51 protein-coding genes, 2 tRNA genes and 2 pseudogenes (2 of these 55 running past the window's edge) are annotated in these 55,746 nt (G+C 70.4%); 25 read left to right on the top strand and 30 right to left on the bottom strand.

What is annotated here, in order from left to right; genetic code table 11:
- Nucleotides 1-30, bottom strand: partial view of a hypothetical protein gene (locus Q0599_RS22710; protein WP_298834775.1) — the start only. Its footprint begins 429 nt before the window's first position; 30 of the gene's 459 nt are visible here — the first part of the coding sequence; it begins with the start codon at nt 28-30; the stop codon falls past the left edge of the window.
- A gap of 1,501 nt (nt 31-1,531) precedes the next feature.
- Nucleotides 1,532-2,437 (bottom strand): YafY family protein, encoded by a 906-nt coding sequence (locus Q0599_RS22705; RefSeq protein ID WP_298834774.1) that lies wholly within the window; start codon nt 2,435-2,437, stop codon nt 1,532-1,534.
- 401 nt (nt 2,438-2,838) lie between these two features.
- Here Q0599_RS22705 and Q0599_RS22700 point away from each other — a divergent pair, with 401 nt between their 5' ends.
- Nucleotides 2,839-3,660: a VWA domain-containing protein gene (locus Q0599_RS22700; RefSeq protein WP_298834772.1), complete on the top strand. Its 822-nt coding sequence runs from the start codon at nt 2,839-2,841 to the stop codon at nt 3,658-3,660.
- Complete coding sequence (locus Q0599_RS22695) at nt 3,642-4,166, top strand: hypothetical protein (RefSeq protein ID WP_298834770.1); 525 nt, start codon at nt 3,642-3,644, stop codon at nt 4,164-4,166. The genes Q0599_RS22700 and Q0599_RS22695 overlap by 19 nt, the downstream gene beginning before the upstream one ends.
- 154 nt (nt 4,167-4,320) lie before the next feature.
- On the opposite strand, the gene Q0599_RS22690 is transcribed toward Q0599_RS22695, so the two are convergent.
- The 5 genes from Q0599_RS22690 to hemC form a co-directional block, all read right to left on the bottom strand.
- Nucleotides 4,321-4,397 (bottom strand) — tRNA-Arg (locus tag Q0599_RS22690).
- 40 nt (nt 4,398-4,437) lie between these two features.
- Nucleotides 4,438-5,685, bottom strand: coding sequence for a heme biosynthesis HemY N-terminal domain-containing protein (locus Q0599_RS22685; protein WP_298834768.1), 1,248 nt, complete (start codon nt 5,683-5,685; stop codon nt 4,438-4,440).
- Between the two features lie 18 nt (nt 5,686-5,703).
- The gene (locus Q0599_RS22680) at nt 5,704-6,828 is read right to left on the bottom strand and encodes a uroporphyrinogen-III C-methyltransferase (RefSeq protein ID WP_298834766.1); all 1,125 of its coding nucleotides are present in this window, start codon (nt 6,826-6,828) and stop codon (nt 5,704-5,706) included.
- Entirely contained in the window at nt 6,825-7,601 is a 777-nt protein-coding gene (locus Q0599_RS22675) for a uroporphyrinogen-III synthase (protein WP_298834764.1), read from the bottom strand. The genes Q0599_RS22680 and Q0599_RS22675 overlap by 4 nt, the downstream gene beginning before the upstream one ends.
- Before the next feature lie 10 nt (nt 7,602-7,611).
- Nucleotides 7,612-8,541, bottom strand: a complete 930-nt coding sequence (gene hemC / locus Q0599_RS22670; protein ID WP_298834762.1) for a hydroxymethylbilane synthase — start codon at nt 8,539-8,541, stop codon at nt 7,612-7,614.
- A gap of 103 nt (nt 8,542-8,644) precedes the next feature.
- On the opposite strand from hemC, the gene ppc reads away from it, so the two are divergent.
- A complete protein-coding gene (gene ppc / locus Q0599_RS22665) occupies nt 8,645-11,434 on the top strand; it encodes a phosphoenolpyruvate carboxylase (protein ID WP_298834760.1) in 2,790 nt (929 codons plus the stop codon).
- Nucleotides 11,435-11,440: 6 nt separating this feature from the next.
- Here ppc and Q0599_RS22660 read toward each other — a convergent pair whose 3' ends face one another.
- The 3 genes from Q0599_RS22660 to Q0599_RS22650 form a co-directional block, all read right to left on the bottom strand.
- Nucleotides 11,441-12,706 carry a hypothetical protein gene (locus Q0599_RS22660; RefSeq protein ID WP_298834758.1) on the bottom strand — a complete coding sequence of 422 codons (1,266 nt, stop codon included), beginning with the start codon at nt 12,704-12,706 and terminating at the stop codon, nt 11,441-11,443.
- Between the two features lie 18 nt (nt 12,707-12,724).
- The gene (locus Q0599_RS22655; RefSeq protein WP_298834756.1) at nt 12,725-13,501 is read right to left on the bottom strand and encodes a LytTR family DNA-binding domain-containing protein; all 777 of its coding nucleotides are present in this window, start codon (nt 13,499-13,501) and stop codon (nt 12,725-12,727) included.
- Between the two features lie 145 nt (nt 13,502-13,646).
- On the bottom strand, nt 13,647-14,738 hold the full coding sequence (locus tag Q0599_RS22650; protein ID WP_298834754.1) for a sensor histidine kinase: 1,092 nt from the start codon (nt 14,736-14,738) through the stop codon (nt 13,647-13,649).
- Between the two features lie 119 nt (nt 14,739-14,857).
- Here Q0599_RS22650 and argH point away from each other — a divergent pair, with 119 nt between their 5' ends.
- A complete protein-coding gene (argH, locus tag Q0599_RS22645) occupies nt 14,858-16,258 on the top strand; it encodes an argininosuccinate lyase (RefSeq protein ID WP_298834752.1) in 1,401 nt (466 codons plus the stop codon).
- On the opposite strand, the gene Q0599_RS22640 is transcribed toward argH, so the two are convergent.
- The 10 genes and pseudogenes from Q0599_RS22640 to Q0599_RS22595 all read right to left on the bottom strand — a co-directional run bounded on the left by Q0599_RS22640 (nt 16,259) and on the right by Q0599_RS22595 (nt 24,758).
- Nucleotides 16,259-17,440: a DUF5666 domain-containing protein gene (locus Q0599_RS22640; RefSeq protein ID WP_298834750.1), complete on the bottom strand. Its 1,182-nt coding sequence runs from the start codon at nt 17,438-17,440 to the stop codon at nt 16,259-16,261.
- Nucleotides 17,437-18,366: a DUF6502 family protein gene (locus tag Q0599_RS22635; protein ID WP_298834748.1), complete on the bottom strand. Its 930-nt coding sequence runs from the start codon at nt 18,364-18,366 to the stop codon at nt 17,437-17,439. The genes Q0599_RS22640 and Q0599_RS22635 overlap by 4 nt, the downstream gene beginning before the upstream one ends.
- 109 nt (nt 18,367-18,475) lie before the next feature.
- Nucleotides 18,476-19,142, bottom strand: a pseudogene (locus tag Q0599_RS22630) (trans-aconitate 2-methyltransferase).
- Nucleotides 19,143-19,174: 32 nt separating this feature from the next.
- On the bottom strand, nt 19,175-20,617 hold the full coding sequence (locus Q0599_RS22625) for a protein phosphatase CheZ (RefSeq protein ID WP_298834779.1): 1,443 nt from the start codon (nt 20,615-20,617) through the stop codon (nt 19,175-19,177).
- Between the two features lie 32 nt (nt 20,618-20,649).
- The gene (cheY, locus tag Q0599_RS22620) at nt 20,650-21,048 is read right to left on the bottom strand and encodes a chemotaxis response regulator CheY (protein ID WP_298834746.1); all 399 of its coding nucleotides are present in this window, start codon (nt 21,046-21,048) and stop codon (nt 20,650-20,652) included.
- Nucleotides 21,049-21,079: 31 nt separating this feature from the next.
- Nucleotides 21,080-22,042: a flagellar motor protein MotB gene (gene motB, locus Q0599_RS22615; protein ID WP_298834743.1), complete on the bottom strand. Its 963-nt coding sequence runs from the start codon at nt 22,040-22,042 to the stop codon at nt 21,080-21,082.
- Nucleotides 22,043-22,903, bottom strand: coding sequence for a flagellar motor stator protein MotA (motA, locus tag Q0599_RS22610; RefSeq protein ID WP_298834741.1), 861 nt, complete (start codon nt 22,901-22,903; stop codon nt 22,043-22,045).
- Between the two features lie 233 nt (nt 22,904-23,136).
- A complete protein-coding gene (gene flhC, locus Q0599_RS22605; RefSeq protein WP_298834739.1) occupies nt 23,137-23,706 on the bottom strand; it encodes a flagellar transcriptional regulator FlhC in 570 nt (189 codons plus the stop codon).
- A gap of 2 nt (nt 23,707-23,708) precedes the next feature.
- Entirely contained in the window at nt 23,709-23,978 is a 270-nt protein-coding gene (flhD, locus tag Q0599_RS22600; protein ID WP_298834737.1) for a flagellar transcriptional regulator FlhD, read from the bottom strand.
- Nucleotides 23,979-24,317: 339 nt separating this feature from the next.
- Entirely contained in the window at nt 24,318-24,758 is a 441-nt protein-coding gene (locus Q0599_RS22595; RefSeq protein WP_298834736.1) for an META domain-containing protein, read from the bottom strand.
- On the opposite strand from Q0599_RS22595, the gene Q0599_RS22590 reads away from it, so the two are divergent.
- Nucleotides 24,744-24,944: a hypothetical protein gene (locus tag Q0599_RS22590; protein ID WP_298834734.1), complete on the top strand. Its 201-nt coding sequence runs from the start codon at nt 24,744-24,746 to the stop codon at nt 24,942-24,944. The two genes, Q0599_RS22595 and Q0599_RS22590, sit on opposite strands and share 15 nt — an antisense overlap.
- A gap of 49 nt (nt 24,945-24,993) precedes the next feature.
- Here the strand turns inward: Q0599_RS22590 and Q0599_RS22585 are convergent, their stop codons facing one another.
- Nucleotides 24,994-25,665, bottom strand: coding sequence for a TetR/AcrR family transcriptional regulator (locus Q0599_RS22585; RefSeq protein ID WP_298834732.1), 672 nt, complete (start codon nt 25,663-25,665; stop codon nt 24,994-24,996).
- A 108-nt stretch (nt 25,666-25,773) separates the two neighbouring features.
- Here Q0599_RS22585 and Q0599_RS22580 point away from each other — a divergent pair, with 108 nt between their 5' ends.
- From Q0599_RS22580 to Q0599_RS22570, 3 genes are all read left to right on the top strand, one after another.
- Complete coding sequence (locus Q0599_RS22580; protein WP_298834730.1) at nt 25,774-26,199, top strand: nuclear transport factor 2 family protein; 426 nt, start codon at nt 25,774-25,776, stop codon at nt 26,197-26,199.
- Nucleotides 26,200-26,203: 4 nt separating this feature from the next.
- Nucleotides 26,204-27,040, top strand: coding sequence for a hypothetical protein (locus Q0599_RS22575; protein ID WP_298834728.1), 837 nt, complete (start codon nt 26,204-26,206; stop codon nt 27,038-27,040).
- A gap of 212 nt (nt 27,041-27,252) precedes the next feature.
- Nucleotides 27,253-29,661: a hypothetical protein gene (locus tag Q0599_RS22570; protein ID WP_298834726.1), complete on the top strand. Its 2,409-nt coding sequence runs from the start codon at nt 27,253-27,255 to the stop codon at nt 29,659-29,661.
- 109 nt (nt 29,662-29,770) lie between these two features.
- Here the strand turns inward: Q0599_RS22570 and Q0599_RS22565 are convergent, their stop codons facing one another.
- Nucleotides 29,771-29,941, bottom strand: a complete 171-nt coding sequence (locus Q0599_RS22565) for a hypothetical protein (RefSeq protein WP_298834724.1) — start codon at nt 29,939-29,941, stop codon at nt 29,771-29,773.
- Between the two features lie 49 nt (nt 29,942-29,990).
- Between Q0599_RS22565 and fliP the strand changes: the two are divergent.
- The 3 genes and pseudogenes from fliP to fliR form a co-directional block, all read left to right on the top strand.
- Nucleotides 29,991-30,086, top strand: a pseudogene (gene fliP, locus Q0599_RS22560) (flagellar biosynthetic protein FliP); the annotation flags it as partial.
- A 17-nt stretch (nt 30,087-30,103) separates the two neighbouring features.
- Nucleotides 30,104-30,373, top strand: coding sequence for a flagellar biosynthesis protein FliQ (fliQ, locus tag Q0599_RS22555; protein WP_298834722.1), 270 nt, complete (start codon nt 30,104-30,106; stop codon nt 30,371-30,373).
- Between the two features lie 15 nt (nt 30,374-30,388).
- Nucleotides 30,389-31,150: a flagellar biosynthetic protein FliR gene (gene fliR, locus Q0599_RS22550; protein WP_298834720.1), complete on the top strand. Its 762-nt coding sequence runs from the start codon at nt 30,389-30,391 to the stop codon at nt 31,148-31,150.
- A 15-nt stretch (nt 31,151-31,165) separates the two neighbouring features.
- Here fliR and Q0599_RS22545 read toward each other — a convergent pair whose 3' ends face one another.
- Entirely contained in the window at nt 31,166-31,366 is a 201-nt protein-coding gene (locus Q0599_RS22545) for a hypothetical protein (protein WP_298834718.1), read from the bottom strand.
- Between the two features lie 78 nt (nt 31,367-31,444).
- On the bottom strand, nt 31,445-32,395 hold the full coding sequence (locus tag Q0599_RS22540; RefSeq protein WP_298834716.1) for a LysR family transcriptional regulator ArgP: 951 nt from the start codon (nt 32,393-32,395) through the stop codon (nt 31,445-31,447).
- A gap of 69 nt (nt 32,396-32,464) precedes the next feature.
- Here Q0599_RS22540 and Q0599_RS22535 point away from each other — a divergent pair, with 69 nt between their 5' ends.
- Nucleotides 32,465-33,070: a LysE/ArgO family amino acid transporter gene (locus Q0599_RS22535; protein WP_298834714.1), complete on the top strand. Its 606-nt coding sequence runs from the start codon at nt 32,465-32,467 to the stop codon at nt 33,068-33,070.
- On the opposite strand, the gene Q0599_RS22530 is transcribed toward Q0599_RS22535, so the two are convergent.
- A complete protein-coding gene (locus Q0599_RS22530) occupies nt 33,054-34,646 on the bottom strand; it encodes an ABC transporter substrate-binding protein (RefSeq protein ID WP_298834712.1) in 1,593 nt (530 codons plus the stop codon). The genes Q0599_RS22535 and Q0599_RS22530 overlap by 17 nt on opposite strands.
- 76 nt (nt 34,647-34,722) lie before the next feature.
- Nucleotides 34,723-34,914, bottom strand: a complete 192-nt coding sequence (locus Q0599_RS22525) for a heavy-metal-associated domain-containing protein (protein ID WP_298834710.1) — start codon at nt 34,912-34,914, stop codon at nt 34,723-34,725.
- Between the two features lie 125 nt (nt 34,915-35,039).
- Between Q0599_RS22525 and Q0599_RS22520 the strand changes: the two genes are divergently transcribed.
- Together Q0599_RS22520 and cueR are read left to right on the top strand one after the other, a co-directional pair.
- A complete protein-coding gene (locus Q0599_RS22520) occupies nt 35,040-37,442 on the top strand; it encodes a heavy metal translocating P-type ATPase (RefSeq protein WP_298834709.1) in 2,403 nt (800 codons plus the stop codon).
- Complete coding sequence (gene cueR / locus Q0599_RS22515; protein WP_298834707.1) at nt 37,424-37,837, top strand: Cu(I)-responsive transcriptional regulator; 414 nt, start codon at nt 37,424-37,426, stop codon at nt 37,835-37,837. The genes Q0599_RS22520 and cueR overlap by 19 nt, the downstream gene beginning before the upstream one ends.
- Here cueR and Q0599_RS22510 read toward each other — a convergent pair whose 3' ends face one another.
- Together Q0599_RS22510 and Q0599_RS22505 are read right to left on the bottom strand one after the other, a co-directional pair.
- Nucleotides 37,838-39,103, bottom strand: a complete 1,266-nt coding sequence (locus Q0599_RS22510; RefSeq protein ID WP_298834705.1) for an HD-GYP domain-containing protein — start codon at nt 39,101-39,103, stop codon at nt 37,838-37,840.
- 124 nt (nt 39,104-39,227) lie between these two features.
- Nucleotides 39,228-39,875, bottom strand: coding sequence for a c-type cytochrome (locus Q0599_RS22505; protein ID WP_298834703.1), 648 nt, complete (start codon nt 39,873-39,875; stop codon nt 39,228-39,230).
- An 85-nt stretch (nt 39,876-39,960) separates the two neighbouring features.
- On the opposite strand from Q0599_RS22505, the gene Q0599_RS22500 reads away from it, so the two are divergent.
- The 8 genes from Q0599_RS22500 (at nt 39,961) to Q0599_RS22465 (ending at nt 51,240) form a co-directional block, all read left to right on the top strand.
- Nucleotides 39,961-40,803, top strand: a complete 843-nt coding sequence (locus Q0599_RS22500; protein WP_298834701.1) for a MoxR family ATPase — start codon at nt 39,961-39,963, stop codon at nt 40,801-40,803.
- Between the two features lie 85 nt (nt 40,804-40,888).
- Nucleotides 40,889-41,482 (top strand): GNAT family protein, encoded by a 594-nt coding sequence (locus Q0599_RS22495; RefSeq protein WP_298834699.1) that lies wholly within the window; start codon nt 40,889-40,891, stop codon nt 41,480-41,482.
- 26 nt (nt 41,483-41,508) lie between these two features.
- Nucleotides 41,509-43,515, top strand: coding sequence for a S9 family peptidase (locus Q0599_RS22490; protein ID WP_298834698.1), 2,007 nt, complete (start codon nt 41,509-41,511; stop codon nt 43,513-43,515).
- Nucleotides 43,516-43,611: 96 nt separating this feature from the next.
- Nucleotides 43,612-44,784 carry a VWA domain-containing protein gene (locus Q0599_RS22485; protein WP_298834696.1) on the top strand — a complete coding sequence of 391 codons (1,173 nt, stop codon included), beginning with the start codon at nt 43,612-43,614 and terminating at the stop codon, nt 44,782-44,784.
- On the top strand, nt 44,781-46,625 hold the full coding sequence (locus tag Q0599_RS22480) for an autotransporter assembly complex family protein (protein ID WP_298834694.1): 1,845 nt from the start codon (nt 44,781-44,783) through the stop codon (nt 46,623-46,625). The genes Q0599_RS22485 and Q0599_RS22480 overlap by 4 nt, the downstream gene beginning before the upstream one ends.
- A 4-nt stretch (nt 46,626-46,629) precedes the next feature.
- On the top strand, nt 46,630-50,760 hold the full coding sequence (locus tag Q0599_RS22475; RefSeq protein WP_298834692.1) for a translocation/assembly module TamB domain-containing protein: 4,131 nt from the start codon (nt 46,630-46,632) through the stop codon (nt 50,758-50,760).
- 36 nt (nt 50,761-50,796) lie between these two features.
- Nucleotides 50,797-50,871 (top strand) — tRNA-Arg (locus tag Q0599_RS22470).
- Nucleotides 50,872-50,985: 114 nt separating this feature from the next.
- Nucleotides 50,986-51,240, top strand: a complete 255-nt coding sequence (locus Q0599_RS22465) for a hypothetical protein (protein ID WP_298834690.1) — start codon at nt 50,986-50,988, stop codon at nt 51,238-51,240.
- Here Q0599_RS22465 and Q0599_RS22460 read toward each other — a convergent pair.
- Entirely contained in the window at nt 51,230-51,535 is a 306-nt protein-coding gene (locus tag Q0599_RS22460) for a DUF2917 domain-containing protein (protein WP_298834688.1), read from the bottom strand. The two genes, Q0599_RS22465 and Q0599_RS22460, sit on opposite strands and share 11 nt — an antisense overlap.
- A gap of 152 nt (nt 51,536-51,687) precedes the next feature.
- Between Q0599_RS22460 and gcvA the strand changes: the two genes are divergently transcribed.
- Nucleotides 51,688-52,611, top strand: coding sequence for a transcriptional regulator GcvA (gcvA, locus tag Q0599_RS22455; protein WP_298834686.1), 924 nt, complete (start codon nt 51,688-51,690; stop codon nt 52,609-52,611).
- A gap of 10 nt (nt 52,612-52,621) precedes the next feature.
- Here gcvA and Q0599_RS22450 read toward each other — a convergent pair whose 3' ends face one another.
- On the bottom strand, nt 52,622-54,238 hold the full coding sequence (locus Q0599_RS22450) for an iron ABC transporter permease (RefSeq protein WP_298834684.1): 1,617 nt from the start codon (nt 54,236-54,238) through the stop codon (nt 52,622-52,624).
- A 99-nt stretch (nt 54,239-54,337) separates the two neighbouring features.
- Here Q0599_RS22450 and Q0599_RS22445 point away from each other — a divergent pair, with 99 nt between their 5' ends.
- Together Q0599_RS22445 and Q0599_RS22440 are read left to right on the top strand one after the other, a co-directional pair.
- Complete coding sequence (locus Q0599_RS22445) at nt 54,338-55,438, top strand: ABC transporter ATP-binding protein (protein ID WP_298834682.1); 1,101 nt, start codon at nt 54,338-54,340, stop codon at nt 55,436-55,438.
- Nucleotides 55,439-55,579: 141 nt separating this feature from the next.
- Nucleotides 55,580-55,746, top strand: partial view of a S41 family peptidase gene (locus Q0599_RS22440; protein WP_298834680.1) — the beginning only. It continues 1,273 nt past the right edge of the window; the window shows 167 of its 1,440 coding nt (coding positions 1-167); it begins with the start codon at nt 55,580-55,582; its stop codon lies beyond the right edge, outside the window.

Below are 55,746 nucleotides of genomic sequence, written 5' to 3'. Positions count from 1 at the left end.
GTCGGCAACGCTGAAGGTATAGACATCCATCGAGGGACCTCGGTACTCCGGTTGTGCGGCCTAACGTGATGTATGCGGATTGTTTACGAACTCTGCTTAACATTTGAGCATGCGCCGCTATCGCCCTGCAAGTCGTGCTGAGCGTGATGCTCGCGCCGAACAGCGACGACTCCGCACTGAGAATGTCGGGCCACTTCCGACCTTGGACGCCCCCCAAGATGGCCGACAGCCCTTCGATTGGACCTTCTGTTGTGGAGGCGTCTCTTGGTCCTTGCACTTCGAGCCGAACCCAAGGGACGTAAGGCAGTGGCGGGTGTTCCGGGACGGACAGCCATGGATGTGCGCGGGTCTTGAGCGCGTCTGGCGGGCTATGCAACGAGAGATGAGCCCAGCGCTCGGGCGGAAGCATAGGGATTGAAACCCGACCACCGCCGCGGTCGGGAAGACCTGCCCTAAAGCGGACAACGGCGAACTTCAGCTATTGGCCGTTGGCGGTCAGCCAAGAGGCGGAGATTGAACGACTGCAAACGCTGCGAAGAAGCCTGCTGCATACTGGCCCTCGCCCCTTCGCGCCTTGCTCACTAGGTCAGGCGACGTGCACGTGGTTCCGGCGCGCCTCGAACTTTGCGCGCATCGCTGCCCGGGCCGCACGATGCATGAGTTGCTGAATCGTTAGCGACTCGCTTCTGTGCGATAGAGCCACGCCTTCGGCGATTGTGATGACTGCAGCGGTAGGTGACCCTGCTAGACGTAGTTCGACGGTAGCGGTAGCGGTAGCGGTAGCCGTGAGCGGTGTAGTCCACTCGTGACGGTGCCAGGGTGAGACGTCAGCGTTGAACTATGCAGCGTCAGCGTTGAACTACGACCCAGGGCCTCAACCCTCGGGAGTCCGGCTGCGACGTAGTTCAACGGTGACCCTGCTCGACGTAGTTCAACGGTACCGGCGACGTTGAGCGGGGTAGTCCTCTGGTGACGCTGCCAGGCTCAGGTGTCAGCGTTGCACTAGGGACGCTGGCTTAAGCCCGGAGCCCAGGCGTAGTCCAACGGTGACGCTGCCCTATGCGGCCCTCCGGTGACGGTGCCAGGGTCAAGCGTCCCCGTTGAACGACGAACCAGCGCCTTCACGCTAACGAGCGTGGCGACGCCTAGACGAAGTCCTGCGGGTGTGCTGGGCGACGCAGTCCTCCGGTCACGCTGGAGACGTAGTTCAACGGTGACGCTGCCCACTCGGTCCAACGGTGACGCTCACCGATGCGGTTCTCTGGTGACCGCGCCAAGGTGAGGCGTCCCCGTTGAACTATCACCCAAGGCTTCAGCTCTAGGGAATCCGGCGGCGCCTAGACGTAGCCCTACTCTGACCCTAGTCGGCGTGGTCAAACGGCAACTGGGACCGTGCACCGTGTAGTCCTCTGGTGACAGTGCCAAGGTGCGGTGTCACCGTTGCACTATGCAGCGTCCCCTTTTTGACTAAGGCGCTAGCAATCTCCCGCCCGGGGAGTTCTGCCAGTGCAGCCCACGACGCTCCTAGCGTCTAAGCATAGGCCAACGCGGACGCTGCGGGAGACAGCACGGCAAGCTGATCGCCTTGGCGGAGGATATCCATCGCAATCTCGGTTTCATCGGTGTACGGGACTTCAAGCTCGAACGCTCCGTCGTCAAGCCAGCGCCCGCGCTGCTTGGGATGCCACTGTTCACGGCTGATCCATTGGGCCGCCTGGGGCCTGACAAGAAGCCGGGCCCATTGACGCTTGGCTCCCGCATAGATGCCGTAGCCCCCGTCCATTTCGGCCTCAACCTGCCTGAGCGATACGTCCTTGGCCTTCGCCTCGAGCGCAGTCGCCTGCTCTATGGCGTCAAGGGCAAACCGCAGGAGCCTCCCGCGGGTATGACACCACGCATCGAGGTACCAAGTGTTTCGGTAATGGATCAGCCGCTGGGGGGAGACGTCACGCTCGCTCACCTCGCCACGCCCGCGCGTCAGATAACGCAGGTGAATCCGGCGGCGCTTCAGAAGCGCTTCCCCCAACAATTCGAAGAACTGACTGGGCACCGGGCGCTTCGCGGAGCCGATGATCTTCACGCGCTTGAGCAGCTCCTTGGTATCGGCCTCGCTCGTACCCAACATCTGATGAATACGATCTAGCAGGGGCTGCAGGTGTCGGCTGATCACCCCGTCAGAGTCCAGGTCGCTCAGCAGCTGATGAGTCATCAAGAGCGAGTAGAGCTCCCGCTCACTGAACCACAGGCCGGGCAACTCGTGCTTTTGGCCCCGGGCCTCTTCGCCGAACCTGTAGCCGTTGAGGTACCGGTCGTACACGATCGGCGCGCCCAACTGGTCCTTCAAGTAGTCCAGATCACGCTTGAGCGTGGCCGGCGAAACCTCCAGCTCATCAAGCAGCGTCTGAAAGCTCACATGCCCGCGATTGCGGATGAGCATCTAAATCTTGTAGACGCGGGCAGTTTTGGTCATGACGCTGCAAGAGAATTCGCTCACCCGGTGAACGTCGCTAACTCTATCCGCAGGAGCAATGGTTCCGTCCTGCCTTTGACACGTCACAGCGCACCTGCCAGCCATGTCGTCAGCCTTGATGATGACAAGCTCATAGCCTGAGCCCCCAAAGGCTAACCCCCGCATTTCAGGGGCTTGTCCGGCAGCTCAACCCTTGAGCTTGATGTCGGGGCTCCGCTCTTTCAGACGATGAGTCCCGGGGGCTAGCAGCAGCATCGTGAAATCGAACGACTCCACAGCCCGCTGGCTATGACCCTGCAGAGTGCTCGCTCGCTCTTTGAGCCAGTGACCAGCCAGGATGCCCGCTTCTGCCCGATTGGAGAGCTACCATGAACGAAGCTCTCTCGTTAAATACCCAGGTGATCCTGACGCCGCTGAACGGTGGCCTGCACCGAGAGACAGAATTGGTCGACGTTCTGGTCCGAATCCAGTCGCCCGATGCACCGGCAGGAACACTGTCCGAGCGCCCTCCGCAGGCCTTGTCGCTGGTGCTGGACCGCTCCGGATCGATGTCTGGCCGGCCACTGGCCGAGGCACGGCGCTGCGTAGAGTACGTGGTCGGCCGATTGCGGCCGACGGACATAGTGGGCCTGGTCGTATTCGACAACCGAATCACCGAACTGCACCCCCCGCAGTCAGTGGGCGACGGAGACGCAATCCGCGCCGCCATCGCACAGGTCGTGGAAGGCGGAGCCACAAACCTGCACGGTGGCTGGCGGCATGGTGCGGACGCGCTCGTCGCCCTGCCGGGCATTGCTCTGCGGCGCGTCATCCTTCTGTCTGACGGCAAGGCCAACGCAGGGCCGACGAAGATCGACGAGATCGCACCGCAGTGCGCCGAGCTCGCCGCCGCAGGGGTGACGACGAGCACTTGCGGACTCGGCGAGCACTTTCACGAGGACCTCATGGTGGAGATGGCTCGCGCCGGGCGAGGCAACAGCTACTACGGCGACACCGCCGAAGACCTGATGGACCCGTTCGTCCAGGAATTGGACCTGCTGGGCAACCTCTGCCTATCGGACTTGAGGCTGTCGGTGACCGTTCCCGAAGGCGTGACGGCGACCATGCTCAACGACCTCCAGTTCTCGGACGGCACGTGGAGACTCCCCGACCTCGCCTGGGGCGCAGAGGCATGGCCGTCGTCCGGTTGACGGTCGACACCCGGTCGATTCCGGCGCTTGGCAACCAGATGCCGCTGCTGCGCACCGTCATCAGTGCCAGGAGCCTTGCGGACGAGGAGGTTCAGGTGGAGCGCGTGAACCTTTCGCTGCCAGTCCTGACCACGGACGCATTGGCCGGACTCACGGAAGACGCTCTGGTGCGCCGGCGGATCGATGAGGTGGATGCCGCGGCCGCTTTGCGTCAGGTTCGAGAGGCCGTGATGCATCGCGACTGGTCCGCAGCAGAGGCGCTCATGCGCGACGCACAGCAGCGCTACGCCGACAATCCGTGGGTGGCAGCGGTGCTCGCGTCGATGGCGGACCTCGCACAGCGGCGGGACGAGGCAAGAATGCTCAAGGAGGCGCGCTACGCGTCGGCTCGGATGAGCGAGCGACTCGCTGCGCGCGAAGAAACTGAGCACCTGAGCATCGCCGACGAAGCGGTTCAGCCAAGCTTCCTGAGGCGCAAGCCGCTGCAGGGAAGAAGTGAGCGCTGAACGAGCGCTGCGCGATGCAACACGACGTGGGTAGCGGTGAGCCCACGCTCAGGCACACGCGCCAATCGAATGGTACAGAGCCCATCGATTGGTACGCAGCAAGAAAAAAGGGTCAGCCCCGAAGAAGCTAACCCTTTGATCTACAAAAACTAATTGGCGCGGCTGGCAGGATTCGAACCCACGACCCCTTGGTTCGTAGCCAAGTACTCTATCCAACTGAGCTACAGCCGCGCGAGCCCGAAAGTATAGCAGGCTTTGGCGGATCGTCCGGTCAGGGCAGGAGGGCGGCCGACTCGTAGGCGCGCGCCGCGCGCTCGGCGTCGCCCTCCTCGGTGGCAATGCGCGCCAGCGTCAACCAGGCCTTGCGCCGCGCCCCGGACGGCAGGCCGTCGTCGACCGCAGACTCTTCCAGCAGGCGGCGCGACTTTCCCCACAGCTGCCGTTCGGCCAGCGCCATGCCGACGGCGAAGCTCATCGCCGCCTCGCGGCCATAGGCCTGCGCCGCCGCCTCCAGCTTGGGCAGCCACTCGACGCCCAGACCCTGGGTCGCGTCGGCCAGTGCCAGGGCGAGCGCACCGCGCTCGTCGGGGCTCAGTTCCGCCAACCGCTCCCAGAACGGCCGCAACCAGCCGCGCGCTTCCTCGCTGCCGCCATAGGCGGCCGCCCGCGCGGCAGCACGCGCGGCGACGTAGGGGTCGCGGCGGTCCAGCGGGTCGAGCTGCGCCCACACGCGGCGCAATTGCTCGGCGTCGCGCGCCGTGTCGAGCGACTCGAAGGCCAGCGAGCGCAGCAGGCCCTGCGCAGCCTCCTTCGAGAAGCCCTGGTGCTTGGCGAGCAGACGCGCCGTCTTCAGCGCCTCCTGCGGCTGCCGACCCAGCCGCGTGGCTTGCAGGCGCAGGCGCAGCGCATGGGTGCGGCGCGCGACGCCCAGCGGCAGTGCGCCCAGCAGTTCCAGTGCCCGATCGGCGTCGCGATCGTCGAGCGCCCACTCGGCGGCCAGCAGCCTCGCGCCCTCCTCCGCCGAGCGTGCAGCGGCGCTGTGGCGCGCCAGGTCGAGCGCCTGATCGATGGCGCGGTCGCGGCCGGCGCGATCCTGCAGCCGGTGCGCACTGCCCGCGGCGAGCAAGTGGCCGAGCACGGTGAACTCGTTGTCCTGCGCCAGCTCGGGGGTGTCGGCCTGGATCGTCAGCGCGCGCTGCGCCGCCTTCTGGGCCCGGCTGTAGCGACCGCCGAAGTACTGCGCAAGCGCCTCGCGCAACGAGGCCTGAGCGGTGCGGTCGCGCCGCGCCACGCGCCACTCGCGCGCACGCCTGGGCAACCCGACCAGCGCATCGATCGCATTGAACACCGTCACCAGCAGGACGCAGGTGCCGGCCAGCAGGAGCAGGAAGAGGTTGAGCGACAGGTCCAGACGCTGTCCGGCCCAGTAGACGCTGACCAGACCGTCGTTGGTGCCGAGCGTGGTCGCGGCGACCACCGCCACCACGAACAGCAGCACGAACCAGATGACCGTGCGCATGGGTCGGCGCGCCTGCGCTCAGCGGCCCGCGGCGGCCGTCGCCAGCGCCGCGAGCGTGTCGTCGGGCCGCGGCAGCGCCGTCTGGCGGGCCTGCATCGCGACCTGGCGCAGCAGGTCGCTCGCCGCCGTGGTGCGGCGCGTGCTGCGGTCGAAGTAGCGGTCGATCGTCTGCTGCGCCGCCTGCAGGTCGGCCTGCGCGGTGGGGAACTGGCGGCTGAGCAGCGCCAGACGCGCGTTGAGCAACTTCAGCTTGAGGTTCTCGCGCACGAAGAAGGCCTGCTCGGGGGCGAGCAAGGCCGCATCGGGGTGGTCGATGCGCGTCACCCGCACGAGGGCGCGCGCCTCGGCCCACACCGACGACGAGACGCGGCGCCAGGCCTCGCCCCAGGCGGCCGGCAGCCACCCGCCGGCCGGGGCCGAGGCGGCCTGCGCCGCACGCGGCATGTCCACCGGCGCGGCGGGCGAGCGCGGCAGGTCCCGGCGCGGCTCGGCGCGGGCCAGCAGCGGCAGTTCGTCGACGACGCGCATCGCCTCGTCGAGCTTGATGGTGAGCGAGGCGATGTCCAGTGCACCGGATGCCTTGACACGGTCGAGGTCGCGCGCGATCGCGCGGCGCACCCCGTCCAGCCTCGGCTGGCTGTAACGCGCCAGCCGTTCATCGCTCTGGCGCAGCACCAGCACCAGCGGCTCGGTGCTGCCGGTGATGGCGCCCTGCTGCATGGCCATGCGCAGCGCCGCCTCGATGTCGACGAGCAGGTTCTCGTCGCGCGAGCGGGAAAGCGACTGGATCAGGTCCTCGAGTTGGGTGCGCTGCAGCGCCACCTCGGAGACACGTGCCTCGAGCAGCGCCACCTTGGCTGCGGCGGCGCCCATGCCTTCCTGCGCCTGCTTGGCGAGCATCTGCGCCTCGACGGCCTGCTTGGCGCTTTCCTGCTGGCGCTGCACGAGTTCCTGTTCGAGCGCGGCAACACGCTGGTCGGTCTTCCAGGCCAATGCCAACGCCACCACGCCGAGCACGAGCAGCACGGCGGCTACCGCCGCCCACCAGCGCGCCGGGCCGGCAGCGGCCGCCGTCGCGGTGGGCGCCGGCCTCGGCGGTGCCGCGACGGCGTCGTTCGGATCGGGGTTGGCGGTGTCGCTCACGTCGGACTGCGGGATCGGAATCCAATCGATTGTAGGCAGGCCACCACGGCGTCCAGCGAAGGCCGGCATTCATGGACCGCACCGAAGCCGGCGGCGCGCGCACGCGCGGCGATGCGCGGGTGCGTGGCCAGCGCGACCGACGCACGCCAGTCGCTGCCCGGGGCCAGCGACTCGAGGTGGTCGATCGACTCGGAACTGCTGAACATCCACAACCACGCCGTTGGATCGGCGAGCGCGGCGCGCAGCAGAGCCCGCTGCGCGTCGTCGAGCACCGCAGCGCGACGCTCGTAGGCGGTGACGAAGCCGACCTGCGCACCGCGCGCGCGCAGGGTGTCGGCCAGCCAGTCGCGGCCGCTCTCTCCGCGCACGATCAGTACCGCGGCGCCGTGCCAGTCGTGTCCGCGCAGTGTCAGCCAGAGCGACTCCGAGTCGAACTGCAGCGAGTCCGCTGCCGGCTCGACGATGCATGCCGCCGGCACGCCCAGCGAGCGCAGCACACGGCTGGTGCCCGGTCCCGGCGAGCCGGCGAGCGTGTGCTCCGGCCAGGCCAGAGCCGGCGGCCGCAGATCGAAGAACTGCTCAGCGGCGTTCGGGCTGACGAACACCACCAGTCGCTTCGTGGCCAAGGCGGCCCAGGCCTCGCGCACCGGCGCGACCTCGCGCGGCGGGAAGATGCCGATCAGGGGCAGTGCCTCGGCCCCGATGCCGCGCTCGCACAGCCACCCCACCCACTCGGCCGCCTGCGCCGCGGGACGGGTGACGAGCAGCTTCATGGCGCGCCGCTCAGGACTCGGCGAGGTAGCCGGCCGAGCCCTGTGCGCGCAGCGCCTGCGCGGCGCGCTCGCCGAGCGCGCGCGCCTCCGTATCGGTGCCCACCGTGTCTTCCACTTCGCTGCGCAGCAGCGCGGCCAGCGGTTGCTGCGGGTGCCCCAGCGCGGCGCGCAGCCACAGCCTGTCGCCGCGCCAGCTGGCGTGCACGGCCAGCGGCATGCTGCAGCTGCCGCCCATCGCGCGCGACACGGCGCGTTCGGCCTGCACGGCCAGCCAGGTCGGCCGGTGAGTGAGCGTGGCGAGCTGCTCGAGCAGCGTCCGGTGGTCGGCACGCACCTCGATGCCCAGCGCACCCTGGCCGGCGCAGGGCAGCATTTCGGTGGCCTCGAAGACGCTGCGGATGCGCCCGCCCAGGCCCAGGCGCTTGAGGCCCGCCGCGGCGAGCACGATGGCGTCGTACTGTCCCTCGTCGAGCTTGCGCAAGCGGGTGTCGAGGTTGCCGCGCAGCGGCTCGACCACCAGGTCAGGGCGCAGTGCACCGAGCTGCACCCAGCGGCGCAGCGAAGAGGTGCCGACCTTCGCGCCCTGGGGCAGCTCCGCCAATCTCGCGTAGCGCGGCGAGACGAAGGCGTCGCGAGGGTCCTCGCGCTGGAGCACCGCGGCGAGCGCGAAGCCCTCGGGCAGGTCCATCGGCACATCCTTGAGCGAATGCACCGCGAGGTGGGCGCGGCCCTCTTCGAGCGCCGTCTCCAGCTCCTTGACGAACAGGCCCTTGCCGCCGACCTTGGACAGCGTGCGGTCGAGGATCTGGTCTCCGCGCGTGGTCATGCCCAGCAGTTCGACCTGCGCCCCGAAACGCTGCGCGAGCAGGTCGCGCACATGTTCGGCCTGCCACAGGGCCAGGCGGCTTTCGCGGGTGGCGATGACGATCGGTTCGGCCATGCACGGCATGCTAGCAGGCCCGCGTCTTGCGTCAGCCGATCCGCCGAGCCCGGGCTGTTAGCATGCGGGCGACGTAACCAAGTTACAGCTTCGGAGAAGTTCCATGAACACCGCGACACGCCGCAGCGCGAGCGACGCCGCCGAGAAGAACCGCCCGCTGGTGGAGGACATTCGGCTGCTCGGCCGCATCCTCGGCGACGTGATCCGCGAGCAGGAGGGCAAGGAGGCTTTCGAGCTCATCGAGCGCGTGCGCAAGCTGTCGGTGGCATACCGGCTGAAGAGCGACGCGCAGGCCGGCCGCGCGCTCGACCGCCTGCTGAAGAACCTCTCGGGCGACCAGACCGTCAGCGTGATCCGCGCCTTCAGCTACTTCTCGCACCTGGCGAACATCGCCGAGGACCGCCACCACGTGCGCCGGCGCATGCATCACGAGGGCCAGGGCCATCTGCAGGAGGGCTCGCTGGCGATGACCTTCGAGCGCCTGGCCGGCGCCGACATCCGTGCCAGCGAGATCGTCAAGACGCTGCGCCACGCCTACATCAGCCCGGTGCTCACCGCCCACCCGACCGAAGTGCAGCGCCAGAGCATCCTCGGCGCCGAGCGCGCCATCGCCGAGCTGATCGGCGCGCGCGACGAACTGCGCACCGAGCGCGATCGTGCCGACAACGAGGCGCTGATCCGCGCACGCATCACGCAACTGTGGCAGACGCGCATGCTGCGCACCGCCAAGCTCACCGTCGACGACGAGATCGAGAACGCGCTGTCCTACTACCACGCGACCTTCCTGCGCCAGATCCCGCGCATGTACCGCGAGGTCGAACAGGCGCTGCCCGGCCACGACATCGCCAGCTTCTTCCGCATGGGCAACTGGATCGGCGGCGACCGCGACGGCAACCCGTTCGTCACCGAAGCCACGCTGCAGATGGCGCTGCGCCGCCAGAGCGAAACGGTGTTGCGCCACTACCTGACCGAGGTGCACCTGCTGGGCGGCGAGCTGTCGATGTCGGCGATGCTCGCGCCGGTGACGGCCGAGATGCGCTCGCTCGCCGATCGCTCGCCGGACCGCAGCGAGCATCGCATCGACGAACCCTACCGCCGCGCGCTGATCGGCATGTACGCCCGCCTGGCCGCGACGCTGCACGAGCTCACCGGCACGGAGGCGCTGCGCCACGCGGTCGCGCCGGAGAGCCCCTACCTGCACGCCGCCGAGTTCCACGCCGACCTGCGCGTGATCGAGACTTCGCTGCGCTCGCACCATGCCGACGCACTGATCGGCCCGCGCCTGCGGCCGCTGATGCGCGCCGTGCAGGTGTTCGGCTTCCACCTCGCCACCGTGGACCTGCGTCAGAGCTCGGACAAGCACGAGGCGGTGGTCGCCGAGCTGCTGAAGGCGTCCCGCATCGAGGCCGACTACACGGCGCTGTCCGAGCCGGCGAAGCGCGACCTGCTGGTGCGGCTGCTCAACGACGCGCGTCCGCTGCGCGTGCGCGCCGCCACCTACAGCGACCACGCGGTGAGCGAACTGGCGATCTTCGAGACCGCCGGCCGCATGCTGCAGCGCTTCGGCCGCGATGCGCTGCGCCACTACATCATCTCGCACACCGAGGACGCCAGCGACCTGCTCGAGGTGCTGCTGCTGCTCAAGGAAACCGGCCTGATGCGCGGCGAGCTGCACGAGGGTGCGGTGACGGACCTGATCGTCGTGCCGCTGTTCGAGACCATCGGCGACCTGCGCAACGCGGCGCCGATCATGCGCGACTACTACGCGCTGCCCGGCATCGCGGCGATGATGAAGGCCTCCGGCGCCGAGCAGGACATCATGCTCGGCTACAGCGACAGCAACAAGGACGGCGGCACCTTCACGAGCAGCTGGGAGCTCTACCGCGCCGAGATCGACCTGGTGGCGCTGTTCGACGGACTCGGCCGCGAGCATGGCCTGACGCTGCGCCTGTTCCACGGCCGCGGCGGCACCGTGGGACGAGGCGGCGGCCCGAGCTACCAGGCCATCCTCGCGCAGCCGCCCGGCACGGTGAACGGCCAGATCCGCCTCACCGAGCAGGGCGAGGTGATCGCCTCGAAGTACGCGCACCCGGAGATCGGCCTGCGCAACCTCGAGACCCTGGTCGCGGCCACGCTGGAGGCCACGCTGCTGCATCCGACGAAGAGTGCGCCGAAGGCCTTCATCGAGGCCGCCGACGCGATCAGCGCGGCGAGCTATGCCGCCTACCGCAAGCTGGTCTACGAGACGCCGGGCTTCACCGACTACTTCTTCAGCGCCACGCCGATCCGGGAGATCGCCGAGCTGAACATCGGCTCGCGGCCGGCGTCGCGGAAGTCCTCGCGCGCGATCGAGGATCTGCGCGCCATCCCCTGGGGCTTCAGCTGGGGCCAGTGCCGCGTCGCGCTGCCCGGCTGGTGCGGCTTCGGCTCGGCCATCGAGACCTGGCTCGGCAAGGAGGCGAAGTCGCGCAAGGAGCGCCTCGCGCTGCTGCAGAAGATGCACAGGCAGTGGCCCTTCTTCCGCACCCTGCTGTCCAACCTGGACATGGTGCTGGCCAAGAGCGACCTGGGCATCGCGGCGCGCTACGTGGAGCTGGTCGAGGACCGCAAGCTCGGCCGCCGCATCTTCGGCCTCATCCAGTCCGAATGGCAGCGCACCCACGACGCGCTCACCCTGATCACCGGCGAGAAGAGGCGCCTTGCGTCCAATCCGTCGCTGGCGCGCTCCATCGAGCACCGCTTCCCCTACCTCGACCCGCTGAATCACCTGCAGGTCGAGCTGATGCGCCGCTACCGCGCCGGCCGCGACGACGACCCGGGCATGGACCGCGTCAAGCGCGGCATCCACATCTCCATCAACGGCGTGGCGGCGGGGCTGCGAAACACCGGCTGAGCCGGCTCAAGGCCGCCGCAGCGTCGCCGCGAAGCGCCGCACGGCGGCCACCTCGCCCTGGGCGGCGACCGCCGCCTGGTAGTCGAGCTGGCGCTGCAGCGCCGGGCAGTCGTAGGCCTGCTCGCCGCTGAAGCTCGCGAACAGGCGCTGGGCAGCGTCGAGGTCACGACCGGCCGCGGCCATGCGCTCGGGAAACCAGCCGAGGCTGCGGCCGAGCGCGCGGCCACCGGCCACCTGCTGCAGCGTCGTGCCGCGCAGCACGAGCTGCTCGGCGAGCTGCTGGCAGAGTTCGCGTCGGCCGACCTCCGCCAGCGCCGGCGCGCCGCACCAGGACGCCGCGGACGCCAAGCCGGGCTCGCGCCAGGCCGCGCGCAGCATGGCCAGCACATCGCCCATCTGCAGCCGCTCCAGCACCCCGGCATCGGCCGGCTGTGCGGCCTGCACGGCGCCGAACAGCGCCTGCTCGGCCAGCCGCCCGAAGGGCTGCGCCAGCGCACGGCGCAACGCCTCCGCAGTCGCCTCGGCATCGCCTGCGGCCTGCGCGCGGTCGGCCAGCTGCAGCCAGGGCTCGGCATGGGTCGGATCGACGGCGATCCAGTCCTCCACCGCGAGGCGGGCGCAGGCGCTGGTCTCGGGCGCCGGCGCGCCGGTCGAACAGGCCTGCATGGCCAGGCCCAGCACGCCGGCGTCGCGCCCGGCCTGTGCAGCGATCTCGGCGAGGCGCTCGCGCTGCGACACCCAGGCCGAGGTGGCCGCCGCAGGGGCCGGCGTGGGGCAATCGGCTTCGTCGGCACACGCCGGTCGCACCGGCGCCAGCGGCGGCGCGGCCAGCAGCGGCGCCAGCACCAGCGCGGCGGCCTTGCTGCGCGGCTCGGGCGCCGCTTGCAGCGCTTCCAGCCAGCGCGCCATCACCGGCTTGCTGCGCTCGGCGCGCAGTCGTCGCGCGGCCAGGTCCGGTCCGTCGGGGCCGACGGCGATGCTGCCCAGGCCGCAGACGCGCACCTCGCCGGCCGCACCCGGTGACGGCGCGGAGTCATCGGCGGCGCGCGCGCTCGTGGCTTGCGCGCCTGCATCGACGCGTCGGGCCGCTGCCACGCTCGCCGGCGCGGCGGCCGGTGCCGCATCGAACTGCACAGCCAGCTCCGGCGCGTCCCACAGTCCGCGCTCGGCCGCCACCCACAGCGCGATGGCGGCCGTGCCCAGCCCGGCCAGGGTCAGCGCACGCCCCCAGCGCACGCCGGGGCGGTTGAACCAGATGCGTGTCGGCCGCATGTCCGTGCCGCCCGCCGGTCAGCGCCCTACGGCGACCAGCGCCTCGCGCACCGCAGCGAGCTGCCGCCGCGACACCGCCAGCCACTCGTCGACCGGTGCGACGCGCACCGCCCAGGCTTCGCCGCCCTCCTCGTCGCCCTCCGCGGCCAGCGCTCGACGCTCCAGCGCGCGCACCGCGGTGCGGGACACCAGCGCGTTGCGGTGCACGCGCAGGAAGCGCTCGCCGAGACGCCCCTCCAGCTCGGCCAGCGAGTCGTCGAGCACGTAGCTGTGCCGCGCGGTGCGCAGGGTCACGTACTTCAGTTCGGCCTTCAGATAGAGCACCTCGGTCACGGGCACGCGCAGCACACGCCCGCGGTCGCTGACGACGAGCATGCCGTCGTCGACGGGCGACGGCGCGGGGCGCTCCGGCTGCAGCGAAAGCCGCTGCGCGACCCGCTGGAGCGCCGCCTGCAGCCGCTCGCGCTTGACCGGCTTGGTGAGGTAGTCCACCGCCTCCAACTCGAAGGCCTGCAGCGCGTGCTCGGCGTGCGCGGTGACGAACACGATCGCCGGCGCCTTGGGTTGCTGGCGCAAGCGTGCCGCGAACTGCACGCCATCCAGCCCGGGCATGTGGATGTCCAGCAGCAGCAGGTCGCAGTCGTGCGCAGCGAGGAAGTCCACCGCCTGCGCCGCGTTCGCCGCCTCGCCGACCACCGTGGCCGCGACCTCACGGCAATCGGCCACCAGCGCGCGCAGGCGCAGCCGCGCCAGTTCTTCGTCGTCGACCACCAGGACGCGGATCGGCGCGTTCATCGTGCCCCCCAGGGCCTGCGGCCCGGCCCCCCGCGGGGGCGCGAGCGCCTCCGGTACGGCCGCGCGGCGCTCACTCCTGCCCCCCAGGGCCTGCGGCCCGGCCCCCCGCGGGGGCGAGAGCGCCTCCGGTACGGCCGCGCGGCGCTCACAGCGGCACCGCCAATTGCACGCGGAAGACGCCGTCGGCACGCCGCGTCTCGAACTGCGCCGCCATGTCGTGCATCAGGTTCAGCCGCTCGCGCACGTTGTTCAGCGCCATGCCGCTGCCCGGCCGCGAGGGCTGGTTCGGCACGGTGTTGGCGATCACCACCTGGACGCGTCCGAGCTTGACGCGCGTGCGGATGCGCACGGTGCCACCTTCTGGCGAAGGCTCGACGCCGTGGCGCACCGCGTTCTCGACCAGCGGCTGCAGGATCAACGGCGGCACGCGCGCGCCGCCGGCCTCGTCGTCGAGCTCCCACACGATGTTCAGCCGCGCGCCGAAGCGCACCTGCTCGATGGCGAGGTAGCGACGCGCCAGCTCCACTTCCTCGGCCAACGAGACCGATTCGCCGATGTCGGTGAGGGCGACGCGAAACAGCTCGGCCAGGTCCTCCAGCACGCCCTCGGCGCGCGCCGGATCGACGCGCACCAGCGCGAGCGCGGTGTTCAGCGTGTTGAAGAGGAAGTGCGGCCGGATGCGCGACTGCAACTCGGCCAGGCGCGCCGTCGTCTCTGCCGGCAGCAGGGTGCGCGCCCGCAGCTGCAGCCAGCCGTACACCGCCGCCGCCCCGACGGCGCCGGCGATGACCGGCGCGAGCAGCGGGTGCGCGCCCAGCATGTCCAGGCCCAGCGGCAGCACCAGCATGGCCGGCACCGCTGCGGAAAGCGCGCCCAGCCCGATCGCGCTCGCCCAGCGCACGATCGGCGGCAGCGCGCCCAGCGGCCGCTTGAGCAGGCAGGCCGTGCTGAGCCAGAGCAGCACCGCCGGCACGGCCACCGCCGAGGCTGCCGCCAGCCGCGACAGCCAGGCGGCGAAGTCGGCAGCCACGAACAGCACCCCCAGGGCCACGGCCGCCTCGACGGCGAGCAGCGTGCGCAGCACCACGCCGGCGTGGCAGACGTCGAACACCGAGGCCGGCCGGCGCTCGCCGGCATCGCCCGGCATCAGCGTGTCCAGCGTGGTCATACCGAAGCCGGAGCTGCGCACCTCGGCAGCCTGGCTGCTGGCAGAAAGGACGCTGGGCTTGGCGGTCATGGGTGGCGGCAGGGGGCGCCGATAGAATCACGACGCTTCGCGCATTGTCTCCAAACCCGGCGCAACTTCCATGCGCGTGCAGCCCCCGTTCTTGCCCTGTTGCGCCCGCCCCACCCGCCATGTCCTCCAACCAACTCGACAAGAAGTCCCAGGCCTGGTCCGCGCTGTTCTCCGAGCCGATGAGCGAGCTCGTGCAACGCTACACCGCCAGCGTCGGCTTCGACCGGCGCCTGTGGAGGGCCGACATCGCGGGCAGCCTCGCCCATGCCGAGATGCTGGCCGCGCAGGGCATCATCGGTGCCGAAGACCTCGCCGCCATCCAGCGCGGCATGGCGCAGATCCGCGCCGAGATCGAGTCCGGCAGCTTCGAGTGGAAGCTCGCGCTGGAGGACGTGCACCTCAACATCGAGGCGCGCCTCACGCAACTCGTCGGCGACGCCGGCAAGCGGCTGCACACCGGCCGCTCGCGCAACGACCAGGTGGCCACCGATGTGCGCCTGTGGCTGCGCGACGAGATCGACGGCATCTCGACGCTGCTCGTCGAGCTGCAGCGCGCCCTGGTCGAGCTGGCCGACAGCAACGCCGAGGTCATCCTGCCCGGCTTCACGCACCTGCAGGTGGCCCAGCCGGTGAGCTTCGGCCACCATCTGCTGGCTTATGTGGAGATGTTCTCGCGCGACGCCGAGCGCCTGGCCGACGTGCGACGGCGCACCAACCGCCTGCCGCTGGGCAGTGCCGCGCTGGCCGGCACCAGCTACCCGCTGGACCGCGAGCGCGTGGCGCGCACGCTGGGCATGGAAGGCGTGTGCCAGAACAGCCTCGACGCGGTGAGCGACCGCGACTTCGCGATCGAGTTCAGCGCCGCCGCCAGCCTGGCGATGGTGCACATCAGCCGCTTCAGCGAAGAGCTCGTGCTGTGGATGAGCCAAAACTTCGGCTTCATCGACCTGGCCGACCGCTTCTGCACCGGCAGTTCGATCATGCCGCAGAAGAAGAACCCCGACGTGCCCGAACTCGCGCGCGGCAAGACCGGTCGCGTGGTCGGACACCTCATGGCCCTGCTCACGCTGATGAAGGGCCAGCCGCTGGCCTACAACAAGGACAATCAGGAGGACAAGGAACCCTTGTTCGACACGGTGGACACCCTGCGCGACACGCTGCGCATCTTCTGCGAGCTGGTCGGCGGCATCGTCGTCAAGCCCGAGGCGATGGAGCGCGCCGCGAAGCGCGGCTACGCCACCGCCACCGACCTGGCCGACTACCTGGTGAAGAAGGGCCTGCCCTTCCGCGACGCGCACGAGGCCGTGGCCCATGCGGTGAAGCTGGCGATCGGCCAAGGCATGGACCTCGCCGAGTTGCCGTTGGCCACCCTGCGGGGCTTCCACCCCGCCATCGGCGAGGACGTCCGCGAGGTGCTCACGCTGCGTGGCTCGCTGAACGCCCGTCACGTGCTCGGCGGCACCGCGCCGGCGCAGGTGCGCGCGCAGGTGGCGCGGCACCGTGCCAGGCTCGCGGCCTGATCAGTCGAAGCTGACGCGGCGTGCCGTGAGTTGCGTGCCGCTGGCGGACAGCACGCCGCGCACGGTCAGCGCTCGGCCCGGTTGCAGGTCGGCGGCCGTGCCGCCCTCGAACTGCACGCCGTTGGCACCGTAGAACACCGTCACGCCGCGCAGCACGAATGTCTGCGCCGCGGCGTCCACCGACTCGATCGCCCCTTGCAGCGTGAAGTTGCCCTGAGCGCCACCGTTATCGTCCGGCCGCACCTTCTCGGCCACCAGCACGCCGGCCACCGAGCGGCCATCGACCACCACGGCCCTGCCCAGCGCAAGGTCGCCGGGACGCCCGATGAACTCAGCCGCGCGCGCATCGACCGGCTGGCCGTTGACGCTGAACTCCGTTTCGGACACGTACCGGGTGATGGTGCCGCGAAGCTTGACGCGGTCGAGATCCGGCAGCAGGCGAACGCCCTCCGACACGCTGCGCACCACCCAGCGGCCGCCGACCGGCAGCGTCTCGGCGACCACGCGCAGGTAGGCGCCGTCGGCCAGCAGCGGCTGCGCGCCGCCGTAGGAGAACAGCGCCGCGCCGATGCGGAAGGTCTTCGTATCCGGGTTCAGATCCTGCACCGGCCCGCGCACCTTGAACGCGGCCAGCGTGCCGTGCTTGGGCGCAATGCGGGTCGCGTTGAAGCGGTTGGCTGCGGCGTCGTAGAAGCCGAACACCTCCACCGCCGTGCCGTCGGTCACGCTGGCCAGGCCATTGGCGAAGGCGGTGTCGAACACGGTGATCTCGGTCAGCTGCACGGTCTGGCCGAACACGACCAGCGTGCCGCCGGCCACGTCGATGTCGCCGGCCCGGCCGACCAGTTCGCTGACGATGCGGATGCGCGTGGCCGCGGCGGTCGGCGCGTCGGCACTGCCGCCGAGCTCGCCGCTGTCCACCTCGGTGAACATGCCCAGACGCAGTGCGTCGCGCGTGCTGGCGCCGCCCTCCTCGTCGACCACGCTCGCGGAAGCGTCGTCGAACTCGATGCCGCCGACGAAGATCGAGCCGAAGCCTTCGATGGGGCCGGAGGCGTAGGACCCCGTGCCGCCCACCCCCACGCTGCCGCCGCAGCCGGCCATCGCCGCGGCGACCAGCAGCGTCAGCGCGCTGATCCAGCGCAGCCATGACGGCCAGGCCGAATTGCAGGTCGGGTTCATGTCGGGTCTCCTTCGGGACGTCGCGTCTTCGGTACTGCCTTCTTGGCCGAGGCACGCTTGGGAGGCACCTGCGGCGCCGCCGGCGGTTCCAGGGGCACCTGGTAGCTGAACAGGCCGATGCGCAGGCGATGCCCGGCGCCCAGGGTGCTGCCGATGCCGGCGACGTCGTCGTCAGCGATCATCTTCTCGATGCGCGGCACCAGGTCGTTGGTGATGGCACGCCAGTGCAGGGTGACGAGCTCGCGCAAGGCCGCCAGCGACTGGTCGGACAGGCCGTCGGCGTACAGGGCCTGCTCGAAGTGCTCGCTGCCCGAGGCGAGCACGTTGTCGACGGCAGCGCTGAGGTGGTCACCCACGTTCGCGCCGAGGAATCCGTCCATGCGTTCCTGGTCGCCGCGCGGCACGAACGCCTCGCGGCGCAGCATCACGACGTCCGACGCCGAGTCGTGCTGGGCGAGGCCCAGGCGCAGCAGCTCCTCGAGCAGGCTGCGCGGATGCATGTCGCGCGTCACCGACTGCGCCAACGACTCGAAGCTCGGCGCCGCGCCCAGTCGCGGCAGGTCGCGCGGCCGGCCGTCCTTGTCGAGGTATTCCGGATGCGTGGTCCAGCGCGCGAAGGCCTCGCTGGGATAGGAGCGCGCCGGTTCGGCGCGCCGCTGGCGGGACTCCACCAGACGCGTCACCTCGCGCCGGTTGATGCCGGTGGCCGCGCTGATGCGGCTGACGCGACGATGCTCGAGCAGCTGCGGGTAGGCGGCATGCGCCGCGTCGACGAAGGCGGCACGCAGCATCTCGTCGACGGTGGCATGCGTGAGTCCACGCGCCACCGCCAGGCGCGCCAGCGGCACCAGCAGCTGGCGTGCAGCCTCGAGCAGCGCAGGCTGCTCGCCGGGCGGGGTGGCAGAGTCGGGCAGAGAATCGGTCACAGGGTGGTCATGTTACCGGGCGCGGAGAACACGACGGTGTGACGCATTGCATCCAAAGCGGCCGCAACGCATGGACCGGGGGGCTTGTTTCGGGGGGTTTGTTGCCTATTCACCGCAGCGGCGCGCGGTAAAGCCACACCGGCTTGCGGCCGGACCCGCGCAGCACGGCCCGCCGGTGACGCGCCCGCGGCCTCGAATTCGAGGCTGGCCAGCCAGGCCCCCGGGCGCAGCTCGCGCCGAGCCTTCTCCAGCGCACGGGGCAAGCTCTCCGGCCGCTGGAACAGGTAGACCAGATCGTGCTGCGACCAGTCCGAGGCCCACAGATCGCCGCGCTTGACCTGCGCGAACCGGCAGCGCCAGGCACAGGCCAGTTGCAGCGGCCAGCTCCACTCCACGCCGGCCAGGCGCGCGAGCGGGTACTCGCGTCGCAGCTCGCGCAAGCCGTCGCCCAGGCCACATCCGGCGTCGAGCACGCGTGCCCCGCCGGGCAGGTGGACCAGCCTCGCGATCCCCTGCAGCGCACCGGAAGGCGTGGGAAACATCGGCGCATCGCGCCAGGCGTTGAGCGGATAGAGCAGCGCCAGCAGGACGAGCGGAATCAACCAGCCCCAGGCCGGCAGTCCGCCGGCGAAGCCGGAAGCCGCCAGCGAGAGCGGGAAGCCGGCCGCGACGAAGTCCCGCCGCCAACGCGTGGACGCGGGCAGCGCGAGCGCCGGCCAGCGCATCTCAGTGGCGCCCAGCCACCTGAAGACTTGGAGCGCCCTGTCGGGAGCCAGCGAGCGACAGCCAGCGTGGCGGGCGCTTCATCTCAGAACTGGAAGGCCAGGCGCAACCCGCCCCAGTGGCGCCCACCGACGACGATCGGTGCCGCGGCCTCCTTCATGAGGCTGAAGTGGCCGCCGCCCATGTCGCGCCGGTAGGTCTGCAGCAGGAAGGGCCGCTCGTTGCGCGCCGAGGCCAGACCGGTGCGGTCGTTGAAGATGCGCCGCCAGCGGCTGTTGGCGGTGTTCCACACCACGTCGCCGGCGCGCTGCGGCTGGCAGTACTTCTGGTTGTGCGTGGGCACGCAGCCGTTGCGGTCCACCGCGATGCAGTAGACCACCTTCGGGCTGATCGCCAGCGCCTGCTCCTGCACCTGCGGGAAGAGCCGGTCGGCCAGCGCGCAGAAACGCGTGGTGTGCTGCAGCGGGTTGCTGCCGGGCACGGGCGAGTAGGCCTCGTCGAACAGGTCGGCCATGGTCGCGTTGCCGGTGCGCAGCGCGCCTTCGAGCAGCTGCGAGATCCGCGCCGCGGCCTGCCGTGCGGCCTGGATGTAGGGCGTGTCCTCGGTCTGGATGCCGTACTGTGCCACCGTCTCGATCAACTGCTCGGAGATGCGCAGGAAGGACTCGCTGCGCGTCATCGCCGCGTCGAGCGCCGCGCCGGTGCCGCGCATCTCGCCCTCGATCGACACCATGCGCTCGCCGAGGTCGGCGCAGATCGCACGGCTGCCGCCGGCGGCCTCGCTGATGCGGCCCACGCCGTCCTGCACGTCCGCCAGCGCGCGGTGGAACGCACCCTGCTGCGCCGCGTCCGCCTCGGTGCGGATTTCGGTGGCGAGCGACTCGATGCGCGCATTGAGCTCGGCCACCGTGCTCATGATCTGCTTGGAGCTGGCCTCCACCTTGGCGGCCAGATCCTTCACCGCATCGGCCACCACGCCGAAGCCGCGTCCGGCCTCGCCGGCGCGCTTGGCCTCGACCGAGGCGTTGAACGCCACCAGCCGGGTCTGCAGCGCGATCTGCGTGATGCCGCCGGCGGCATCGGCCACCTGGCGCAACGTGGACACGATGAGCGAGACCTCCTGGCCCACGCCCTCGACCGCCTCGCGGGCGCGGTCCACCGCGCTCAGGCTGGCCTGCGTGACCTCGCCGATGGCCTCCTGGGAGCGCGTGATCTCCTGCACCCGCTGGGCGAGTGCCGACACCGCCTGCGCGATGCGCCGCGTCTCGCTGGCGATGTGGGCATGGTCGGCCTTGGCCTGATCGACCGAGTTCAGCACCTTGTTGGCGGCGTCGCTGGTCTTGCTGGCGATGTAGTTGAGGCGGCTGCGCGCGTCGGGCAGGCCGTCGGCCGCCAACTGCAGCTTGGGCATCACGCCGAGCTGCGTCAGCGTGTCGTGCAGCTGGCGGGTGATGATGCCGAGCTGGTGGAACACCTCGGGCGAAGCGCCGGCCGCCATCTGCGGAGCGAGGGCGGAAAGGTCGTCCATCTTCACGTTGTTGTCCCCTGGGTGGTCCACGATCAGGCGGTGGCGGCGAGCTTCTGCAGGATCGTCTGCACCTTCTCTTTCAGCGTGGCCTTGGTGAAGGGCTTCACGATGTAGCCGGCCGCACCATCCTGCGCGGCGCGCACGATGTCCTCCTTGCGCGCTTCCGCGGTGACCATCAGCACCGGCAGGTGCTTGAGCGATTCGTCCTTCTTGATGGCGGCGAGCAGCTCGAAGCCGTTCATGTTCGGCATGTTGATGTCGCTGACCACGAAGTCGAACTTCGCCGCCTTCAGCATGTTCAGCGCCACGGCGCCGTCCTCGGCCTCCTCGGCGTTGTTGCAGCCCATCTCCTTGAGCAGACCGCGCACGATGCGCCGCATGGTGGAGAAGTCGTCGACGATCAGGAATTTCAGGTCGGTGGCGTTGCTCATGTCGGTCCTCGTTGCGGACAAGCTCGGGTGTTTATCGGGCGGGCGGCACGAAAGTTGGGACCGGCGACACCACGGTGTGGTCGACCAGCGCCGGCAGCGCGACCGGCTCGTGCTCGGGTGGCGCCGCGGGATCGAGGATGCGCTCCTGCGCCTCGCGGTTCATCACGATGATGCTGATGCGACGGTTCGCCGGGCTCGCCGGCTCGGCCGGTTCGAACAGCTGGCTCGAGGCGAGCCCCTGCACGCGCAGCACATGGTCCTCGGGCAGCCCGCCGGCCACCAGTTCGCGGCGCGAGGCATTGGCGCGGTCGCTGGACAGCTCCCAGTTGCTGTAGCCGCGCTCGCCAGAGGCAAACGGCTGGGCGTCGGTGTGTCCCTCCAGCGTCAGCCGGTTCGGCACCTCGGCGAGCACCGCGCCGATCTCGCGCAGCAGCTCGCGCATGTGCGGCTGCACCACGGCGCTGCCTCTGTCGAACATCGCGCGGTTGAGCTCGTCGACGATCTGGCTGCGCAGGCCGTCGCTGGTCATGTCCAGGCGGATCTGCGAACGCAGTGCGGCGAGCTTGGGGTTGGAGGCGAGCACCTCCTCGACCCTCTCCTTGACCGCCTGCAGGCGCGCCAGTTCGGCGCGGCGCTGCTCGGCCTTGAGGGCCTGCAGGTTGATGGCGCGCTTCTTCGCCTCGACCTCGCCCTGCTTGACCTGGCCGCTGTTGCGCGACAGGTCGGCGCCGCCGCCGCGGATGATCGAGGACGAGTCGCCCGAGCCCGAGCCGCCCAGCATGGCGATCTTCAGCGGCGAGTTGAAGTGGTCGGCGATGCCCTTCTTGTCGCCTTCGGTGGTCGAGCCGAGCAGCCACATCAGCAGGAAGAAGGCCATCATCGCGGTGACGAAGTCGGCGTAGGCGATCTTCCACGCGCCGCCATGGTGGCCGTGGCGGCCCTTCCTGATCTTCTTGACGATGATCGGCTGGAGCTTCTTCGAGTCGCCAGCCATTTACTTCTTCCCCTTCACGTGGCCTTCGAGCTCGGAGAAGGACGGGCGCTCGGTCGAGTACAGCACCTTGCGGCCGAACTCCACCGCCACCTGCGGCGCGTAGCCCTGCATGCTCGCGAGCAGCGTCGTCTTGATGCACTGCAGCTCCTTCGAGCCCTCGTCGCACTTCTGCGCCATCAGCCCCGCCAACGGCTCGGCCACGGCGTAGGCGAGCAGGATGCCGAGGAACGTTCCGACCAGCGCCGAGCCGATCATGCCGCCGAGCACCGCCGGCGGCTGGCCGACCGAGCCCATGGTGTTGACCACCCCGAGCACCGCGGCCACGATGCCGAACGCCGGCAGGGCGCCAGCCAGTCGCGCGACGGCCGCGGCCGGGGCATGGGCCTCGTGGTGGTGGGTCTCGATCTCGCTGTCCATCAGCGACTCGATCTCGTGCGCGTTGAGGTTGCCCGACACCATCATGCGCAGGTAGTCGGTGACGAATTCGACCACGTGGTGGTCGCTGCCCACGGTGGTGTATTTCTGGAACAGCGCCGAGTTCGCCGGCTCCTCGACGTCCTTCTCGATCGACATCAGGCCTTCCTTGCGCGCCTTCTGCAGGATGTCGTAGAGCAGCGCGAGCAGCTCCATGTAGCGTGCCTTGGTGTACTTCGAGCCCTTGAACACCCCGCCCAGGCCGCCGAGCGTGGCCTTCAGCACCTTGGGCTGGTTGTTCACCACGAAGGCGCCGACGGCGCCGCCGAGGATGGCGAGCATCTCCGTGGGCAGCGCCTTGAGGATGACGCCCATGTTGCCCCCGTGCACGATGTAGGCGCCGAAGATGCAGCCGATCGCGACAACCCAACCGATGATGACGAACATGACTTGCGTTGTTTCGTGGTGGTGCGCCGCACACGGCCCGTGGCACGGCTTGCAGGTCTTATCGGCAGCGCGAGCGCGTGTCTTGAGCGGCGCATGCGCGCAGGTTTGCGCACCCACGAACAAAAAGAGCGGGTCCCGAGGGACCCGCTGCGAAGGCACGAGGGACGTGCCAGGAGGAGACAAGCAAGAAACCGATTCACCCGGACCCTGTATCGGCGGGTCGCCCACAAACCTCAATGCGCCGAAGCAAGTCCTGACTTGGCCGCTTCCATCCTGATGGCGCCAGCGGCTTGGCCCTTGCCGGCGCGGGCCGGCGGATGGCACAGACCACAGGCGTAGTGTTTCGCAATCTCGTGCGGATGGGTCACGTAGTGGCCGCCGCATTTCGAGCATTTCGTCATGGTGAGCATGCCGTTGTCGACGAACTTGACCAGGCGCCAGGCGCGCGTCACCGACAGCAGCGCCTCCAGGCCCTGGGCGGTGGTCTGTTCCTGGTAGAGCTGGTAGGCCTTGATGACGGTGTCGATCTCGTCCATCTCGGCGACCTTGTTCAGGTATTCGTGGATGTTCAGGAACAGGCTGGCGTGGATGTTGGGCTGCCAGGTCATGAACCGGTCGGTCGAGAAAGGCAGCTGGCCCTTGCTCGGCGACTTGCCGGAGACTTCCTTGTACAGGCGCAGCAGGCGCTCGTAGGACAGGTCGGTCTCGGACTCCAGCACCTGGAGTCGCGCGCCCAGGTGGATCAGCGTGACGGCACGCTCGATCTGCCGGGCTTCGGTGAGGATGCTCTTGGTGCGGGCCATGGTCAGGCGGCTTCCGGGTGACGGCCTGCCATCAGGATCGAGGCGTGCAGTCGCGTGGTGGTGTCGTTGGCGGCCGACTTGCCGTGGTTGGTGAGCAGGCCCCAGACCAGGTCGTCGTCCATGCGGAACTTGCACAGCAGCGTGTTGCCGGCGGCGATCTTCATCATCTGCGCCGGGGTGAGCAGCGCGATCATCGCGGCGGTCTCCTCGCTGATGCCCAGGCGGTACAGCGCCTGCTCGCGGTCCGCGCGGATCAGGCTCTGTGCCAGCATCAGCTAGGAGAGGTTGGCTTCGCGGATTTCGGTGAGGATCTGGTCGGCGTTCATGCGGTACTCCGGGTCGTCTCGCGTTCGTCGTCTGTCACTTGGGTCTGCAAGCCGCACTGTGTGACGGCATGGAACGAATTGTGAGCAGTGCATCTGGACTGGAACATCAGCCCTTCTCCGTGGCTTGAGTCCACTTTCGTCCAGGCCGCTTGTCGGACGGATTCCTACATCCCCGGCTGCAACGGGGTCCGGTTGTGCAGCCGGTCGCGAAGCGCAGGTCGGCAGGGCCGCTGCCAGGCTGTGGCGGCCGGCACGAGCAGCGCCCTCGGCCCGGCGCGCCGCCGTTCAGGGTGCGGCTGGAGCGCGCGTCGCACGCAGCACGCCGCGGCCCTCGGCGTCGCGCAATTCGAGCAAGCCGTCTGGGCGCACGCGCGCGGTGGCGGCGAGTTCCAGCGCGGTGAGCACGCGGTCCTCCTGTTCGCGCAGCAGTTCGCCGCAGGCCATGCGCGTGGTGGCGATTGGCCCGATGCGGATGCGATCGCCTGCCAGCGTGAACGCCGCGTTCATCGCGTTGCAGCTGTTGTGGCCGGACAGCCGGCCATCGTCACCGAGCACCAGGCGTGCACGGCGCTTGTCGAGCAGCGGCGCGGAGCGTGCCTGCTCGATCACCCAGGTGCCGTGCACGTCCAGCGAAACCGGCGGCTCGCCGGGCGCGGCCGGCGGCGAGGCAGTGCAGCCGGCGAGCCACAGCGCGGCGACGCAGACGACGGAATGGACGAAGCGCATGCTGGACCCCCTCGACGGGACGGCAAAGCCGGAGTGGATGCGGCGATCACCACGATCGACCGCGACGGGATTGTGCGCAAGTCCGGCGCGCTGCTCTCGCTGGCCGCCGAGCTCAGCGCGCCATCCCACGCGGCCACCGACCGGCGCCGACGCAGCTCGGGCCGCCGCCCGGCTGCCGGCCGGTGAAGGATCCACCCGCGAGGGCCCGTTGGCTCGCGAGCGGGCGCGGGCGGCATCAGCGGCGCTCGCCGTGCAGTTCGAGTGTCAGCTGCGCCATCAGCCGGTCCATGCCGAACTCGAAGCCGGCATCGAGGTTCTGCACGCGCAGATACGGCGCCACTGCGCGCACGTGCGGGTAGGGGATGCGATCGGGCGCGTGCTCGAGCCGCAACGAGGTGGCATCGGCCACCGCCTCGCTGCTCGCGGCGTAGGCCATGCCGGCCCCGCTGGCGAAGCCGCCGATGAGGCGGAACCAGCGTGCGCTGCCGGCGGCGTCGAGCCCGGCGTCGGCGAACGCCTCGAGGAGCTGCTCGTAGAGCCGGAACGCCCGATCGGTGTTGAAGCGCCGGGCGGCGAGCAGGATGAACGCGCGCGGGTGCCGCACCGCGATCTCCCAGTAGCTGCGCATCACGCGGCGCACGCGCTGCAAGGGCGGTGCCTCGGCACGCGTGGGCATGTCCATCTCGTCGAGCAGCAGTTCCATCACGGCGTCGAGCAGGTCGCCCTTGGTAGGCAGGTGGTGGTACAGCGCCATCGCCTCCACACCGAGCGAGGCGCCGAGGCGGCGCATCGTGCAGGCCTCCAGCCCCTCGGCATCGATCAGCGCCAGCGCGGCACGGGCGATGCGCTCGCGGCTCAGCGGCTCGCGCTGGCGGCGCGTCGGACGGGTGGCGGAAGAACGCGGCATGGCCCCTACTTTACATCGTACGGTTGAGCGTCGATAATGGCTTTACGTCGTAAGGTCCATCGCCTGGCGACGCTTCCCGCTTGCACCCCTCGACCAAGGAGCGCTTCCATGAAAGCTGATGCCCTCACCGAGCAAGCCGCACGCGCCTGCGTGAATGCCTTCCTCACCGCCTATGCCGAGCGCCGCATGGACGCCGCCATGGCGCAACTGGCGCCTGACGCCGACGTCGTGCTGTTCGGCACCGGCGCCGACGAGAAGCGCGTCGGCCCAGCGGCCGTGCGCGCCCAGCTGGACCGCGACTGGACGCAGTCGGAGGCCTGCGCCTACGCAATCGACTGGAGCCAGGTCTCGTCGGCCGGGTCCGTGGCCTGGATGGCGAGCGACGGCGCGTTCCGCGTGCGCGTCGGCGGGCAGGACATGGCCATGCCGGCGCGCGCCACCTTCGTGGTCGAGCAGCGTGACGGCCGGTGGCTGGTGTGCCACGCGCACTTCTCGATGCCCGCCGCGGCGCAGCAGGACGGCGAGTCCTTCTGAGGCCATGTCGCCCTTCGACATCGCGGTGGCGGCCGAGCGCACCGAGGCGCGCGCGTGGGCCGACTGGTACGACGCCGCACCGGCGGAAGTGCGCGCCCGGGGCGGCCAGCGCGTCGTGTCGGTGGCCGGCGCCACGCTGCTGATGGCGCCCGGCATCGCAGCGGGCCTGTTCAACCGCGCGATCGGCCTTGGCCTGCACCGGCCGGCCAGCGCGGACGATCTGCGCGCCATCGTGTCGGCCTACCGGGAGGCGCGGGTGGGCACCTGGGTGCTGCAGTGCAACGAGCTCGCGGAGCCCGCCGGCCTGCCGGAGGTTGCGCAGGGCATGCGTTTCGGCGCGCCCTCCTCGCGCTGGGCCAAGATGTGGCGCGGCCGCGAGCCGGTCGCCGCAGTCGATTCGGCGCTTCGCGTCGATGAGGTCGACAGCGCACAGGCCGCCGACGCCTGGGCCGCAGCCGTGGCCGAAGGCAACGGCATGGCGGCGCTCGCGCCGTGGCTGCGCGCGCTGCACGGGCGGCCAGGCTGGCACCTGTACCTGTTGCGCGACGGGGACCAGGCGGCCGGCGGCGGCGCGATGTTCAGCGACGGCGCCCAGGCCTGGCTGGGCATGGGCGCGGTGCTGCCCGCGCAGCGACGCCGGCACGGGCAGCGGCGCGTGATGGCCCGCCGCGTGCAGGAGGCAATCGCGGGCGGCGCCGAGTGGATCTTCACCGAGACCGGCGAGCCCCATCGGCCAGGCGAGGCGAATCCGTCGCTCGAGAACATGAAGTACTGCGGCTTCACACGCATCGCATCGCGCATCAATCTGCCGGGCCCGCCGGCGGAGCCGGGCGCGGCTTAGCCCCCCCGCGGGCGCCCCGACGGCGCCAACCCGGTGGACCCGGGGCGGTCGATGGTGCATGCTCGGCGCCAGAGTCCGCGTTCCGGCCCCCTCAGCGGCCGCCGCGCCACGCACGGCCTGTCCGCCCCGGCGGACCGGCCATCCACACACGCAGGGAGCAAGACGGGGTGGGCCTCTCCTTGATCCGGCCACAGCGGCGGGATCTGTTCCTGATGCTGTGCCTGCTGGGCGTGGTGCCGGCGTTCGTCACCGGCACCTTGCCGGCGACGAGCTGGCTGCCGGGCACCGAGGGCTTCCGCTGGGCGTGGTTCGATCTGTCGTTGGCGCGACCGCTGTCGCTCGCGCTGCTGCTGGCCGCCAGCGTGGTGGGCTGGCCGTTGCGGCCGCGCTGGTTGTGGCTGGCGATGCTGCCGCTGCTGCTGCTCGTGCTGACCCCGATCTCGCGCGTCGGCGCGGCGGACGGGCCGCTGCACTGGATCGAGCGGGATCGCGGCGCGGAGGATCCGGCCTTCGAGGCCGAACGTACGGCGATCGAACGCCTCGCGGCGCCGGCCGGCCGGGTCGAACGTGCATTGGCACGGCTGCCGCCGGCGCTGCCCGACGCGGCCGCGCTGCGATCGCAGTGGCAGGCGCTGGACGCGGCGCGCCCGGATCGCATGCAAGGCGGCGGTGCCCGGTTGCGCCAGCTGTCGGTGGACCTGGCCCAGCTGCAGGCCGCGTTCGATCAGGCGCCCAGGGCGCAGGCCAGCGCCGCCGATCCGCAGCGCAAGGAGCTCGCGGCCCGCTATGCGCAGGCCTTCGCCGACCACGAGCGGCTGCGGCGCCTCATGGCCGGGCATCCGCCGCCGGCAGCGCAGGTCTGGGCGCTGCGTGCGCAGCTCGGACTTCACGAGCTGTGGCATGCCGACAAGCGCGCGCGCTGGCTGGAGGCGCCGTACCAGCTCGCCGGGTCGCTGCTCGTGCTGGCCGTGATCGGCGCGCTCGGCGTCGGCCACCGCGTGGTGCTGGCCTTCGTCGGGCTGGCCTTGCTCGCATCGTTCGTCTCGGCGGCGGGCTGCACCGGGGGCGGCTGGGTGGCGCTGGCCATCGCGGCACTGCAGCCGGTCTTGGTGGGCGCCCTGGCCCTGTTGATGCTGCGCCTGCTGGCGCGCGCCTGGCTGGACAACCGCGAGATCTGGCGCAGCACGCCGGCGCCGGCCCTGCGCCGTGCACTGCTGTGGTCGCTGCTGCTGTGGAGCCCGTTCGCGCTGGTGCTGGGCGCCAACTTCTGGGCCGGCCGCACCATCGGACAGGCGGTGGAGCAGACGCTCTACCGCATCTCGCTGCCCGTGCCGGAGGGCCAGCCGCCCGCGCCGGCGCTGCTGAGAGACAGCGACGACACGCGTCCCACCCTGCGCGAGGACCTGCATGTGGCCGTGGCGCGGCTGTACGCCGACATCGAGGACAAGGGCATCGGCGCGGCGCGCGGCGCCGGAGGCAACACGGCGGCTGCGGCGCAGCGCATGAAGAAGGCCTCGATGGAGGCCTTCGACGACGTGCTGCGCGACAGCATCTTCCAGTACGACGGCGTGCCCCGGCGCCGCGCCTGCCTGCTGTGGGATCCCCTGGCCTGCATCGCGAACATCCCGCTGGACATGGCGAACGCGGCCTACCAGGGCCCGCGCAACCGGATCCGGGCCGACCTGGAAGCCAGGCTGGAGGCGGCGATCGCGGACGCCCGCCAGGCCGCCGACGCCGGCTCGGCCAGCGTGGAAGCCGCGTTGCGCAGCCAGGCGGCCCAGGTGTCGAAGCTCACCCGCGAGCAGATCGACGACCTGCTGCTCGTCTCGGCCGGGGTCTCGGCCCTGGGCAGCGCGACGCTGCTGTTCGTCGCGGCGCGCGCCTTCCTGCTCATGCTGGCGCGGCTGCTGTTCGCGCAGAACAAGGACGCCTTCATGACGATCACGCCGCGCGAGCGGTCGTTGCCGACGCAGGCCCGGCCGGTGCGGGTGGACGTGCCGGAGGGCGACGAACTGCATCTGCACCTCGAGCGCGGACGGCTGCTGATGAAGCCGGCTTTCGATGTGGACGGCGCGGCGCCCAACACGCTGTGGCTGCCGCCGCAGCCCTGGCGTGCGGCGCTGGCGCGCATCCGCCACGGCTGCTACTTCCTCAAGGAGATCGAGGCCGGCGACGAGCCGCGCACGTTGACGCTGAAGTCGACGCCCGGCACCAATTTCTTCTGCTGGGACATCCCCGAGGACGCCGAGGTGGCCTTCCGCTGGGACCGCTTCGCCGGCATGTCGGGCTCGGTGCGGCTGCGGCGCGTGTTCAGCTTCAAGCTCGGCACCGTGGTGCTCGGCCACGTGAGCGTGGCCACGGCGCGCGGGCCGGGGCTGCTGGTGCAGCATGCCTACACGCGGGCCAGCGCGCAGCGCACCTCGGTGGCGCAGGCCCGCGTGGTCGGCTGGGTGATGGGCACGCTGTTCCGCGTCGAATCGGGCAAGAGCAAGAAGAACGTCTACGTCGACCACTGCCACGTGGTGTGCGCCGAGCCCGGCGTGGCGGTGCACGAAGCCGCACGTGAGGGCCGCGGCGGGCACGGCCTGTGGCGCGAACTGCTCGGGCTGCTGCGCCCGTGAAGCGGCGCGGCGCAACGGCGATCACCGCCTTGCGGCGGCAGAGGCCCCGCGGCGCCGCGTCCGGCAGCCGCAGCTTCAGCCCGTCGCGGCAGCCGCTCCTGACCGTGTCTCAGCCGTTGACGGCCATCGCCTCGCCGCGCAGCGGCAGCACGTCGTGCACGCTGCCCGCCGGCACGGCCAGCTCGAACGGATCGTCGGGCACGCGCACCTGCGGCTGCATGGCCTGCGCGTGCATGCGCTCGGCAGGAGTGGTCTCGATCTTGCGTAGCGTCAGGCGCATGAAGGCGGCCCTGTCCCGGTCACAGGGTTGCACGCGCTCGTCGAGGTAGGCGCTGGTGGCGCTGCCGTTCAAGCTGATGCTGTTCGTGCTGGCCGACGGCTGGAACCTGTTGCTGGGTTCGCTGGCGGCAAGCTTCGTCACCTAGACCCGGGGCCCTCCGCCATGAACCCGCAAGTCGTCTTCACCTTCGGCCAGCAGGGCCTGTACACGCTGCTGCTGATCGCCGCACCGATGCTGCTCACCGTGCTGGCCATCGGCCTGACGGTCAGCATCTTCCAGGCGGCCACGCAGATCAACGAGGCCACGCTGTCCTTCGTGCCCAAGGTCATCGCGGCGGTCGCGGTGCTGGCCATCGCCGGGCCGTGGATGCTGACCACGCTCGTGGAATACCTGCAGCGCACGCTGCAGGCGATCCCGACCGTCGTCGGATAGTCTGGCCAGCGCGCCATGCTGACCTTCACCGAGGCCCAGATCCTCGCCTGGGTCACGCCGGTGCTGTGGCCGTTCCTGCGCGTGCTGGCGCTGTTCGGCACGCTGCCGGTGCTGGCGCAGCGCGCGGTGCCGATGCGCGTGCGCGTCGCGCTGGCCTTCCTCGTCGCGGTGTGCGCGCAGGTGTCCTTGCCTGCGATCGCGCCGATCCCGCTCGACTCGGCACTGACGCTGCTGGTGGTGCTCCAGCAGATCGTCATCGGCGTGTCGCTCGGCTTCGCGGTGCGCATCGTGTTCGCGGCGGTCGAGTTCGCCGGCGAGCTGGTCGGACTGCAGATGGGCCTGAACTTCGCCGGCTTCTTCGATCCCGTCACCGGCGGACAGACCACGGCGGTGAGCCGCTTCTTCGGCGTCACCGTGAGCTGGGTGTTCATCGTCAGCGGCGGTCACCTGCTGGTCGTCGCCGGCGTGATCCAGAGCTTCCACAGCTTCCCGGTCGGTCCAGAACCCTTCGCCTTCCTGAGGGCGACCGAACCTCATCGCTGGGGCGCGGAGGTGTTCGCCGTCGGCCTGTGGATCGCCCTGCCGCTGGTGGCGATGCTGCTGTTCGTCAACCTGGTGATGGGCATCGTCTCGCGGGTCGCGCAGCAGCTCAACCTGTTCGCGATCGGCTTCCCGATCACCCTGTCGGTCGGCCTGGTCGGCGTGCTGCTGACGCTGCCGCTGATGCAGGCGCCGTTCATGATGGCGCTGGAGCGCATGCTCCAGCACTTCCAGTAGCGGTCGCGCGGCGCCTCAGCTGCGCCGCACCGGCTCCACCACCTCGTGCGGCGGCAGCGTGTCCTCGAAGCCCGAGGAGTGGAAGGTCGTGCCGGGGCCCTGGCCGTGCCAGCTCGACGGTCCTTCGTGGTTCCGCTCCCGCCACCAGGCCAGGCCGACATCGACCAGCAGCCAGGCGATGACGCCCCCGACGACGACGACGATTGCAGTGATCATGCCGCCCCCCTGCGCGGCGGCGCGCCACCGGCCGGCGCGCCGCAATCCACGCAAATGTACGCAGACGGCCGCGCGGCTTCAACGCTCCACCCCCGCGGATGCAGGTCCGCGCATCGGCCGCAGCGCCGCCTTCGCCGCCGACGTGACCGCCTCGGTGAGGGTGCGCAGCACCTCCGCCTCGAGGCTCCAGTGCTGCCAGTACAGCGGCACGTCGAGCGCCTGTCCCGGCGCCAGTTCGACCAGATCGCCACGCGCCAGCAGCGGCGCCACCAGCACGTCGGGATTCATGCCCCAGCCCAGGCCATGCAGCGCGGCGTGCACGAAGCCATGCGTGCTGGGCACCCGGTGCTGCGGCGGTGACAGCCTGCGCGTCGACAGCTGCCGCAGGAAGCGCGATTGCAGCTGGTCCTTCTGGTTGAAGACGTTGCAGGGCGCCTGCGCCAGCGCGGCGTCCGTCAGGCCATCCGGGAAGTGACGTTGCATGAACGCGGGGCTGGCCACCGCGAGGTAGCGCATGCGCCCCAGCGGTCGCACCCTGCAGCCCTGCACCGGCGCCGGCTCGGCGCTTACCGCCGCCAGCACACGCCCCTGGCGCAGCAGCTCGCTGGAATGGTCCTGGTCTTCGACGTGCAGGTCGAGGCAGACGTTGTGCCGCTGGCGCAGCGCGGCCAGCGCAGGCACGAACCAGGTGGCCAGCGAGTCGGCGTTCACCGCGATGGCCAGCGGCAGCGGCGTCGCCGCAGGGCCGCGCTTCGCGGCCGGCAAGGCTTCGGCCAGGCCGAAGGGTGCCAGCGCCTGCGCCTCGAGCAGCTGCAGCTGCTGCGCATGGCGCTGCAGCGATTCGCCGGCCTCGGTGGCCACGCAGGGGCTGCCGCGGCGGATCAGCACACGGCCGAGGCGCTCCTCCAGCGCCTTGATGCGCTGGCTCACCGCCGAGGGCGTGACGTGCAGCGCGCGCGCCGCCGCGTCGAAGCTGCCCGCGCGCAGCACGGCAGCGAAGGCGGCGAGCTGGCGGGAATCCAACTGCATCAATTTTCCTAATGGAAGCTAAGGAAGTTTAGCTGGATCGATTCATTTCGCGCCGGCAGCATGGCGGCCATGGACGCTGTCTTCCTTCGCGGCTTCGCGACCTCGGCGGCGCTGATCGTCGCCATCGGCGCGCAGAACGCCTTCGTGCTGCGCCAGGGCCTGCAGCGCGCCCACGTGCTGCCGGTGGTGCTGGTGTGTGCGCTGTCCGACATCCTGCTCATCGGACTGGGCGTCGCCGGGCTGGGACGCTGGGTGCAGGATCACCCCGACCTGCTCGCGCTCACCCGCTGGGGCGGCGCGGCCTTCCTGCTCGTCTATGGCGCACTCGCCGCGCGGCGGGCGCTCGCACCGCATGCGTTGACGACACAAGGTCCGGCGGTCGATGACCTGCGCGGCGCACTTGCCGCCTGCCTCGCCTTCACCTACCTGAACCCGCACTGCTGGCTGGACACCGTGGTGCTGCTCGGCTCGATCGCCGCCCAGCAGCCCGAGGGCACGCGCGCGGCCTTCGGCGCGGGCGCCGCCTCGGCCAGTGCGGTGTGGTTCTTCGCGCTCGGCTACGGCGCGAGGCTGCTCGCGCCCTGGTTCGCCCGGCCCGCCGCCTGGCGGGCGCTGGATGCGGGAATCGCGTTGGTCATGTGGACGATCGCCGCCGGGCTCATTTGGCGATGGTGATCCACTGCACCTCGAGCCAGTTGTCGGCGCGGTGCACGGCGCTCACGTTGGTGCGCGCCGCCCAGGGAATGACCTGGCGGTGCAGCGGGATCACGTGCACCTGCTCCTTGTACTCGCGCATCGCCGCCTTGATCAGCCCCTCGCGCTTGGCCGGGTCCGGCTCCACGCTGGACTGCGCGGCCAGCGCGTCGAACTTGTCGTTCTTCACGCCACCGAAGTTCCAGTAGCCCTGGCCCTTCTCGCCGCGGTTGCGCAGCACCGGCGTGAAGGTCGTCTCGGCGTCGGTGATGGCGCCGCCCCAGCCGAGCATGTACAGGCTGGTGTCCTGCTTCTCGATCTTCGGGAAGTAGGTGGCACGCGGCTGCGCGCTGACCTTCACCTTGATCTTCAACTGCGCCCACATGCCGGCCAGCGCGATGCAGATCTCCTCGTCGTTGATGTAGCGGTTGTTCGGGCAGTCGAGCGTGACCTCGAAGCCGTCGGCAAGGCCCGCGTCGGCCATCAGCTTGCGCGCCGCCGCCAGGTCATGGGGCAGCCGCTTCTCGATCTCGGGGTCGTTGTACGCACCCAGCGGCGATGGCGTCAGTCCGCCGGTCGGGAAGCTCTGGCCGTTCATCAGCTTGGTCTTGATCGTCTCGATGTCGATCGCCTGGTACATCGCCTTGCGCACCCGCAGGTCCTTGAACGGGTTCCGGTCGCCAGGCACGTTGCCGTACAGCAGCTTGTCGCGGAACTGGTCCATGCCGATGAAGACGATGCGGTTCTCCGGCCCGTCGATGATCTTCACGCCGGCGGTGTTGCGCAGCCGCGGCACGTCCCGCGGTGCCGGATCGAGCACGAAGTCGATCTCGCCGGAGACCAGCGCGGCCAGCCGCGTGGCATCGTTGCCGATCGGCGTGTAGACGATCTCCTGCACGTTGCCCTCGAACCGGCCCCACCAGTTCGGGTTGCGCCTGTAGACCGTCTTGATGCCTGGCGCACGGCTGACCAGCATGTAGGGGCCGGTGCCGTTGGCGTTCAGTCCGGCGTAGCTCTCTTCCTTGTTCTTGAAGTCCAGCGGCCGGGTGACCTTGTTCTTCTCGCTCCACACCTTGCTCATGATCCACAGCGTTTCGAGATGCTGCAGGAAGATCGGATTGGGCGCGGCGAGCTGGAATTCGACGGTCAGGTCGTCGACCTTGCGCGGCTTGCCCACCGCGGCCCCGTACTGGCTGATGGTCGAGGTCGGCGCCACCGAGCGCTCGATGGAAAACACCACGTCGTCGGCGCCGAAGGGCGTGCCGTCGTGGAACTTCACGTTCGGCCGCAGCTTGAAGCGCCACAGCGTCGGAGAGACCTGCTGCCACTCGGTGGCCAGCGCCGGCACGATGGCCAGCGTCTTGTCGCGGGTGACGAGCTTCTCGTAGACCTGCCCGTTCATCATGTTGGTCATGGACTCGTTTTGCGAGTGCGGGTCCATGGTCTGCGGATCGCCCTGGCTGGCCCAGCGCAAGGTCTGCGCCAAGGCCTGAGGGGCGGCGACGAGTGCGGCGCTCAGTACAACGGCATGGGCGCCGGTGGCGATCAGTCGAAGCATGCGGTCCACTCCGGGGGTTGGAAAGTGGCCGCAGTGTAGGCAAGCCCCGTGCCCGGGGCAGCCGGGGATGCCCGCATCAGCGCGCGGGATAGCCTTCCTCGGCGAGCGCCTGCCTGATCACTTCGGGGCTCTGCGTGGTCTGGATGCGCACCGTGTGCGTGGGCAGGTCGCATTGCACCTCGGCCTGCGCGTCGAGGTTCTTCACCGTGCCGGTGACGGCCTTCACGCAATGGCCGCAGGTCATGTCGGGCAGGGTCAGTTCGATCATGGATGGCTCCTTCAAGGAATGACGATGGCGCAACGATAGACCTTGACACCATGGCAAGGTCAAGCGGTTGGATCAAGTCCGAAAGCCCTTGACCCTGACATGATGTCAAGCTGAACACTGTCGCGATGAACACCGAATCCACCCTGTCGCTGCCCGTCGAGGGCATGACCTGCGCCTCCTGCGTCGGCCGCGTCGAGAAAGCCCTCTCGCGCGTGCCCGGCGTCGGCGCGGCCACCGTCAACCTGGCAACCGAGTCGGCGGCGCTCACGCTGTCGCAGCGCGTGACCACCGCCATGCTGACCGCGGCTGTCGAGAAGGCCGGCTACGCCGTGCCGCACGACGGGGCCGACCTGCGCATCGAGGGCATGACCTGCGCGAGTTGTGTCGGCCGCGTCGAGCGCGCGCTGGCCGCCGTGCCCGGCGTGCTGTCGGCGACGGTGAACCTCGCCACCGAGCAGGCGCATGTCGAGCGCGTGCGCGGCGCCGCCGGCGCGGCCGCGCTGATGGCGGCGGTGCAGAAGGCCGGCTACGCGGCGCACATGGTGTCGGCGCAGCAGCCGGCCGCACCCCCCGCCCGCTCTCGCGACGGCTGGAAGGTCGCACTGGCCGCAGCGCTGTCGCTGCCGCTGGCCGTGCCCATGGTCGGCGACCTGTTCGGCCGCCACTGGATGCTGGAAGGCTGGTTGCAGTGGCTGCTGGCCACGCCGGTTCAGTTCTGGCTCGGCGCGCGCTTCTACCGCGCCGGCTGGAAGGCGCTGCGCGCCGGCAGCGGCAACATGGACCTGCTCGTCGCGCTGGGCACCAGTGCCGCCTACGGGCTGAGCCTGTGGCTGCTGTGGCAGTCGGGCGGCGGCATGGCACACCTGTACTTCGAGTCCTCGGCCGTGGTGATCACGCTGGTGCTGCTCGGCAAGTGGCTGGAATCGCGCGCCAAACGGCAGACCACCGATGCCATCCGCGCGCTGCAGGCGCTGCGGCCAGAGAACGCCCGGGTGCGCCGCGACGGCATCGACCTCGACGTGCCAGTGGCCGAACTGGCGGTCGGCGACCTCGTCGTCGTGCGTCCCGGCGAGCGCGTGGCCGCCGATGGCGTCGTCGAAGACGGCCGCAGCCATGTCGACGAGTCGCTGATCACCGGCGAGAGCCTGCCCGTGGCCAAGCAGGCGGGCGATCGTGTCACCGGCGGTGCGCTCAACGCCGAGGGCCTGCTGCTGGTGCGCACGCAGGCGGTCGGTGCGGAGTCGACGCTGGCGCGCATCGTGCGCATGGTCGAGTCGGCGCAGGCCGGCAAGGCGCCGATCCAGCGCCTCGTCGACCAGGTCAGCGCGGTGTTCGTGCCGGCGGTGGTGGTGGTGGCGCTGCTCACGCTGCTCGGCTGGGGTCTGTTCAGCGGCGACTGGTCCGCCGGCGTGCTCAATGCGGTGGCAGTGCTGGTCATCGCCTGCCCCTGCGCACTGGGCCTTGCCACACCGGCGGCGATCATGGTCGGCACCGGCACCGCTGCGCGGCGCGGCATCCTCATCAAGGATGCGCAGGCGCTGGAAGTCGCCCACGCGGTGCGCGTGGTCGCCTTCGACAAGACCGGCACGCTGACCGAGGGCCGGCCGCGCCTGACGGCCGCCGAGCCGGCGCCGCAGGCCGGCTTGAGCGGCGAGCAGATCGTCTCGCTGGCCGCTGCCCTGCAATCGGGCAGCGAGCACCCGCTCGCGGCGGCGGTGCTTGCCGTCGCGAAGCCGCCGTTGTCCTCGGCCAGCGACGTGCAGGCACTGCCCGGACGCGGCATCGCCGGCCTTGTGGACGGACGCGCATTGCAGCTCGGCAGTTCGCGCTTGATGGACGAGAGCGGCGTTGCGCGCGGCGAGCTGGAGGCGCGCGCGCTCGAGTTGCAGTCCGAGGGCCGCACGGTGTCCTGGCTGGCCGGCCGCGACGGCGACGGGCCGTGGCAGCTGCTCGGCCTGCTCGCCTTCGGCGACACGCTCAAGCCCGGTGCCGCCGCCGCCGTCGCTCGGCTGCGCGACCTCGGCCTGCGCACGCTGATGATCAGCGGCGACAACGCCGGCAGCGCCAACGCGGTCGGACGGGCGCTGGGCATCGACGACGTGCGCGCCGAGGTGCTGCCCGGGCAGAAGGCCGGCGTGGTGGCGGCGCTGCGCGACGAACTGGCCGGTCACGGGAAGGTGGCGATGGTCGGCGACGGCATCAACGACGCACCGGCGCTGGCCGCCGCCGACGTCGGCATGGCGATGGCCGGAGAGCACGGCGGCACCGACGCCGCGATGCAGGCTGCCGGCGTCACGCTGATGCGCGGCGACCCGTCGCTGGTGGCGCAGGCGATCGACATCTCTCGGCGCACCACCGCGAAGATCCGCCAGAACCTGTTCTGGGCCTTCTTCTACAACGTGGTGGGCATCCCGCTGGCCGCCTTCGGCATGCTCAACCCGGTGGTGGCAGGTGCTGCAATGGCGATGTCCAGCGTCAGCGTGCTGACCAACGCGCTGTTGCTGAAGCGATGGAAGCCACAGTCATGAACATCGGCGAAGCCTCGAGGCAATCGGCCGTGTCGGCCAAGATGATCCGCCACTACGAGGACCTGGGCCTGCTGCCCAGGGTGCCCCGCACCGATTCGGGCTACCGGCAGTACGACGAGGCCACCGTGCACACGCTGCGCTTCATCCGCCGTGCACGCGACCTCGGCTTCGGCCTGCCGGAGATCGAAACCCTGCTCGGCCTGTGGCACAACCGCCGGCGCAGCAGCAAGGACGTCAAGCGCATCGCGCTGGAGCACGCCGCCGACCTGGAGCGGCGCATCGAGGAGATGCGCGCGATGCAGCGCACGCTGCAGCACCTGGCACATGGCTGCCATGGTGACGAGCGGCCGGACTGCCCGATCCTCGACGACCTGGCGGGCGGGCGGGCGGACTGATCAGGATCTGCCGATCTTGCGCAGCACCTCGGGACCCGCCCACAGCTCGTCGAGGTGCGGGAACTTCCACTGCGCGTTGCTCTCGCGCGCGACGATCGCATCGTGGCAGCCGGACGCGGAGAGGTCGACCGGTTCCACCGGAACCGGCATGTTCGAGCGCGTGGAGAAGAACAGCTTGACCTTGGGCGAGACCAGCGAGCTGCCGTTCTGCTCCACCACCACGCCGAGCTTGCCCGAGCGCATGCGCACCAGCGAACCGATCGGGTAGATGCCCAGGCTCTTCACGAAGGCCTGGAAGATCTCGGCGTCGAACTGGCCGGTCCAGCACGCCATCTTGGCGATCGACTCGGCCGGATCCCAGCCGTTCTTGTAGGGGCGATTGGAGGTGATCGCGTCGTAGACGTCGCACACCGCGCCCATGCGCGCCACGTGGCTGAGCGCGTCGCCGGACAGGCCGTGCGGATAGCCCTTGCCGTCCGGCCGCTCGTGGTGGTGCAGCGTCACGTCCAGCGCCACCTCGCCGACGCCCTGGCCTTCCAGCAGCAACGCATGGCCGTGCTCGGGGTGCGTCTTCATGATCGAGTACTCGGCGTCGCTCAGCTTGCCCGGCTTGTTCAGCACCTCGAGCGGCATCTTCGCCTTGCCCATGTCGTGCAGCATGCCGGCCAGGCCGATGTCGCGCGCGGCCGTCTCGTCCATGCCCAGCTGGCGGCCGAGCGAGACCATCAGCGCGCACACCGCCATCGAATGCATGTAGGTGTAGTCGTCGTGGGTCTTCAGGCGCGCCAGGCTGACGATGGCGCCCGGATTGCGCCACACCGACGCGGCGATCTCGTCGACCGGCGGCAGGCACTTCTCGGCATCGAGCGCGCGGCCCATGCGGGCTTCGGAGAACAGCGAAGACACCGCCTGGCGCGACTGGTTGACGAGCACCGAGGCGCGCCGCAGTTCGGCGCCGAGATCGGCGCTGGCCGCACCTTCCGCGGGCGGCTTCGCATGCGGCGCCGGTGCCGCGTGTTCAGCGCGCGCTTGCTCGCGGACGGCGTCGCGCGGCGCCGCTGCCCCAGGGGCGGGCGGCGCGACGTCGAGCCCCTTGGCGACGTCGATCCACACCTCGGCCACCGAACTTGCGCGTAGCTTGTCCAGGTCGACCGGGTCGCGCAGGACGAACCTGGTGTGCCAGAACGGATGGTCGAGCCAGGCCCCGCACATCGCGTGCAGGTGCATGCCCAGGCGCAGTTCTTCGACGGGGATCTTCTTCAGCATCGGAGGGACTCGGCCGGCAATGCCGTCGTGTCTGCATATCGACCGGCCCCGGGCCGACTTGAGCGACCCGAAAAGCAAAAAAGCCGCTGGCATCCAGCGGCTTCTTGCAGGGACAGCGAGTGGATCAGCGGAAGCGCGACTCCGGCACCGTCTTCAGGTCGCTCGGCAGCGAAGCGATGTAGTTCGCCATCGCCTTCAGCTCGGCATGGCTGAAGGGCTTGGCCATGCCGGCCATGATCGCGTTGCTGCGGCCGACCTGCGCGTTGTTCTCGGTCTGGTAGGCCTTCAGCGCGACGTAGAGATAGTCGGCATGCTGGCCGGCCAGCTTCGGGTAGCTGGGGTCGATCGGCTTGTTCAGGTTCTCGCCGTGGCAGGACGCGCAGTTGCCCTTGGTCAGCAACTCGGCCACGTTGGCCGGCGCAGCGGGTGCCGCCGCGGCATTGCCGGCGGGGCCGCCGTTCGTCTCGTAGAAGGCGCCCAGGTCGGCCATGTCCTGGTCGGTGAGGGAGGCGGCGATGCCCTTCATCGTCGGGTGCTTGCGCTCGCTCTTCTTGTAGGCGGCCAGCGAGGCGACGATGTACTTCGCGGACTGGCCGGAGATCATCGGCACCTTGTGGATCTCGGGGAAGCTCGCCTGGTAGCCGGGGATGCCGTGGCAGCCGATGCACATGGCGGCCTTCTTCTCGCCGGCCTTGGCATCCTGCGCCTGCGCGGCGGTGGCGAAGCCGGCGGCAGCGGCCAGGGCGAGGATCAACGAGAGCGCTTTGTTCATGGTCAAAAAGTGGCTGGTTTTCGTCTCCAGCCGGCGATTATAGGGGCCCCTTATACTGACCTGAACCTGAATCAAGACCGCCGAGATGAAGTTCCAAGGCTCCCAGAACTACGTCGCCACCCAGGACCTGATGCTCGCGGTCAATGCGGCGATCACCCTGAAGCGTCCGCTTCTCGTCAAGGGCGAGCCGGGCACCGGCAAGACGATGCTCGCCGAGGAGGTCGCCGGCGCACTGAACATGCCGCTGCTGCAGTGGCACGTGAAGAGCACCACCAAGGCGCAGCAGGGCCTGTACGAGTACGACGCGGTGAGCCGGCTGCGCGACAGCCAGCTCGGCGACGAGCGCGTCAAGGACATCCACAACTACATCGTCAAGGGCGTGCTCTGGCAGGCCTTCACCGCCGAGCAGCCGGTGGCGCTGCTGATCGACGAGATCGACAAGGCCGACATCGAGTTCCCCAACGACCTGCTGCGCGAACTCGACCGCATGGAGTTCTACGTCTACGAGACGCGCGAGCTGGTGCGCGCGCGGCACCGCCCGCTGGTGTTCATCACCTCCAACAACGAGAAGGAACTGCCCGACGCCTTCCTGCGTCGCTGCTTCTTCCACTACATCAGGTTCCCCGACGCCGAGACCATGCAGAGCATCGTCGACGTGCACTTCCCGAAGCTGAAGAAGGACCTGCTCGGCGCCGCGCTGAAGAACTTCTACGACGTGCGCAACCTGCCCGGGCTGAAGAAGAAGCCGAGCACCTCGGAACTGCTCGACTGGCTGAAGCTGCTGGTGGCCGAGGACATCCCGCTCGAGGCGCTGCAGAGCAAGGACGACAAGGTGTCGGTGCCGCCGCTGGTGGGCGCGCTGCTGAAGAACGAGCAGGACGTGTCGCTGTTCGAGAAGCTCGTCTTCATGCAACGTCACAACCGCTGAGCCAGGACATGCGACGAGACCTGCGTCTTGACCAATGCCCAGCGAAGGGCCGCTGCGTCCGACAGCGGCGCGGCCTGCAAGGCTGATGCTGCCCGTCGGACCGGTCACGCTGGAGCGCGCGCCGGTTCGGCTGGTGCCGCTGGGGCTCGAACACGAGGCCGGACTCGAGCGCGCTGCCGCTGACGGCCAGCTGTGGAACCTGCGCTTCACGTCCGTCCCGGAACCCGGCGCCACCCGCGCCTACATCGAGGCCGCGCTGCGCGGCCGCGCCGAGGGGCACCGATTCGCCTTCGCGGTGCTCGACTCCGGCACCGGCGAGGTGATCGGCTGCAGCAGCTACCACGACATCGTGCCGGCGGTGGAGCGCCTTGAGATCGGCTGGACCTGGTACGCCACGAGCCGCCAGCGCAGCGCCGTCAACACCACCGCCAAGCTGCTGCTCATGCAGCATGCCTTCGAGACGCTGGGCGCGAGGCTCGTCGGCTGGCGCACCGACAACTACAACTTCGCCAGTCAGCGCGCCATCGAGCGCCTTGGGGCGCGCAAGGACGGCGTGCTGCGCCATCACGCACTGCGCCGCGACGGCACGGTGCGAGATACCGTGATGTACAGCCTGGCCGCCGGCGAATGGCCGGAGGTCAAGGCCCACCTGCTCTGGCAGCTCACCCGGCCGCGCTGAGCACGACCACCCCCCACGAGGAGACCATGGCGAAGAGCAAGAAGAACCTCAGCGTCGAGGACCTCTGGAAGTTCGAGCGGATCGGCGGCCTGTCGCTGTCGCCCGACGGCGCACAGGCGGTGTGCACGCTGCAGTCGTACTCGATGGAGGAGAACAAGGGCCAGTCGGCGCTGTGGCTGCTGTCCACCTTCGGCGGCGGCCCGCGCCGGCTGACGCAGTGCGGCGAGAAGGACGGCCAGGCCGCCTGGTCGCCCACTGGCGAGCGCATCGCCTTCGTGGCCCGGCGCGAGCAGCAGGGTCACAAGGACGAGACGCCGCAGCTCTACGTCATCGCGCCCGACGGCGGCGAGGCGCGTCGGGTGAGCGACTTCGCGCCGGGCGTCGAGGCCTTCAAGTGGTTCCCGGACGGCAGGCACATCGCCTTCATCGCCTGGGTGTGGCCCGAGCTGAAGGGCACGCGCGCGCAGACCCGGCGCTTCAAGGAATTCAAGGAGCGCAAGGAATCCGCCTACGTGACCAGCGAGGCGCAGTACCGCTACTGGGACCACCACCTGCCGATGGGCCGCGTCGCGCACCTGCACGTGCTCGACGTCGCCAGCGGCCGCGTCACCGACCTGTTCGAGGGCAAGCCCTACGAGCTCCCGCGCGCCGAGCCCGATGCGAACAGCTTCGACATCGCGCCCGACGGCCGCCACATCGTCTTCGCGCACGATCCGCAGGCGCACAAGCGCATGGACAACTGCCGCGCGCTGGCCGAACTCGACCTGCGCACGCGGCGCATCGCCGTCGTGGCGCATGACAAGGGCTGGGACATGGAAGCGCCGCGCTACAGCCCGGACGGTTCGCGCATCGCCTTCGTCGCCGCGCACCAGGCAAAGAAGCACACCATGCCGGGGCAGCTCGCGGTGATGGAACGCGGCGGGCGCTGGCGCGTGCTCAGCGCCGACTGGGACCATGCGCTGCACCCGCCACTGCGCTGGACGGAAGACGGCCAGGGCGTGCTCTTCGCTGCCGAGGATCAGGCGCGCAACCACCTCTGGCGCTTCGACCTGCGCCAGCACAGCGCCACGCGGGTGGTCAGCGGCGGCTGGGTGCAGTCCTTCGATGCTGCCGCCGGCGTGTTGGTCAGCGCCGCCGACGCCATGGACCACCCGGCGCGTGTGCATGCGCACCGCGAGGGGGAGGCGCCGCGGCGGCTGGAACGCTTCAACGACAACCTGCTCGCCACGCTGAAGTTCGGCACGCACGAGGACGTGCGCTTCACCGGCGCGCAGGGCGACGAGGTGCAGATGTGGGTGGTCTACCCGCCGGGCTTCGATGCGCGCAGGAAGTACCCGATCCTGCACAGCATCCACGGCGGCCCGCACGCGGCGGCCGGCGACACCTTCCACTACCGCTGGAACCACCATGTATTCGCCGCGCAGGGCTACGTGGTGGCCGGCGTGAATTACCACGGCTCCAGCGGATTCGGCTACTCCTTCCTCGACAGCATCACGCACCGCTGGGGCGAGCTGGAACTGCAGGACATGGAGGCCGCCACCGACTGGCTGCTGAAGAAGCCCTGGGCGGACCGGCGCCGCGTCTTCGCCGGCGGCGGCAGCTACGGCGGCTACCTGGTCGCCTGGATGAATGCCCACGCGAAGCCCGGCCGCTACCAGGCCTACGTCTGCCATGCCGGCTGCTTCGACTGGGTGGCAATGTTCGCCGAGGACGCCTACGCCTGGTTCCCGCGCGAGCTCGGCGCGTCCTACTGGGACGACATGGCCAAGGTGCATGCGCAGAGTCCGCACGCCTTCGCGGCGAAGATGAAGACGCCGACACTGGTCGTCCACGGCGCGCTCGACTACCGCGTCCCCGACGGCCAGGGCCTGGCCTACTACAACACGCTGAAGGCGCGCAGCGTCGACGCGCGGCTCGTCTGGTTCCCGGACGAGAACCACTGGGTCCTCAAGCCGCGCAACGCCAGGCTCTGGTACTCGGAGTACTTCGACTGGCTGAAGCGGCACGACCCCGGCGTCCGGCGCCGGGCCTGATCCCTCCACGATCGCGCAGCGAAACACCCGGCCGGCGCGGTGCGCCCGCCGGGCGTGTATCCTGCGCGGACAACCTCGCACCAGGCTGGTGATCCGATGCTGATCAACTTCTTCTACACGCTGCGCGCGGCCAAGCTGAAGGTCTCGGTGAAGGAATACCTGACGCTGCTCGAAGGCCTGAAGGAAGGCGTGATCGACAACTCGGTGGACCAGTTCTACTACCTGGCGCGCACCACCCTGGTCAAGGACGAGGCCCAGTTCGACAAGTTCGACCGTGCCTTCGCAGCCTACTTCAAGGGCGTGGAGATGCTCACCGACTTCAGCCAGGACATCCCGCTCGAGTGGCTGCAGAAGCACCTCGAGCTCGAGCTCAGCCCGGAGGAGAAGGCAGCCATCGAGAAGATGGGCTGGGACGAGCTGATGGAGACCCTGAAGAAGCGCTTCGAGGAGCAGAAAGAGCGCCACGAAGGCGGCAACCGCATGATCGGCACCGGCGGCACCAGTCCGTTCGGCGCCTACGGCTACAACCCGCAGGGCATCCGCATCGGCCAGGACAAAGGCCGCAACAAGAGCGCGGTGAAGGTCTGGGACCAGCGGCAGTACAAGGACTACGACGACACGCTGGAACTCGGCACGCGCAACATCAAGGTCGCGCTGCGCCGGCTGCGCCGCTTCGCGCGCGAGGGCTCGGACGAGGAACTCGACCTCGACGACACCATCCGCAGCACCGCGGCGAACGCCGGCTACCTCGACATCAAGATGGTGCCGGAGCGGCACAACAAGGTGAAGGTGCTGCTGCTGATGGACGTGGGTGGCACGATGGACGAGCACATCCACCGCGTCGAGGAGGTGTTCAGCGCCGCCAAGAGCGAGTTCAAGCACCTCGAGTTCTACTACTTCCACAACTGCGTCTACGACTTCATGTGGAAGAACAACCGGCGCCGCTACAGCGAGAAGTTCCCCACCTGGGACGTGATCCGCAAGTACAACAAGGACTACAAGCTGATCTTCGTCGGCGACGCGACGATGAGCCCTTACGAGATCCTTCAGCCCGGCGGCAGCGTTGAGTACAACAACGAGGAGCCGGGCGCCGAGTGGCTGCAGCGGCTGACCCACGCCTTCCCCAAGTTCGCCTGGATCAATCCCGAGCCACAGGGCGTCTGGGGCTACCGGCAGAGCATCTCCATCGTCCAACAGCTGATGAACCAGCGCATGTTCCCGCTCACGCTGCAGGGGCTGGAAGGGGCGATGCGCCTGCTGAGCAAATGACCCTGGCCGCGTCGCGTCCGGCGCTCGTCGCCGGCATCGCGGTGCTGGCGCTGTCGCTGCTGCCGGGCTGCGCCGCCCTGTCGGCCGTCGGCGACGAGGACGGCACGATGGCCACCACGCCGTCGCCTGCCCAGTACCGCGTCGAGGTCGACGCACCCGGTCCACTGCGGCAACTGCTGCTGGAGCATCTCGACCTGTCGCGCTTCCAGAAGGCGCCGGACACGGAGGCCATCGACAGCACCGAACTGACGCGGCTGGCCGCGGCGGCGCCGGCGCAGGCGCGCACGCTGCTGGAGACCGAGGGCTACTTCGCCGCGGCGGTGACGACCTCGCGCAGCATGGATGCAGGGGGCATTCCGGTGGTGCGGGTGAAGGTCGACCCGGGCCCGCGCAGCCGCATCGACAGCGTCACGCTGGTGGCACGCGGCGAGTTGCAGACGCTCGCGGCGGAGGCCGGCAGTCCGGCTGCGCAACTGCTGGGGGCGCTGCAGGCCGACTGGCCGCTGCCCGTCGGCGCGCCCTTCCGCCAGCCGGACTGGACCGCAGCGAAGACCACCACGCTGGCGCGCGTCCGCGCCGAGGGCTACCCGGCCGCGACCTGGCAGCAGACCGTGGCACGCGTCGACACCACGAAGCACAGCGTCGCGCTGCAGCTGGAACTGGACAGCGGCGCACTCTATCGCCTCGGCGACATCCACGTCGACGGCATGCAGCGCTACGACGACGACGTGGTGCGGCGCCTGGCCAATTTCGGCCCCGGCACACCCTACAGCGAGAAGCTGCTGCTCGACTACCAGGAGCGGCTGCAGAAACTCGGCCTGTTGGAGAGCGCCTCGGTCGAGCTCGACCCCGACCCGGCCACTGCGGCGGCGGCACCGGTGATGGTGCGCGTGCGCGAGCTCAGCCTGCAGCAGGCCACCGTCGGCGTGGGCATCAGCGCCAACACCGGCCCGCGCGTGACGCTGGAGCACCGGCACCGCCGGCCCTTCGGCATCGACTGGGTGGCCAGCAACAAGTTCGAGCTCGGCTCGGCGCTGAAGTCGTGGAAGGGGGAACTGATTTCGCACCCGCTCGAAGACCAGTACCGCAACCTCGTCGCCGGCAATGCCGAGCGACTGCGCAGCGGCGAGGAGATCCGCACGGCCTGGACGGCGCGACTGGGCCGCACCCAGGACACGCAGCGCATCGAGCGCCTGTACTTCGCCGAGCTGACCCATGCCCGCGTCGACAACCCCGCCGGCCGCACGCGCAGCGAGGCGGTCACCGCCAACTACCACTGGATCTTCCGCGAACTCGACAGCGTGCTGCTGCCGACCGCCGGCTACACGCTGTCGCTGCAGTCGGCCATCGGACGCTCGCGCAACTCTACCGAGCAGAACGGCCCCTTCGGTCGCGGATACGGCCGCCTGACCGTCTACCGGCCGCTGGGCACGTCGTGGTACGGGAACGCGCGCGTCGAACTGGGCAACCTGTTCGCCGCCAACAATGTGGGCGTGCCCGACACGTTGCTGTTTCGCGCCGGAGGCGACGACTCGGTGCGTGGCTACGCCTACCGCACGCTCGGCCCGCTGGTCGACGGCGTGCTGACCTCCGGCCGCGTGATGTTCACCGGCAGCGCCGAAATCGCCCGGCCGGTGTCGGCGCGCCTGCCGGCCGTGTGGTGGGCCGCCTTCGTCGACGCCGGCAATGCCGCCAACCACTGGAACGAGCTGCGCCCGGCCGTCGGCTACGGTCTCGGCATCCGCTGGCGCAGCCCGGTCGGGCCCTTGCGCGTGGACCTCGCCTACGGCGAGGAGGTGCGCAAAGTGCGCCTGCACCTGAGCGTGGGCATCGCCTTCTAGCGCCATGAAACCGGCACGCGAGCGCAGGCCCGGATGGGGCCGCTGGGGAGGGGCGGCGGCGGTCGCTGTCGCCGCGGCGTCCTGCCTGTTCGCGGCCGCATTGTGGTTGTTGCGCACCGAGGCGGGTGCTGCCTGGGTGCTGGCGCGCCTGCCCGGGCTGCAGGCCAGTGGCGTGCGAGGCGCCCTGCTCGGCGACCTGGACGTGCAACGTCTCGAGATCGCACTGCCGCGCGGTGGCCTGCTCACCATCGACGGCGCGTCGTGGCGCGGACTGCACCTCGGGCGTGCGTCGTCCTGGCGGCCTCGCCTGACGATCGACCGTCTGGCCGCGGGCGCGGTGATGGTGAAGCCCGGCGCGGCGGCCCCGACGCCCACGCCGCCACCGTCATCGCTGTGGCTGCCCGTGGAACTGCAGGTGGCCTCCCTGCAGGTCGAGACGCTGACCCTGACCCCGCTGGGCCAGACGCCCGTGCAGCAGGTGCGCGCCCGCCTGCAACTCGGCGGCGAGGGCGGCACGGCGCACCGGCTCGACGACCTCAGCCTCGCCTTCGGCCGCTTGCGTGCCAGCGGCAGCGCCACGCTGGGCGGCGACGCGCCGCTGCCGCTGCACGCCACGGCGACAGTGGTGCAGGAAGGCGCACTGGCCAACGCGCTGTGGTCGGGCCGCGCCACGCTGGCCGGGCCGTTGGCCGCGCCGCGCCTGCAGGCCATGCTGCGCGCCCAGCCGGAACGCGCTGCGGGCGGGCCGCCGCTGCCGGCGCAGACGCTGGACCTGGACGCCACGCTGCATCCGTTCGATGCCTGGCCGCTCGGTGATTTGCAGGCGAAGGCGCAGGGCCTGGACCTCTCGGCCTTCCACCCCGCAGCCCCAGCCACCGCGCTCAGCGGTTCGGCACGCGTGACCAGCCGCGCCGCAGACCAGCTGGCGGAAGTGAACGCGACGCTGGACAACGCCGCGCCAGGGCGCTGGAACGAAGGGCGCCTGCCGCTGCGCAGCCTCGTGCTGGCGCTGCGCGCGCGGCCCGACGACCCGACACGGCTGGAGTTCCGCACGCTGCAGGCAGAACTCGGCTCGCCGCGGCTGCCGGCCGGCCGGGTGCAGGGCCAGGGACACTGGTCGCGCGAGGGCTGGGCGCTGCAGGCCACCCTGGCGGCGCTGCAGCCCGAGCGGCTCGACGCGCGCGCGCCGACGATGCGGCTGGACGGCCCGCTCACGCTGTCCGGCAGCCCGCCCGGCGCCGTGCCGCAAGCGGCGGCGGCACGCGGCGAGCTGGCCGGCACCGTGCTCGACCGCGGCAGGAACCTTCCCGTGCGCCTGCAGTTCGACGGCGAGTGGCAACTCGACGGCGCTGCCGAGCGCATCGTGCTGCGCAGCGCGCAGGCCAGTGCCGGTGGCGCACGCGCCACGCTGGCCGGCGACGCACGCCGCAATGCTGCTGGCGCACCCTGGCAGCTCGAAGGCCGCGCGGCGCTGGCCGACTTCGACCCGGCGTCATGGTGGCGCGGCCAAGAGGACTCCCCCTGGCGGCGCGGGCCGCACAAGCTCAATGCGCGCGCCGAGTTCGACCTCACGCTGCCGACCGCCGCTGCGGGCAGCGCGCTCGACCGGCTGGCGCGGGTCCGCGGCGAAGCGACGCTGGCGGTGGCCGACAGCCAGCTCGCCGGCGTGCCGCTGCGCGGCCGGCTCACGCTGCGCGGCGCTGCCGCGGGCGCGATGCAGGCGACGCTGAAGGCCGAGCTGGACGGCAATCGCGTCGACGCCGACGGACGCCTGGTCGCCGGGCGCAGCGGCGCGGAGGACCGCTGGGAGTTCCACATCGCCGCGCCGGCCCTGGCCAAGCTCGCGCCGCTGGTGCGCCTGGCCGGCGCCGACCCGGCCAGCCTCGGCATGGCCGGATCGCTCGATGCCAGCGTGCAGGCCCGCGGGCGCTGGCCGGACATCGCCTCGACCGGCCGCATCGACGCGAACCTCTTGCGCGCCGGCTCGCTGCAGGTGCAGCGCGGCACGGCACGCTGGCAGGCCGGCACGGCGCTCGACGCGCCGGTGGACGCGGAGCTCGAGCTCGCCGGGCTGACGTTCGGGACGGCCCGCATCGACTCGGCACAGCTGCGCGCACAGGGCAGCGGCCGCGCACACCGGCTGGAGGTCGTCGCGCGCAGCAACGCCCGCCCGCCCGCCTGGACCGACGCACTGCAGCCAGGCGCGGCGTCCGGCTCGGCGCCGGCGCCGGCGCCGAGCCAGGCAAGGCTGCTGGCACAAGGCGGCTTTGTCCCGGGGGCGGCGGCGGCCGTCGGCGGCTGGCGCGGCACGCTGCAACTGCTGGACGCCCGCGCCGCGGGCAGTGAATCGGCCTGGCTGCACAGTCGCGACGTCGCACTCGAACTCCGCGGGCTGGACAGCGGTGCTGCGGCACTGTTGCTGCAGCCCGGCAGCGCCGAGGTGTTCGGCGCCATGCTGCGCTGGACCCGGGTGGCCTGGGAGGCCGCGCATGGCGGTGCACCGGCACGCATCGATGCGCAGGCCGAGATGGAGCCGCTCGCCGTGGCGCCGGTGCTGGCGCGGCTGCAGCCGGACTTCGGATGGGGCGGCGACCTGGCCGTGCGCGGCCAGCTCGAGCTGCGCAGCGCGCCGAGCTTCAGCGCCGACATCGTGCTCGAGCGCCAGCGCGGCGACCTCACGGTCACCGACGAGACCGGCGTGCAGTCGCTCGGCCTCACCGACCTGCGCTTCGGGCTGAACGTGGCCGACGGCACCTGGAGCTTCACCCAGGGCCTGGCCGGATCGACCGTGGGCGTGGCCGCCGGCGCGTTCGTCGCGCGCACCTCGCCGCAGGCCACCTGGCCGCCGCCAGACACGCCGGTCTCGGGGGTGCTCGAGCTGCAGGTGGCCAATCTCGGCACCTGGGGGCCCTGGGTGCCGGCCGGCTGGCGGCTCGGCGGCGCCCTGAGCGTGAGCGCCGGCATCGGCGGGCGCTTCGGCGCGCCGGAGTACACCGGCGCAGTGCGGGGCCGCGAATTGTCGGTCCGCAACTTCCTGCAAGGCGTACACGTCAGCGATGGCGAGGTGGCGATCGCGCTGCAGGGTGACCGCGCCCGCATCGAGCGCTTCGGCGCCCGCGCCGGCGACGGCACGCTCGAGCTCCGCGGAGACGCCACGCTCGGGGCGACGCCGCAGGCGCGGCTGCAGCTCGAGGCGCAGCGCTTCCAGCTGCTTGGCCGGGTGGACCGCCGCATCGTCGTCAGCGGCCGCTCGCAGCTGCAGCTCGACCGCGACAAGCTCCGACTGGACGGCACGCTCGGTGTCGACGAGGGCCTGATCGACTTCACGCGCAGCGACGCGCCCAGTCTTTCCGACGACGTGGTCGTCACGCGCCGACCCACGGCCACCACCGGCACACCGCCGCGTCCAACCGGATCCGCACGCATGCCCAGCGTCGAGCTCGATCTGCGCGTGGACCTCGGCGAGAGGCTGCGGGTGCGCGGCCGCGGCCTGGAGACCGGCCTGGAAGGCGAACTGCGACTCACCTCGCCGGGCGGCAAGCTGGCGGTCAATGGCACCGTGCGCGCCGCGGACGGCACCTATGCGGCCTACGGCCAGAAGCTGCAGATCGACCGAGGCAACCTCGTCTTCAGCGGCCCGGCCGAGAACCCGCGGCTGGACATCGAGGCGACGCGGCCCAACCTCGACGTCCGCGTCGGCGTGGCCGTCACTGGCAGCGCGCTGAACCCGCGCGTGCGACTGTTCTCCGAGCCGGAGATGTCCGACCTCGACAAGCTGTCCTGGCTGGTCCTCGGCCGTGCCAGCGAAGGCCTGGGCCGGGCCGACACCGTCTTGCTGCAGCGCGCGGCGATCGCTCTGCTCAGCGGCGGCGGACAAGGGCCGACCGGCCCGCTCACCAAGGCGATCGGGCTGGACGAGCTGTCGGTGCGGCAGAGCGACGACGAGCTGCGCGAGACCGTCGTGTCGCTGGGCAAGCAGCTGTCGCGCCGCTGGTACGTGGGCTACGAACGCAGCCTCAACGCCACCGCGGGCACCTGGCAGCTCATCTATCGCATCGCCCAGCGCTTCACGCTGCGCGCGCAGTCCGGCGAGGACAGCGCGCTGGACGTGATCTGGACCTGGCGCTGGAACTGAAGCACCGGCCGCGAGGGATGCGAGAATCCCCGCCGTCCCGCCGTAGTTCAACGGATAGAACGGCCGCCTCCTAAGCGGCAGATACAGGTTCGATTCCTGTCGGGGGGGCCAGTCCGGCGCCCTACTGCAAGCTAGGGATTTGCCGACGCAGCCGCGCCCGCGCTCCGCTACGATGCGTGGGCAGGCGACCCATTCGGGACGCGGCGTAGAGAACAGGCGGTTCCCATGGCCCGGATCCCGGTGAACAAGCAGCAACCGGCGAAGCTGGTCTGGCGCGTCACTGCGAACGCGCCGATGGGCGAGTACGTCGATCCGAAGAAGGCCATCAACTCGCCACCGTCGAAGGAGACGGTCGACCCGCGCGAGAACGGCTGGCTGGCCTCGTCGCTGGAGCTGCTCGGCGGGGTGCGCGTCAGCGAGGCGCCCATGGACACCCTGCCCGGCGAGCTGATCGACGAGTTCATGAAGCTCAAGCGCTGAACGCGGCTCGCGCCAGACGGCCCCACAGGCCGGGCGCATGCGACGCCGGCGCCACCGTCACCGGCATCAGCACCCACGCGTCGTCGAGCGCCTGCACGTAGACCGGACCGTCGCGGTCCAGCGCATGGCTCTGGCCGGCGTCGATCACCACGTCGCGCAGGTCGCCGTCCTGCGTGATCCAGACGCTGCCTCCGTGGCTCGCAATGCGCAGGCCGGGTCGGCCTTCGAATGTCCGAATCTCGTGCCGCGACAGGCAGACGATCTGGGTCGGTACGGCGGTTGTGGGTGCCATCATGTTTCTACTCCTTGCATGCCTTGAACACATGGAAGAAACTCTCGTGGAGCTTCTGACTGGAGGCTTGTGTCGGAGTATTCGTCGATGCAGCCGCCCGCATCAAACGAGAAATCCGAATTCACTGCATGCGCCACACGCATGCATACCCCAACATGACCCAGCGATCCCTGCCGTCCTTGGACCTGTTGCGCGGTTTCGAGGCATCAGCGCGGCACCTGAGCTTCACGCGCGCGGCGGCCGAACTTTTCCTGACCCAGTCGGCGGTGAGCCGACAGGTGCAGGCGCTGGAAGAACACCTCGGTCTGGCGTTGTTCGAGCGGCGTCACCGCGAGATCCGCCTCACCGACGCCGGCCAGCAGCTCTACCGTGCCACGGCCGAGGCGCTGCGGCTGCTCAACGACACGGCCGATCGCATCCGCAGCGAGCAGCGGCCGCGGGTGCTCACGGTATCGTGCACCATCGGCTTCGCATCGCTGTGGCTGGTCCCGCGCCTGGCCGAGTTCCGTGCCCTGCACCCGGACATCGAGATCCGCATCGATGCCAACCAGCAGATGCTCGACCTCGAGAGGGAGCGGGTCGAGATCGCCGTTCGCTTCGGCACGGCCAGCCTGGCCCCCGCCGGTTCGCCCAAGCTGTTCGGCGAGGAGGTTCTGCCGGTGTGCAGCCCGGTGCTGCTCACCAACCCCGCAAGGCCGCTGGCCGAACCGGCCGACCTGCGCCATCACGTGCTGCTGCACTTCGCGGAGGCCGAGCAGTACTGGCCCACCGCAGCCTGGTCGGTGTGGCTCGAGACCATGAACCAGCATGGCCTGAAGCCGGCCGGCTCGCTGAAGTTCAACCAGTACGACCAGTTGCTCAACGCCGCCCTTGAAGGCCAGGGCGTGGCACTGGCCGTGGGCGCCCTGGTGCAGCGTCACCTGCGTCAGGGCCGGCTGGTGGCGTTGTTCGGCAAGCGCTTCGCCACGCCGCGTGGCTACTTCCTGGTCATCGCACGCTTCGCGGCGCAGCGGCCCGACGTGATCGCCTTCGCGCAGTGGCTGCGCACCACCGCCGACCGCGAACGCGGCGAGGCCTGAGCGGGCCCGCTCAGTCGCGCGACGCGTCCGGCCGCAGCGAGCGCGACAACAGCAGCACCGGCAGCAGCCCGACCGCGACGATCGCCAGCGAGGGCAGTGCTGCCTCGCCGAGACGTTCGTCGCGCGCCAGCTGGTAGGCCACCACCGCCAGCGTGTCGCTGTCGAACGGCCGCAGCACCAGGGTGGCCGGCAGCTCCTTCATCACGTCGACGAAGACGAGCAGCATCGCTGCAAGGCCGGCACGGCGCAGCAGCGGCGCGTGCAACTCGGCGAAGAGCCGCGCGCGCGTGGCGCCGAGCATGCGCGCGGTCTCGTCGATCGATGGCGGGACGCGCGCGTAGCCAGCCTCGACCGACTGCAGCGCCACCGCCGAGAAGCGCACCAGGTAGGCGTAGACCAGGCCGAAGATCGTGCCGGTGACGAGCGCCGTGGTGCCGGCCTGAGGCACCTGCTGCTGCAGCCAGCCCACCGGCAGAAGGATGCCCACCGCGATCACTGCGCCGGGCACGGCATAGCCGAGCGAGACGACGCGCGCCGCGGTGCGCAGCGCGACGTTCTCGCGCAGGCGCAGCGCGAAGCCGAGCGCGAGCGCGATGGCGGTGGCCAGCAGCGCCGCCAGCGCGGCGAGCTGGAAGCTGGTCCAGGCCCACTGCGCGAAGCGCACCAGGGGCAGGCCGAATTCGGCATTCGCCGCCTCCAGCCAGACCAGCCGCAGCAGCACGGCCACCGGCAGCACGAAGCCCAGCAGCACCGGCAGCGCGCAGGTCGCCACCGCCAGCGCAGCGCGGCCGCCGTGCAGTTCGATCGGCCGCGCTTCGGCGGCATGAACCGCGCCGCTTCGCGTGGCCGCGAAGCGCAGGCGCTTCTGCGCCCGCTGCTCGACCCACAGCAGCAGCGCCACCAGCACCAGCAGCACCGAGGCCAGCTGCGCCGCCGCGTCGCGGTCGACCATCACCAGCCAGGCCTTGTAGATGCCGGTGGTGAAGGTGGCGAGGCCGAAGTAGGAGCCGACGCCGTAGTCGGCCAGCGTCTCCATCAGCGCCAGCGCCACCCCGGCAGCCAGCGCCGGCCGCGCCAGCGGCAGCGCCACCTCGCGGACGCGGCGCAGCGTGCCGGCACCGAGCAGCCGGGCGGCCTCCATCAGCGGCACGGCCCGCTCGCTGAGCGCGGCGCGCGTCAGCAGGTAGACATAGGGGTAGAGGCAGAGGATGAACATCGCCGCCGCCCCCCACAGGCTGCGCACGTCGGGCCACAGCGCACCCTGGGCGCCGCTGAGGGCGCGCAGCCAGCTCTGCAGCGGCCCGCTGAACTGCAGGAAGTCGGTGGCGGCGTAGGCGAGCACGTAGGCCGGCATGGCCAGCGGAAGCAGCAACGCCCACTCGAACAGGCGCCGCAGCGGAAACTCGAACAGCGCGACCAGCGCCGCGGTGGCGCCGCCGAGCAGCGCCACGCCCACCGCCACCGTCGCCGCGAGCAGCAGCGAGTTGAGGGCGTACTCGGGCAGCACCGTGTCGAGCTGATGGCGCAGCACCGCGAGGCTCGCGGCGTCCAGCGCCACCCAGGAGCCGAGCACGCCCAGCACGGGCACGGCGAGCAGCAGGCAGGCGAAGGTCAGCAGGCGGAACATGCGCGAGGATGGGGGTGGCCATCGTCATCACGGCTTGACGCGGCGCAAGCCTGATGCGAACGATTCTCGTTCTTGGACGAAGGCCGATATCATAGGGTGATGTTCCTGGCCATCGAGCATGCCTGCGTGACCTACCCCGGCGCCCCCTCGGCGAAAGCAGCGGTGGATGCGGTGTCGCTGGTGCTCCGGCGCGGCGAGGTCGGCGTGCTCATCGGCCCTTCCGGCTGCGGCAAGACCTCGCTGCTGCGCGCCGTCGCGGGGCTGGAGCGGCTGGCGGAAGGCCGCATCGTCATCGACGGCGAGCTGCTCGCCGACGCCGGCAGCGGCCTGCACGTGTCGCCCGAGGCGCGGCGCATCGGCATGGTGTTCCAGGACTATGCGCTGTTCCCGCACCTCAGCGTGGAAGCCAACGTCGACTTCGGCATCCGCCACCTGCGCGCGGCGCAGCGCCGCGCACGCACCCAGGAGGTGCTGGACCTGGTCGGGCTGGCGCATGCCGCCAGACGTGCTCCGCACCAGTTGTCCGGCGGCCAGCAGCAGCGCATCGCGCTGGCGCGTGCGCTGGCGCCCAACCCGCGGCTGCTGCTCCTCGACGAACCGTTCTCCAGCCTGGACGTCGACTTGCGCGAGCGCCTCGCCCAGGAGTTGCGCGCCATCCTCAAGCAGGCGGGCACCACCGCTCTTTTCGTCACGCATGACCAGATGGAGGCCTTCGCGGTTGGCGAATTGATCGGCGTCATGAACCGCGGCCGGCTCGAGCAGTGGGACGATGCCTACACGCTCTACCACCGCCCGGCCAGCCGCTTCGTCGCCGACTTCATCGGCCACGGCGTGTTCGCGCCGGCGAAGATCGTCTCGCAGGGTGAGCCGGTGGGCGGCCACTGCAACTGCATCGTGCGCACGCCGCTGGGCGACCTGACCGACATGGCCGAGTGCCCGCTGCCCGACGCCTACCCGAACGGCGAGTGCGAGGTGCTGCTGCGTGCGGACGACATCGTCCACGACGACAACGCCCCGGTGAAGGCACGCATCGAGACCAAGGCCTTCCGCGGGGCCGAGTTCCTCTACACGCTGCGCCTGGCCAGCGGCGAGAAGCTGCTGGCGCACGTGCCCTCCCACCACGACCACCAGGTGGGCGAGTGGATCGGCATCCGTGCCGAGGTCGACCACGTCGTCACTTTCGAGCGTCCGGGCGGCTGATCAGCCGGCGGCACCGCGCGGCCCGAAAGCCCGTCGCGACGTGCAACTTTCCCGCCGGGGCGCGACTCCAAAGGCGGCCCGCGCCCTATACTGGCCGTTCAATCGTGCGGAAAAGCGCGCGCGGGTCTGAAAGGGTAGTTGATGGGTAGCAAACTCAAGGTCGCAGGCTGGTTGGCCGCGGGCGCCGTCGCCGGCGCGCTGACCACCATGCAGTTCCAGGCGATCGCCCGCAGCTCGGTATCGCAGCTGCCGCTGGAAGAGTTGCAGCAGCTCGCCGCGGTGTTCGGCATGGTCAAGAGCGACTACGT

This window comes from uncultured Piscinibacter sp., assembly GCF_937952055.1.
Lineage (GTDB): Bacteria > Pseudomonadota > Gammaproteobacteria > Burkholderiales > Burkholderiaceae_C > Piscinibacter.
This window is presented reverse-complemented; position numbering and strand designations above follow the sequence as displayed.

Coding starts and splice junctions, on each gene's coding strand:
- Q0599_RS22705 (WP_298834774.1), bottom strand. CDS start 2,437: ATGCTCATCCGCAATCGCGGGCATGTGAGCTTTCAGACGCTGCTTGAT.
- Q0599_RS22700 (WP_298834772.1), top strand. CDS start 2,839: ATGAACGAAGCTCTCTCGTTAAATACCCAGGTGATCCTGACGCCGCTG.
- Q0599_RS22695 (WP_298834770.1), top strand. CDS start 3,642: ATGGCCGTCGTCCGGTTGACGGTCGACACCCGGTCGATTCCGGCGCTT.
- Q0599_RS22685 (WP_298834768.1), bottom strand. CDS start 5,685: ATGCGCACGGTCATCTGGTTCGTGCTGCTGTTCGTGGTGGCGGTGGTC.
- Q0599_RS22675 (WP_298834764.1), bottom strand. CDS start 7,601: ATGAAGCTGCTCGTCACCCGTCCCGCGGCGCAGGCGGCCGAGTGGGTG.
- hemC (WP_298834762.1), bottom strand. CDS start 8,541: ATGGCCGAACCGATCGTCATCGCCACCCGCGAAAGCCGCCTGGCCCTG.
- ppc (WP_298834760.1), top strand. CDS start 8,645: ATGAACACCGCGACACGCCGCAGCGCGAGCGACGCCGCCGAGAAGAAC.
- Q0599_RS22660 (WP_298834758.1), bottom strand. CDS start 12,706: ATGCGGCCGACACGCATCTGGTTCAACCGCCCCGGCGTGCGCTGGGGG.
- Q0599_RS22655 (WP_298834756.1), bottom strand. CDS start 13,501: ATGAACGCGCCGATCCGCGTCCTGGTGGTCGACGACGAAGAACTGGCG.
- Q0599_RS22650 (WP_298834754.1), bottom strand. CDS start 14,738: ATGACCGCCAAGCCCAGCGTCCTTTCTGCCAGCAGCCAGGCTGCCGAG.
- argH (WP_298834752.1), top strand. CDS start 14,858: ATGTCCTCCAACCAACTCGACAAGAAGTCCCAGGCCTGGTCCGCGCTG.
- Q0599_RS22640 (WP_298834750.1), bottom strand. CDS start 17,440: ATGAACCCGACCTGCAATTCGGCCTGGCCGTCATGGCTGCGCTGGATC.
- Q0599_RS22625 (WP_298834779.1), bottom strand. CDS start 20,617: ATGGACGACCTTTCCGCCCTCGCTCCGCAGATGGCGGCCGGCGCTTCG.
- cheY (WP_298834746.1), bottom strand. CDS start 21,048: ATGAGCAACGCCACCGACCTGAAATTCCTGATCGTCGACGACTTCTCC.
- motB (WP_298834743.1), bottom strand. CDS start 22,042: ATGGCTGGCGACTCGAAGAAGCTCCAGCCGATCATCGTCAAGAAGATC.
- motA (WP_298834741.1), bottom strand. CDS start 22,903: ATGTTCGTCATCATCGGTTGGGTTGTCGCGATCGGCTGCATCTTCGGC.
- flhC (WP_298834739.1), bottom strand. CDS start 23,706: ATGGCCCGCACCAAGAGCATCCTCACCGAAGCCCGGCAGATCGAGCGT.
- flhD (WP_298834737.1), bottom strand. CDS start 23,978: ATGCTGGCACAGAGCCTGATCCGCGCGGACCGCGAGCAGGCGCTGTAC.
- Q0599_RS22590 (WP_298834734.1), top strand. CDS start 24,744: ATGGACGAAGCGCATGCTGGACCCCCTCGACGGGACGGCAAAGCCGGA.
- Q0599_RS22595 (WP_298834736.1), bottom strand. CDS start 24,758: ATGCGCTTCGTCCATTCCGTCGTCTGCGTCGCCGCGCTGTGGCTCGCC.
- Q0599_RS22585 (WP_298834732.1), bottom strand. CDS start 25,665: ATGCCGCGTTCTTCCGCCACCCGTCCGACGCGCCGCCAGCGCGAGCCG.
- Q0599_RS22580 (WP_298834730.1), top strand. CDS start 25,774: ATGAAAGCTGATGCCCTCACCGAGCAAGCCGCACGCGCCTGCGTGAAT.
- Q0599_RS22575 (WP_298834728.1), top strand. CDS start 26,204: ATGTCGCCCTTCGACATCGCGGTGGCGGCCGAGCGCACCGAGGCGCGC.
- Q0599_RS22570 (WP_298834726.1), top strand. CDS start 27,253: ATGCTGTGCCTGCTGGGCGTGGTGCCGGCGTTCGTCACCGGCACCTTG.
- Q0599_RS22565 (WP_298834724.1), bottom strand. CDS start 29,941: ATGCGCCTGACGCTACGCAAGATCGAGACCACTCCTGCCGAGCGCATG.
- fliQ (WP_298834722.1), top strand. CDS start 30,104: ATGAACCCGCAAGTCGTCTTCACCTTCGGCCAGCAGGGCCTGTACACG.
- fliR (WP_298834720.1), top strand. CDS start 30,389: ATGCTGACCTTCACCGAGGCCCAGATCCTCGCCTGGGTCACGCCGGTG.
- Q0599_RS22545 (WP_298834718.1), bottom strand. CDS start 31,366: ATGATCACTGCAATCGTCGTCGTCGTCGGGGGCGTCATCGCCTGGCTG.
- Q0599_RS22540 (WP_298834716.1), bottom strand. CDS start 32,395: ATGCAGTTGGATTCCCGCCAGCTCGCCGCCTTCGCTGCCGTGCTGCGC.
- Q0599_RS22535 (WP_298834714.1), top strand. CDS start 32,465: ATGGACGCTGTCTTCCTTCGCGGCTTCGCGACCTCGGCGGCGCTGATC.
- Q0599_RS22530 (WP_298834712.1), bottom strand. CDS start 34,646: ATGCTTCGACTGATCGCCACCGGCGCCCATGCCGTTGTACTGAGCGCC.
- Q0599_RS22525 (WP_298834710.1), bottom strand. CDS start 34,914: ATGATCGAACTGACCCTGCCCGACATGACCTGCGGCCATTGCGTGAAG.
- Q0599_RS22520 (WP_298834709.1), top strand. CDS start 35,040: ATGAACACCGAATCCACCCTGTCGCTGCCCGTCGAGGGCATGACCTGC.
- cueR (WP_298834707.1), top strand. CDS start 37,424: ATGGAAGCCACAGTCATGAACATCGGCGAAGCCTCGAGGCAATCGGCC.
- Q0599_RS22510 (WP_298834705.1), bottom strand. CDS start 39,103: ATGCTGAAGAAGATCCCCGTCGAAGAACTGCGCCTGGGCATGCACCTG.
- Q0599_RS22505 (WP_298834703.1), bottom strand. CDS start 39,875: ATGAACAAAGCGCTCTCGTTGATCCTCGCCCTGGCCGCTGCCGCCGGC.
- Q0599_RS22500 (WP_298834701.1), top strand. CDS start 39,961: ATGAAGTTCCAAGGCTCCCAGAACTACGTCGCCACCCAGGACCTGATG.
- Q0599_RS22495 (WP_298834699.1), top strand. CDS start 40,889: ATGCTGCCCGTCGGACCGGTCACGCTGGAGCGCGCGCCGGTTCGGCTG.
- Q0599_RS22490 (WP_298834698.1), top strand. CDS start 41,509: ATGGCGAAGAGCAAGAAGAACCTCAGCGTCGAGGACCTCTGGAAGTTC.
- Q0599_RS22485 (WP_298834696.1), top strand. CDS start 43,612: ATGCTGATCAACTTCTTCTACACGCTGCGCGCGGCCAAGCTGAAGGTC.
- Q0599_RS22480 (WP_298834694.1), top strand. CDS start 44,781: ATGACCCTGGCCGCGTCGCGTCCGGCGCTCGTCGCCGGCATCGCGGTG.
- Q0599_RS22475 (WP_298834692.1), top strand. CDS start 46,630: ATGAAACCGGCACGCGAGCGCAGGCCCGGATGGGGCCGCTGGGGAGGG.
- Q0599_RS22465 (WP_298834690.1), top strand. CDS start 50,986: ATGGCCCGGATCCCGGTGAACAAGCAGCAACCGGCGAAGCTGGTCTGG.
- Q0599_RS22460 (WP_298834688.1), bottom strand. CDS start 51,535: ATGATGGCACCCACAACCGCCGTACCGACCCAGATCGTCTGCCTGTCG.
- gcvA (WP_298834686.1), top strand. CDS start 51,688: ATGACCCAGCGATCCCTGCCGTCCTTGGACCTGTTGCGCGGTTTCGAG.
- Q0599_RS22450 (WP_298834684.1), bottom strand. CDS start 54,238: ATGTTCCGCCTGCTGACCTTCGCCTGCCTGCTGCTCGCCGTGCCCGTG.
- Q0599_RS22445 (WP_298834682.1), top strand. CDS start 54,338: ATGTTCCTGGCCATCGAGCATGCCTGCGTGACCTACCCCGGCGCCCCC.